Origin of the sequence: Vibrio bathopelagicus (genome assembly GCF_014879975.1) — a bacterium.
Taxonomy (GTDB): domain Bacteria; phylum Pseudomonadota; class Gammaproteobacteria; order Enterobacterales; family Vibrionaceae; genus Vibrio; species Vibrio bathopelagicus.
The window spans coordinates 1,614,800-1,672,470 of the sequence record NZ_CP062501.1 but is presented as its reverse complement, the minus strand read 5'-3'; the positions used below and the strand labels follow the sequence as shown (position 1 = coordinate 1,672,470).

Below are 57,671 nucleotides of genomic sequence, written 5' to 3'. Positions count from 1 at the left end.
TTAAAGAGTTGAGCTGTTCTAGCTCGCGGCTGATCACCAGATCCAAACCAAGTTCAGGTAATTGACCAGAAGTTGTAGTGATGAGTTGTATTTTAATATCTGGGTATTTTTCTAAGAAGTCGCCCATGTACTGCACTAAAAACTTAGAGCCAACAGCAATGGTCGCACCTATTTTTAACAGGCCTGCTGGTGTTTGGTTTACTGATCGTGTTTCATCAATAATCGACTGCCAATTATCGAGTTGATCTTTGGCTCGCAGGTAAAAGAGCGCACCGGCTTCGGTTTGGCTTATCGATCGAGTGGTGCGCTTTAATAGTTGAGTACCGATGCGCTCTTCTAGCCAGTTTACTCTCTTGCTGATCGCTGAGCTGGTGGTGTTAAGTTTGCGAGCAGCACCATTGAAGCTACCTTCTTCTACCACTCTTACGTAGCTTTTTACGTTAAGAATCCAATCCATATTATTTCCTGTTGGGACTTAATCAAATTCCAATTTGGTTAATTATCAATTACTGGTTTTGAATATAGACTTATATCATGAACAAATAACAAACGAACAGGGAATTTTTTGAGCCAATCGACCTTTAAAAAAACGCCGTTACTCTTAGCAATGATGATCATTGCTACGGGGCAAGTGGGTGTGAGTATTTACCTCCCATCATTGCCATTAATCGCTTCTGACTTAAGTGTTACCCAAGTGGATGTGCAATTGCTCGTTACACTGTTTCTTGTGGGTTTTGGCTTGTCGCAGCTATTTTATGGCCCGATGTCTGATGCGGTGGGAAGACGACCTATCTTCTTGTTGGGTCAGGGTGTTTATCTGATTGGTACTATCGTTTGTTTTGCATTTTCCGACAATATGACCGCTTTAGAAGTTGGTCGTTTGTTGCAAGGTTTAGGGGCGGGGAGTGCTTCGGTGCTCGGGCGAAGTGTTCTTAGGGACAGTTATGATGGTCCTCAGCTCACTAAGGCACTCTCTTACATTTCAATAACAGCTTCTATCATGCCGATCATTGCGCCAGTGTTTGGTGGTTGGATCTCGTTTCATCTCGGCTGGCAGGCGGTGTTCCTGTTCGTTCTATTGTATTTATTGGCGATATTTATTCTCGGCTACTTTGTGTTGCCCGAGACGTTACCTTATGGAAAGAGTCGTTTTGAAGTCAGCCAGGTGGTGAAAAACTACGGGCGCTTGTTGACTAACCGCCAAGTGATCAGTAGCGCGAGCTACAACTGGATGAGTTATATGGCGAGCTTAGTGTCGTTATCTTTGTTCCCATTCTTAATGCAAGAACAACTAGGCCTGACAGCCGCTGAATATGGCTCTTTGATGATTGTGCCTTCGGCTGGATTACTGATCGGTAGCGTAGCGTTGAACTTACTCAACCGCCGATTCAGTACGCCGCAGTTAATGAGCCTTGCGATTTTGATTGTATTGGCTTCTGGTACTTGGTTGCTTACTCATGAGTTATCCATCTTTAACTTAGTTTGGGCATTTACTTGGTTGGCAATCGCACAGGGCATCTCTTTCCCGCTCTCAATCAGCATGCTGTTGGAGCCACATAAGAAACAAGCGGGTGCAGTGTCTGCGCTGTCGGGCTCAATTCAAATGTGTATGGCGGGCTTGCTAGGCGGATACTTAGTTGAAAGCTGGGTGACGACTCACCTACAGCTTGGCGTGTTCTACCTGATTATTGGTGCGGGTATGGGCTGTGTATTGTGGTCTTCAACTCGAGCTAACAAAAAAATCGACTCTGCAGCTATAGAATATAGCTAGTTAGGTTTTATACTTGTGTGCTCTAGTTAAAGCGTTGTATTTATGTTGATGGTTTCCTACAATACTTCCGTCCATTTAATAGGTGTAAAACATGCAGCAAAATGAATTTGAAGTACTGGTAAAAGCGATCTGTGTATTGGATGGCTTGCCTCAAGCACTCGAGCTATTGAAATCCAATGAGGATACTGAAGTCGCTGAGGCTGCAGAATCACTGACTGGTCAATTTGCGTTAGCTGAAGTTGACGGCGAAAAGCGTATTTACCACGTGACGCTTCAAGAGAATGAACAAGGCGAAGAGCAAGAGTACATCGAACATGTCATGAATGAAGGCGATGACTTAATCAAATTTGCAGCTTGGTTCTTCGAAACAATGTTTGAATTAAAGCAAAAAGACACATACCAGATTGCTGGTAAAACTTACAGACAGCCAAAACGTAGCTAGTGTTATAAGAGCTTCGTTTGAAAGGTATCTTTAGAACCAACGGTTTTTTAGAACTAAGACGTTCTTTTAAAAGCAGCTTATTGAGCTGCTTTTTTATTGCGTTCCATTTATAAAATCATATGTAAGATCGGAATCTAATTGCACAAAAGTGTGACTTAAGTCTTGTTTTTGGGTGCTTTAAGTGTAGAATCCGCGCATTAGAAAATTGATTATGTGCGGAGATAAGCATGAATTACGAACTAGGCCACGCATACCTTGGTCATATGGTTGCAAAAAACATGATGCACGAAGCATTGTATGGCAAGCCAAAGCGCAAGAAACCATCGTTCTTTAAGCGAATGATGAAGAAAATGGCTAAGTAAGCATTTTTAAACGGAATTTAAAAGGCCTTAAACTCATTGAAGTTTAAGGCCTTTTTCGTTTTAGCGATTGATGTATTTCATCGCTCTGTTTTGTTGTGGATGGACACAAAAAACACTGATTAGTTAACCATTGGACTAATGATTTAGTCTGAGCAAGATCAGCTTGCCGATTGGTTGGATAAATCGACAACATTATTAGGAATGGTGTCTAAACCATTCTCTTTCATCCATGCCTCTAAGTTGTCGGCTCCACCAATGTATTTACCATCAAGCCAGATCTGAGGTACGGTTACTGGTGTTTTCTCACCAATGTGTGCTTTCACCTCTGGGATCATTCGATATAGGGCAGCGCTGTCTTTCACGACATCGTGGTATTGGTACTCAACCCCCGCTTCATCAAGCATTTTCTTTGCTTTGACACAGAATGGGCATGTCGCTTTCCCGTAAACAATGTTGCCTTTCAGGCTGTCTCGTTTCGTCCACTCTTTGATTACTGATTGAACTAGCACCCCGCGATTGAGTGCTTCGCCTTGGCTGACTACTTTGCCTTCAACGACAAGAATCGGCGCATGCCAAGAACCCAGTTTAAGCGGTTCCCACCAATGAGATAACCAATCTTTCACTTCCAGTTCGACATCGACATCGGCTAATTCATTCTCAAAAGTGTCCTTAAGAATGTCTTTAGTAAGGGTACATTCTCCACATGGGATATTGACTTTAAATGGACCCCAGCTGCCTGCCCAACGGTATAGTGTAATCTTGACTGGTTTCTTCATGGTTACGACCTCGTTTAAAATTCTCTTATCAATATAGAACGGACAGTAGTGTGATTTATTTCATTAGCTTTAAACTTTCTTCGATTTCGCCGGTCTTTTTGTTTCCCAATGGGTAATAAAAGCAACTGACGCAATAATAATAGTGGCTCCTAGCCATAAACGACCAGGTGGAACCCAACTAAATACGATCCAGCCTGCTAATACATTGAGTGGAAGTTTAGCGTGGTCAAATGGTTGAACAAAAGAGGCATCGGCTACGGAGTATGCTTTCACGATTGCCCATTGTGCAAGCGCCGTCATTATGCCAATGACAACCAATATTCCCCATATAGTGCCACCGCTCGGAGTTTGCCAATCAGGTACTGCGAGAAGAAGGTTAAAGGGTGTAATCAAGAGAAGCAGGTAAACCACCATGGTCGATGGACTGTCTTGCGAGGACAGTTTTTTCACCATAAGAGAGTAGCACGCCCAAAAGAATGCGGCGCCAACAGGCAGTAGCGTTGCCCAGCTAAAATTTTCGGCCCACGGTTCCAAAATAACCATGGCTCCCACGAAACCCGCCAAGGTTGCCCCCCAACGAGCGGCGCCCACTTTCTCTTTTAGAAAAAGCCCAGAACCTATAGTCGCGAATAAAGGCGAAGTCATGAGAAGGGCAATACCTTGCCAAATAGGCACTGGGTAAGCTAACGCCCAAATCCACAGCTGAATACCAATGACTGATAAGAAGACCCGGAACACGTGCAATTTGAGGTTGTCGGTTTTTAGTGCTCTGCGAATGCCTAGCGTTTTGAGATAAGGAAGAATAGCGCACAACGCGATAGCGTATTGAATGACGGCGACGGTGGTAGAAGTAAGTCCGAAATGAATGCTAGCGATTTGAGTAAGGCTGTTAATGACAGCAAAGGCTAAACCAGCGGTTAGCATCCAGCTAGCGCCTTGAATCGGATGGTGTTGTGACATGATGCTTCTAATTATTTGATGTGGTCCACCTATGATACGGATTTAGCACAATGAAACCAGAAAAAGCATTGATGAAGTTAGTCAGAATATTTGAATATGAAAAAAGGTTGAGCCATTGCCCAACCTTTTTAGTCTTTATCTAAAGTAAATTTAGATTAGAAGTCGTAGCGTACACCAGCTTGTAGTTGGTCATCTTTATTGTCTAGTTGCTCGAACTTGTAACCAGCATATGTACGAATGTGGCCGTTAAACTTGTATACCGCTTCAATAGCAAAGTTGTTTGCTTCTTCATCAGCCGCTTTATCGAACTCACCGTAGTTATATACGCCAATGAGTGATAGCTGTTTAGTTGCCTTGAAGATAGCTGAAAGCTCGTAGCCTGTGTAGTCTTCATCTGCAACTGAAGCCATTGTGTATAGGCCACCAACAGTGAACGCATCCATAGAGAACTGAGCTACAAGGTTGATTTGATCGTCATCGAAGTTACCATTCTTTTGAGAAACATAACCCGCACCAAGGTCAAATGCACCTAGGTTGTACATAGCAGCGAGGCCAAAACTATCAGCGTCTTTTTCATTTGCTGCGATGTAGTTAGCTTGCACTGTCAACGCGTCAAACTCACCAGAGTAAAGGAAGTTATTCTCACGTTTATCTTTGTTACCATCAACTGCATCAGCGGCATCAGCACCAAATGTAGCCATTGTATCCGTAATGTCAGTCAACATTACCTGTGATGAATCTTGCTTACCGTAAGAGAACTCACCGAAGTTTGTACCAAGGCCAGCATAGAAATAACGGTTAGTAAGTGAGTCTGTTTTCTCTCCATTTACACCTTCAGCCGTATCTCCAGTAAATTCAGCTTCATATTTACCAAAGCCGTATAACTCATCTGAAACTTGAGTTTTACCTGAGATATTTAGACGAGCTCGTGACTTGTCTTTGAAAGAACTGTCTGATGCACTTTCGTTGTTGTCAGAGATGTTGAAGCGAGCTTCAGCACGACCGCCAATTTTAAGCTCAGTACCGTCAGAGCTGTAAACTGTTGCTGCTAGAGATGAACCTGAAACTAGTGCCGCTACCACTGCAGAAGCTAGAACTGCCTTTTTCATAATCACTTACCTTGTATTTTAAAATCCGTGAGCAATGCGCTCTCCGTTTCGATATGAAGCTAATTTAGAACAGGTAAATTAAGCTTTCATTTCCATAAAATTACATTTTCGTGAATGGGGAACTTTTTAAGTGTTGATTTTATTGCACTTTTATTTCATGTGACTGAGTGATTTGTGAATAGTTATACAAGCTAAGTGTTTTAAAGTGGTGGCTTCTCAAATTTCATGTTGGGACATGTGATGAGGATATATGAGTGAATTTTATGGGCAGAGCAGAGGTAGCTACTCGATTAACTGTTTGTACTGATTAAGATATCCTCTATGATGCAAAAACTTCAAAGCGAATAGATTCTGCTCAACAGGATGGAGAGGTTTCATGAAAACAGAGTACTTAGGTGATGTTTTACAAGGTAGACAGGTTATTGGTTCCTTGAATGTGGACGACCTACCTACTGGGGAGCATCAGTTTTGGTTCCAAGTGACCAGCGATGGGCTAGGGCAACCGAAAAATATGCCAGTGTCTGTTTTTAAAGGTAGTCAAGATGGCCCAAAGTTAATGATCACTGCCGGTATTCATGGTGATGAGTTGAATGGTGTGTTGGCTGCTCAACAAATTATCAGAGATCTCGTTGGTAAGAACTTAACAGGCACTGTGACTATCGTGCCTACGGTCAACCTGTCAGGTTTGTTAAATCATAGCCGCGATTTTATCTCTTCTGATCCGGGTTCATGTCCGGCCAATCTTAATCGACTTTTCCCTGGTGATGCCCATGGTTTGGCTGCCGAGCGTTTTGTTGCTTCTTTATGGGAGCGTTTGCTTAAACACAATGCAACGTTTGCGGTCGATCTTCATACCCAAACGCGCGGCGCTGTTTATCCTCTCTATGTTTTTGCTGATTACCGGATTGATCAATGTTTGGAGATGGCGAGATTAATGCAGCCCGATTGTGTGCTCAATGATCCCGGTGACCCAGGCATTCTTGAAACGGTTTGGAATCGAAGTGGAATTCCGAGCATTACGGTCGAAGTGGGGATGGGTAAATTTACTCAGCCTGACATGATTCAAAGGGCTGTCGACGGCGTGTTTAATATGTTGTCTTACTATGAAATGTCCGAGGTTGTCGGTGAGCAAACAACAGAGCCGAAGCAACTTCCCGTTCTTGATTGGATCGAAGGCAACAATGTTGTGTCTATTCGCGCAGATATTGGTGGTTTTGTTCTACCTCAGGTGGAGCTTCTGCAAAGTGTAGAACAAGACGATTTGTTGGCCATCCAATATGATGCTTTCGGTAATGAATGTCGTCGTTATCATGCGCCGTCTGTTGGGTGTGTGCTCAGTTATAACGTGGATGCATTAAGGGAACCGGGTGCTCTTGTTTGTCGCTTGTTGAGTTAAGGTTACGTTAGACAGAAGAAGTTCATTTAGTGGGTTGTACTGTCTTTTTAAATACGAAAAAAAGACCGAGCTTGGCTCGGTCAAAGGACAGTTGTCTAGAGTTAATACGTATTCGGACTCATCGACAGAACTGCTTTAAGAGTAACTAGGATAAATTAAGAGTCCATTGCGAGATGGTGACACTTCAACTGCTTTTTCGTTTCAAAACTATTACTCCAACGAGAGCTATTATTTTTAAGCAATAAAAAGCCTACTGCGAGTTTGCGCGAGTAGGCTTTTATCAATTTCATGTACCGTCCTAAATATGGTTGACACATTTCCAACATGAAATTGGAGAGTGTCATGAAAACAACAAGTAGACGTACTCAACGAGATTATTCTCTTGCCTTTAAATTGGCAGTCGTAAGCCAAGTTGAAAAAGGCGAAATGACTTATAAGCAAGCTCAAGAACGTTATGGGATCCAAGGTCGCTCTACCGTTTTAGTTTGGCTTCGCAAACATGGTCAACTAGATTGGTCTAAAGGAATAGAACAATCGAGAGCGTTAGGAGCGACTATGTCAAACTCTTCCTCAACTCAAACCCCAGAGCAACGAATCAAAGAACTCGAGCAGCAATTAGAAGAAACTCAGCTCAAAGCTCAGTTCTTTGAAGCGGTTGTAAAAGTCATGGATCGAGATTTCGGAGTCCGAATTTCAAAGAAGCGCAAGGCCGAGTTATTAAGGAAAAAACGGTCAGAAAGTTGACCGTCACTAAAGCTTGTCACTTCATAGGTATTACACGACAAGCTTTCTACAAGCGCTGTGTTGCAGAAATTCATCAGACAAAGAAAGATGAATCCGTACTCGGTTTTGTGAAGGAGCAAAGGATGATGCACCCTCGTATAGGGACTCGTAAGATCAAGTATTTACTTGCTCAAAACGATATTGAAATCGGGCGAGACCGCTTATTCTCTCTGCTGAGAATGAATCGATTATTAGTACAGAATCGAAGGGCTTACCATCGAACCACAAACAGTAATCATCGCTTTTACTGCCATCCAAATCGAATCAAAGAAGGCTTAATACCGGAAGGTCCAGAGCAATTATGGGTTGCCGATATTACTTATCTAGCAACGCGGCGTGGTAGTACTTATCTCAGTTTAGTGACGGACGCTTACTCAAGAAAAATCGTGGGCTATCACATAAGTGATGATATGAAAGCTCGCACGGTCAAGCAGGCCTTTTTAAACGCGTTGAAAGAGCGGAAGAATACAGGTGAGCTTGTCCATCACTCAGATCGAGGTGTTCAGTACTGCTCTGTTGAATACCAAGAGTTGCATCGACAGTATGATGTATCTTGCTCAATGACTGATGGCTATGACTGTTATCAGAATGCGTTGGCAGAGAGGATCAACGGAATACTGAAGATGGAGTATCTGTTGAATAAGCCTAATGATTTAGATGAAGCAAAGAAAATGGTCGCTGAATCAGTAAAAATCTATAATGAATATAGGCCTCACACAGCTCTAAAATACAAAACGCCCGATGAAGTACATCGAGCGTTTTAGTCAATCAAGTGTCAACCCATATCAGGACGGGTCATCACTTAAGAGGCTCTATTTCTCTCTAAGCTCGATTAAAAGGCGTCATCTACGATGTCTTTTAGTCGCTCGTAAGGAACATAGCCAGGTAAGATTTGGCCGTTCATCATTAATGTCGGTGTTCCCGTCAAACCTAGTGCACTAAAGGTTTGGTGGTTTTTAGTTAGGATATCGACTTGTTCTTGAGTCGTTTTAAGTTCAGCCTCTGTTCCTGTCTTTTTGGCAACCGCTTCTAACGAACTCTTTGTGTGAATACCACTTTTTGCCATCAGTAGCTTGTCAACTTCCAAGAAGCTTTCTGGCTTGTCTTTCCATACTTTCATTGCGAACAATGCGGCATTTGTGTCGAGGCCATTGACCGTCTGTTGCTTAAACGACTGGTATATATTAATGACTTTAATATCGCTGTTCTCAGAAGCGAGCTGAGTGAGCCCTTTCTCTAAGCGCTTGCAGAAAGGACAATTGTAATCGGTAAAGTTAATGATGATCGATTTACCTTCAGGGTTTCCTAGAATCGGGTGAGCGTCATTGTTATACAACCAGTCGTGACTGTCAGCTTGAGCTTTCTTTGCTTGCGCTTGGCCTGAGACATACTGCTCTAAACTGGTATGCAGCCCTGAAATCGTAGAAGGGTTCTCCTTCAGGAATTGATTAATTTCTTCAAGTTGCTGGGTTTGTTCTGTGCTTAACTCAGCGAATGCACTCGTACTCATTAGTGAGCCTAAAATCAGTGTGCTAATTAAATGTTTTTTCATGTTGTTTATTCTCTAATTCTTGATAATCGTGAGCGCGTTTTGGGTCGCGCTCACGGTCATATTATTTGTTAAATTGGCTTAATCGGTTTATTACCTTGCTCTGCTTTTGTTTGATAAGCGAAGCGGGTTAAGCAAAGTAGGCCCTTAACCACAGGCCCATAGGGGAAGTAACACCGGTTGCGATACTGCTGATCTTTCCATCTTTGATGATGACAATACTTGGTGTGACGTTGATTCCCCAGTCTCTACTGATTTGCCCTGAAAGATCATTGATCACCGGAAAGTCGTACTCTTTTGCGTCCATGAAGCGCTGAACTCGTTCGTTGGGACCTGATGAAAGTGCCACAGAGACCACTTGATGGGAGTCATTGAAGCTATTAATAGTTGGGCTAACTAATTTACATGCGCTACACCATGTCGCCCAAAAATAGACGATGACAGGCTTACCATTTTTGCTTAGCTCGATAACATCAATATCTTCCCCTTGGATCGATTGGCCAACGATTGGAATTGCGTCTCCTTGGGGCATACTTCTACTGTGATAAAAGTCCATAGCAAATGAAACTACGCCAACGATCAGAATCATTGAAACGAGTTCCTTTCCCCATTTCTTAAGGCGACTTGGCTTCTTCACCTTGTTCTTTTCCGAGCTATCTACAGTGGTGCTCGTCTTCTCTTCAGTGTTGGGAGTTTTCATCCATTACCTCGCAGCGTCGATGGCTTGAACGACGGTTTCACTGTTGAGGATGACGGGCAATGGAATACCGCTCTTATAGCTTGGGCCGTATACGATATTAAATGGCACTCCAAATCGCCCATTACTTTGTAAGTATTGAGTGACACTTTCACTTGGTGTTGTCCAATCGCCTTTCATTAAAATAATGTCTTCTTGTTGTAGGTGGCTGTAGACAGGATCTTGAAGAATGACCCCAATCTTGTTGGCCTTACAGGTGATACACCATTCCGCAGTCACATCGACAAATACTGTCTTGCCTTGATCGACTAGTTGAGGGATCTGTTTGGCATCGAGCGGTTGCCAAGGCAGGTCATCCACAATAGGGGTTGACCAGTTATCCGCTGTAATGCTGCCAACGATTAGTGCACCACCAAATACTATCGTGGTCGTGGCTAATATAGGCGTAAGTACTTTGGCACCTAGCTTCTGACCAATCCAAATGAGTACCGTAGCCAGAATGAATACAGCAAGGATAATGGTTGGGAATTTGCCAATAAATGGGCTTAACAAGCTCGTTAACCACAAGCTAGTAATGAACATCATTAAGCCAAATACCAACTTAACCTTAAACATCCACGCTCCAGGCTTTGGTAGTAGTTTGGTTAGGCTTGGGAATACTGCGAAGATCAACCAAGGTGCGCTCATTCCAATACCGAGAGCAATGAAGATAGCCCACAACTCTTGGTAGCTAGCACCAAGCGCATAAGCCACCGCAGTTCCTAGGAACGGAGCACTACAAGGTGTCGCTAGCAGCGTTGCAAACATGCCTTGAACAAAGTGTCCTGAATGTGAGTCATCGCCCTTGGTTGCCATCCAAGTGTTTAAACCAGATGGAAGTCTGAATTCAAATAAACCAAGTAGGTTAATTGAGAACAGTAAGGTGATGAGCAGCATGAACCCTATAAACCAAACGTTTTGGAATTGGATTCCCCAGCCAATCGCGTTGCCTCCCAGTTTTAGGGCTGTCATGCCCAAAGCGAGCAGTCCAAATGAAGTGATAACACCAGCAGCAGAAGCTAGAAATGAGATTCGGATATGTCGATTTGATGCTCCTTGGTTTTGAATGATGCTGTTTAGCTTCATCCCTAACACGGGTAATACACACGGCATGATATTGAGGATCAATCCACCCACTAAGGCAAAGCCAAGCATAACCAAAAAGCTGTTGTTACTGGTTTGGTATGCAATAGGTTCTGAGCCAACTTGAGCGGTCATCTCTTCGGCAAAATTAGTGTCTGAAACCGTGACACTAACTGTGCGGTCGGTTAAGTCGACTTCGCCAATCCAGTTACTTACGTCGAATACCGCAGTCAAAGTATTGTCTGTGATGTGGACGGAGGGTTGAGAGAAGAAGTCGTCAATTACTTCTTGGCCATCAATCAACACCATCGGCTTATCCCAGCCTTCTTTACTTGTAAGCTGAGTTACCAGTTGTTGCTTACTTTTGTCCCAGAATAGGCCATTAACGGAAGTACGGTTGGCTTCACGTGGAGATTGGCTCATGCCTTGGTTGAACAAGAACATGGCTTCTTCATCGAGCGCTAATGTTTGTGGGTCGATCGGCAATTCAATGTCGTAATCGGTCAAAACACAGATATTGGTACACGACGGAAAGGTAAACGAGGCTTTGAATATTGCAGGCTTCGTGTTGTCTTTCAGTGTTAGCGTTACTGGAAAACTGACGTGTTTTTTGTAACCTAATGTCATCACGTCAAGCTGTTCGTAGTACTTAGGAATTGGCCAGTGCCACTCTACCGACTCTATGTTTGTTGAGCCAGACCAGTCCCAGCTAGGTGGGATACCGCCTTCACCGGGGCTACGCCAATAGGTTTTCCAATCTCCGTCGAGCACGACATCTAGAACGGTTTGAATCTTAGAACCGTTATCTGACTGTTCACCCGTCGACATCATTCGCATTTTTACTGGTGGATGTTCAGGCACACTGAGCCAGCCCGTAGTCTGTGCTAAAGCGGTAAATGACGTCATAACCAAAATGGCAGTGACTATAGTTTTCGCGCATGTACGCATGCAGAATGCCAATGAATCGACAAACTTACTTAGTAGTGTGTTGTACACAAATGTATCTCCAAAAAATAAATAAAAGGGTGTAGTAGCCCGGTTATTTACTCTCTAAATATACAGTGCGTTAGGTGTAAGCGGAGTTTTGTAGGTCGAGTAGAGCGATGGTTATCTCTAGACAATCTCGATATATTGGGGGAAAGGCTGTATGCGACAGCAATAAACAGAATGAAAGGGATTAACCAACTTGTTTTAGGTGCGGCAAAGTTGAGCATTTTTGAACTCAGGCTACACGCGCTAGAGTTCGGAGCGGTAAGCATTTTCGATGCTTCTGAACCAAAAACGCTGGCATAGAGTTCAGACATTTTGTCGGGTGATGCGACGATAGCTTGCGGGTCACTGGTTTCTGTACCCACGAATATTGATTGACCAATAAGAGAAGTTGAAATCGATACTTTCTTTACAGATAGCGTGCTCGCCAGGCAAGTTACGATAACGAGTCCGGTAAGAAAGAGCGCCCAAAGCGAATGCTTTTGTCGGCGGTTCTGTTTGGATAAGAAAAGCAGTGGTGTATTCAGCAAATCAGTCAGTAATCGAATCAGTTAGTATTTAAAACAAATGGGCCATTAAAGTTAGTCATCAAAGCGAACTAGCCAATAGGACCAGTTGGTTGAATTACGGCTAGCTTAGATAACTTTGCTTCGCGCTACAAGTCATAAAATGGTTAAAGTAAAAAGGCTGAGCAAATGCTAAACCTAGCCACTAAGGCATCAAGGCTTTACTTAAGTTCATAATAATTTGTTCTTTTTGTTTGTGGCTGCTTTTCTGACCAAAGAGACAACTAAATGTGCATGGCATGTGAGTTACAGGTGAGTTTATTGGGAGAGCTGTGTTGCTGATTAACAAAGGTGTTCTGAAAAGCAGGTATAAAAAAGCCCAATCGTTCGTTTGGAACGGCATTGGGCTTTTTCAATTTGAGTTAGTGCTTGGAATACCAGGGCTTTGTTAGGATGCCTTAGTGAGTGCGGCGTGGGCCGTTACGCACAATATCTTTACCATTATCAAAAACTTCTTTGGTGATCCAACGAGCAAGCAGAACTTTGTGGCTGCTGTTGAATACAGCAACGAAGTGACGACCATCTGAGTTGTTGGTTGCCATGCCTACGCCTTCAACCCCTTCAAGGCCTAAACCGCCAGCTTCTACTGAAATTAGGAATTTTTCTAGTTCTTCTAGAGACTCAATAATATCAAGTTCATTGTTCATTTTTATGCTCTCTTACTGTGAGCCAACATCGGATTAAAGGCTTTTTAGTGCATGTGCCTACGTCGATGATATTGGCCGTTGTTCTTTGTTGGTTGCGTACTCTACAGGTCATAAGAGGTGATTGGAACTCTCAAATATTAAATACGAGCTGACATTTTGCAAACTTTTAACACAACATACGTTTAAATGCTTGTTATCCATATTCTTTTTACTACTATTTATAGGGTCAATTTAGACAGTAATAGGAATTAATATGATGAAGGTTTGGCGTTGTCTATTGCTAATGTTGGCGTTTGTCGCATTCGGAAGTTTTGCGCAAAGCGTCGATAAAATAGCAGGAGTACAAGATCAGTTAATGCTCGATCTGGCAACATTAGAAACGGCGCATGATGCTGAGAAACCCTTTCTAGAAGATATATTAAGGCGTAAGAATCAGGCCTTACGCGAAGAGATCTTTTCACAGCTATCGTCAGATAAGAAAGAGGGGCTTGATGTTACTCTTGCTCAGCAAGTTGAACTCTTACAAAAATTGCTGGCATTGAATGAAATTAAAATCGTTTCAATGAGTAAAGAGAATCGTTCAGCTGAAGGTGATGTTAAAAAGCGTCTTGAGTTACGAATTCAAAAACGAATCGGGATGATGGATGTATATTATCAGCAACTTGCTAAGACATTAGATTGGTCTAAAGAGCGTGGTGTTGATGTTGCAGTGCCTGAAGGTGAGCTCAAAACGGCACTTCTCTCGCGCTCTAAATATCTTACTAATGCCATTCTTTACACTGATACACAGCGACAAGACTTAGAAGCGCGTTTGTCTTTTGTCAGTGAAGAAGAGAAAGCGACCATTAAGAAAGAGCTTGAGCGCTTCAGTGAACGTACTAGTGTCATGGTGGCGAGTTTAGAAGAGACCATCACGCTAATGGAACCGTTTGGCGTAGACGTGACTTCTTACAAGCGCGTGTTATTAGCGACGACGGGTGACATTAACGCTGATGTGTTGGATGTTGATGTTGCGCTAGAGTTGCTGGATGGTTGGCTTCGTTCGTTTAGTTCATGGGCTTTTGAAAATACACCTTCTTTTATCGTTAAGCTTGCTCTATTTCTCGGTATTTTGTATGTAACTCGCCTTATTGCTAACGTTGCTCGTAAGACCGTTCGTAAGAGTGTTTCACACTCCAAAATGGACTTCAGCGTATTGATGCAAGACTTTTTCGTGTCAATTGCATCTAAAGCAGTGGTATTTATTGGTCTGCTTATTGCCCTGTCTCAAATAGGGATAGAGCTTGCGCCACTATTAACGGGTTTCGGTGTAGCGGGTGTCATCATTGGTTTCGCATTACAAGATACGTTATCTAACTTTGCGTCAGGTTTGATGATCTTGATCTATCGTCCTTATGATGTTGGTGACATGGTTAAAGTAGCTGGCGTTCAAGGCACAGTAAAAGACATGAGCTTAGTGTCGACAACTGTTCAAACCATTGATAATCAACGCTTGGTGATACCGAACAACAAGATCTGGGGTGACGTTATTAACAACATCACAGCAGAGCGTGTGAGACGTGTGGATATGGTGTTTGGCATTGGCTATTCAGATGATATTGACAAAGCAAAAGCGGTATTAAACGACATCATCATTGCGCACCCTTTAGTACTTAAAAAGCCAGAACATATGATCAAGCTTCATACCTTGAATACGTCTTCTGTTGATTTCGTGGTAAGGCCTTGGGTTAAAACCGACGATTACTGGGATGTGTATTGGGATGTGACGGAAACTGTGAAGAAACGCTTCGATGAAGAAGGCATCACGATTCCATTCCCTCAACGCGATGTGCATGTTTACAATCACGAAGAGAGTTAATACGGAAAGGACGAGTACGAAAATAGCTAATGCGAAAAGAGCTAAATTAGGCTTATCTTCGACCTCTTAATGTGAAATTAAATGGACGCTTATTCAGCGTCCATTTTTATTGGCTGACAGTCTATATTGAGCTTCATTCTTTTATGTCACTTCACCCACCTTAGAATTACGTTATGATGGGGTAGGCTCAGTCTGGACAGTTGAAATCGAATGGATGATTCACAGCAAAAAACCAATACTAGAAATACAACGGTAAGAAAAGCGACGCGAATCGAAAGCGTCATGAACTCTGCGATGTGGCATTTAACTCAGAGGGATATGACGGAAAGCGAATTGATTGCAAAGCTGAAAGTGAAAACCGACAATCAAGAATGGATCGATGAAACTTTGGGTACTCTGAAAGGCTTTGGGTATCTCAAGTCTGACCAAGTGTTTGCAGAACAATTCGTGGAACAAGCATTCTCTGGTGAATTTGGTTCTCGATACATTATCGAAAAACTGAAGAAGAAGGGCCTGACGGACTCAGTGATTTCTGATGCCATCCATAAGGTGTCTTTCGACAAGTCTATTGATGAACAAACTATCTTGATAGACCGAATTAACCACTATTACACAAGCTTTACCATGAGCCGTGAAAAGCTGGTTGCGACACTGCAAAAGCGTGGTTTTAGCTATCAGCAGGTGAAAGTCGCCATTGACCAGCATCCACAAGCGCATGAACTGAAAAGTAATATCCAAATCAAAGCTGAGAAAGCGGATTTGGAGAAGGAAGTGCTCAAGTATGCTCGTAAAGGCAAAGGCTTGACCGCTATCCAGCAAGAGCTAAGACAACGACAAATTGACACCAGCGAGCTGTCATCGTTAATCGACCGATTAATTAACGAAGAGCAATTGGATTTTTACTCTTCTTGTTTAGAACAGCTACAGAAAAAATCCTATGATCTTAACGATCATAAGGAACGTTCAAAGGCCTACGCGATGTTGAGTCGTAAAGGTTTCTCGTCTGATGAGATTAAGTTTGCGTTGAGTGAAGGCAACGAATAGCTTTAGTACAAAAAAATTAAGTTACGCAAGAACTAAGATGCAAAATAGCTAAGTGCACAATAGCTAAGGTACAAGATAACCTAAGCTACAAAAAGGCTATCGTGTGGTGTGTTGATTTTCCGAGATACCGAGGCCGTTACGCAAGGCAAATTGTACTAATTCGTTGTGGTTATTGAGTTCCATTAAACCAAGCATTCTGTATTTATGCGATTCAATGGTGCGGGGGCTCAAGTGCAATTTATCAGCGCACTCTTTGGCGCTAAATCCTTGAGCAATAAGAGACAGTACCTTGGTCTGTTTTTGAGTCAACAGCAATAATTTGTCGCTATCATCTTCCCACAAGTTTTCACTCTGGTTTAGCGTTCTTGCTAAGGTAGAGTGCTGCCAGTAGCAAAGCCAGACCTCGCACACCAGCTTCAATCGTTTAATATCTTCTAACCCTAATGTTTTGTTATTGTCGTGAAAATTAGTAAAAGATAATGCGCCCCAGCGTTGGTTAAATAGCTGAAGAGGAATGATGCAGTGCCACTTTCCACCTTGATCGTACAACTCACTTAACACATCATTTTGACTGATAGCGAGCTGCGCTTCTGAAAACTCCAAGTAAGTTTCGTTGGTTTTGAGAAGCTTTAAATATTCCAAGTGATTGCAACCAACGAAGTCTCTCTTGTTGATCGATGGAATGTGCGACTTGGATACTGAGCATGTTTTCCCATCTTCCAACAGCACCATAGAATTTGGGTAAAGTGTGAGCCTATCGATATCGAACCAATCTAAAACATCAAAGCTTGCCTCTGACCAAGTTTCTTGAAAGTTTCTTGGATCGCTATTAATAAGAGAGGTCGATTGTTTCATTAGTAACTGTTCAAAATTCTGATATAGAGCACTCACATCTTTCCCTTATCAATTAGAGGTCGATTCATTCATGCACAGAAGATATTCGTTCAAGTAGCTCTGTGCAAGATAAGATTCTTATATACATCAGAGGTTCTAATTTTCATTTTTTTATAACTCTTGGTTCTATATTACTGAGTGATAAGCAGTATATTTACTGCATTAATTGAACGGTGTTTTTTAATAGAATCGGGCATTTCTATAACCGAGTAAACACTGTGAAAAGTTTAAGGACGTTACTGTCTATTTCAGTATCGATGTTGACCGTTTTTCATCCGATTACACACGCTAGTATCTCTCCAATGTTTGTTTATGCACAATCTCCGATTCATTCAAATGTGCTTTCAACCCAACTCCGTTCTGCTGAACCCAAAAGAGCCGGTAGTGTTGAGTTCAAATCGTCTTATACACAGGCGAGCATATGGGCGCACACTAGTGCTTATGCGCTCGACTACTACCAAAACCAATCAAATATTGCTGTTCAGTGGCAAGCGTCTCCTGTCTGGAAAACTGAGCTTGATTATCGTGTCGTCACAGCGAAAGATAACGGCTTGGACAGCTTTGTGATGGGGTTTCATGATCTGTTTGGTATTGGGCAGAATGGTCGTGATGAAGTAGCTGATGATCAGTTCACCATGGACTTTTATGATGCTGGCGTTCATTTGTCTGATTTTGAGGGGGATGATTTAACCAATGCGCTGACTTTTTACAATGAGTTGTTGCTGTATTCTCGGGGGCTAATGTCGCTCTCTGCTGGTGGTTCGCTGTTTTACAATAATGTTAGAGATGGACAATTTGAAAGGACCAGTTTTGAGCAAGGCGTTCAACTCAACTACAGCTACATTACAGTAAGACACAGTATTTTCTCCACGATTGGACTCGTGCATCGAAACAGCGATGGTGATCTAGTTAGCCATGAGAACCTAAGCCTTGAAAACCTAAGTACAAGTTGGGCGATAGGATATGAGTATCGGTTGAATCAGCGCCACAGTTTTCTTATTGAATCTCTCAATTACCAAGGGTGGGCGAGCAACGATCCAGACTTTTCTGAACCCTCTAACGAAGTGGTTGTAGGCTATCGTTACCGTCTGTATCAACTCGCGATTGAAGCTCTGATGATAGAAAACATCCGTAACATGGACAACAGTACCGACATCGGTTTTACGCTCGGTTTGCGTTTCTCAATATAAAAGCGATATCAACATATCATTATTTAATTAAATTCATCCCGGCTATAAAATTTCAGTAATTTTACGGTATATCAATAACTGGAATTTTTGAACAATAGCGCCACTCCAAAAGGCCGGACTAACAAGGCCGAATCAATATATAGGTAGTGGTAATCATGAAAAAAACATTAGTAGCACTTGCGATTGCAAGCATTTCAACTTCAGCATTCGCTGTAAACACAAGCAGCCAAAATAGCCAGAATGAAGAGATGTTTGCTTTTGATTCTATGCACAAAGATCAATTCTCAGTAGCAGGTTCTTTCGGTGTTGGTGGTTACTACGACACGGGCTCTAAAGCATTTTACGATGATTGGGCGACTGGCCTAACGCTTGCGGTAAGTTACCGTAACAACCGTTTTGTTGGTTACTTCGAAACTGACATGATGGTGAACTACACGACAGACAACAACGTTTCAGCAAATGACGCAGCAACAGCTGGTTGGACAAACGGTATCGATACTGGCCCTGCGACAGACGTAGATAAAGCGTGGCTTGGTTTTGATACTGGTTACGGTATCGCTTCATTCGGTTGGGAAAACGATACTGCACTAGATAAAGTTGATGGCGCAGGTGATAACACTTATGAGTTCGGTGCTTCTGCTGGTGACGCTTCTGATGCGTTCAATGTGGTTAAATTCCAGGGTGCAACCAATGGTATCGCTTACGGTATTTCTTACTTTGAAACAGGTGACGATCATAATGACGCCGATAAAGGCATCAACGGCTACATCGGTTTAGAGCAAGAAGTATTCAATGTATACGCTGGTTATGAAGCTCGTGATGACGATGCTAATTACGAAGTTTACACAGTGGCAGGTAACGTGAAAGTTGGCGCTCTTAAGCTAGGTTTAAACTCTTGGATTGAAGAGAGTGATTCAGCTAAAAATACAGGTTACTACCTGTCTGGTGGTTACACGCTATCTGAAGACCTAACAATTGCAGCTGGTTACGCATCTAGCAATAATGAACTTGATGGCCAAGCGGATGTAGATGCTTCTTACATCAACATCGCAGCTATGTACCGTATTGCTGACAATGCTGATATGGGCATCGATATCAAACAAGACATTGAAGGCGCACGCATTGGTACAACAGGCGCACAGTACGACGAAGAAACACACGTATTCGCAGCTGCTTACTACTACTTCTAATAGCTTAAGCTTCTAGGACATTTGATGGTAATGGTGTAATAGCTTGCCCGGTCGTTACACCATGTTCTCTTCTTTTTGCAGTGTAAGCATCCACATATCGGCATGTGGTATGTCACTCAAGTGCTACGAGTGGAATTATTATCTGGAGAAATGTAATGATTAAAAGCATTACAGCCAAGGGTGTTATTTATGGAAATGATACCCTGTTTACGTGTAAACCGAATCGTAATGGATTATTTGAATTGGCGCGTAAACATGGAAGAGTCGCAGGTACTCGCCCACAAGATCTCAAGAATAAGGTTTATGCTGAATCTCTTGATGAAGCTTGGAATTTACTCAAAACAGAGAATTTTTATATTGTTTTGACGGGGCAAGTATTTGGCATACATCGAAAATCATTGCGAAGTGTTGATTCTGTTGATGTTGAGTTTAATTGTGAAACTCGCTCGGCATGTGTCACGGCATAGATCCAAAGCTGAATACAAAAAGGACGATAACTTATCGTCCTTTTTTTCGTTTTAGTTTTGAACTTAATCTTTGTTACAGAGGCTCAAACACAATCTATCGACTGTTATTATAGACTATTGTTATCGACCGTATTGCCCAACAATAAAGTGCTCAAACTCATCACACATCTGATGGTTTGATTTATCATTATTCGCCAACTCGGTTGCCCCATCAACGATCGATATCTTCGCATTCAAATCAGCGATTTGTGTACGTTCTCGAGAAGCCAGTTGTTTGATTTTTCTTTCTTCAATCGCCCATGCTTGTTCTGGTGATAAATTACATTCATCCGCAAGGTATTTGGCATTGAAGCCTTCCCCCGTCAGGCTTTCTATTGTTCCGTTATGGTTCACGCTATTGCCTTTATGCCAATAGTGTTTCGCCAATAAAGGCCCGATCTCTGGGTTATCCGTTAAGTACCCAAACTTGTCGGTGAAATAAGCACGTGTTTGATACACCGCCATGTGAGCCAATAGGTAACCTTGATATGAACAAGATGCTTCATCCGACAGTAGATGTGGGATCGCCATCAGTGGGCGAGGGCTGCAAGCCAATCCAAGAATTGCCTTTTCACTCCTACGTGCAAGTGCCGTGATCTTTTCAGGTGTTAGGTCTTCATCGGCCAGTTCGTAAAGTGCACGCTCAAAATAAGGGACCACAAGAATGCTGCGTTCTTGATAGGCTCTAAACGGTTGTTTGTTATCAATAATCGCTTTAATCAATTCGTCTGGCACAGGTTGGCCTTCTGAATTAAGCGCGTACTGTTTTAACCAATCGGCGTCGTTCAACAAGCTGTCACAGAACATCGACTGAGTTTCAGCGTAGGCCATCGAGGTTGGTGCAAACTCTTGAGAGAAACAAGGCGCGTTCATTTTCACATTGGCAAAATGCGCCGCGTGCCCACCTTCGTGAAACAGAGTGTTAATCCCATCATAACCACTGCCTACTTGATCGGGTTTAGCGTTGCTTGTGAAGTTGACTTGAGCTGCAACCCAAGTGCCTTGGTCGTAGAAAGAAGGGATCGGCCCATGACAGAAGCCATTAGGGTATTTTCCTTTACGATCAAGTAAATCCAATTTCAACGTGGCTTGAGAGTATTCGATGTTTAGGCGACCAAAAGATTCTATCCAGCGTCTCAGTGATTTTGAGAAGGGGACATAAGGGTCTAAGTCATTCATAACGTCACCAGCAAAAGAGTAGGTGAAGTTATGAGCTTGCAGTGCACTTTCACCTTTCTGCTCAGCTAAGTTCGTTAGACTTTGTTGATGGCTATCGCGCGTGCGCGCATCGAAGTCGTCCAGGATCGTAAACAGTTGCTCTGTTGTCATCTGTTCGGTTTTAACTACTGAGTAATCAAAAAAGGTTTTGAAACCAAGTGACTGAGCAAATTGGTTACGCTTTTTGATGAGTTCAATGAAGCCATTTGCCAGTAACCACTGTTCTAAATCGAGCAATGTTTGGTGTGCAGAAAGCCTTACCTTTTCATTACTATTGGTTCTAACTGTTGAGCCTAGAACAGGCAAAGAGCCTTCTGTTTCTTCACCCATCTCATTGACGTAAGTCATTACGTGATTTTGTTTTTTCTCAAACAGCTCTGCTTCGAATTTGATTAGGCCGGCTTTCAGTTTCTGAGATTGTTGTGATTCAATCGCGTGAGATTTAAAGGTCGCTAACCAGCCATTTAGTCCAGTCAATGTGCTCTCTTTTTCTTCAGCGTCTCGAATTTCGTCAATGGCAGAAATGTGCTTTTCGATAGTGGCTATCTGTTCAGCCGCGCTAAGAAATTCGGTCCACTGAGTTTGCGCTTGTGTTGACCCATTATGGTCGTCACTTATCCCCATGTAAGTATCCCAAAAGAAGTCTTCTTTTGCTTTATGAGTCGCAAGATACTTTTGATTTAATTCGTTGAGATAGTTCGTAGCAGTCATGAGATTCCTTGAAAATAACGCTTGAATTTCAAGATTATGACACATTCACAGGATGTATTTTGTGACATTACATATAACGGAATGTAAGTCACAGGATATCGGTTTACATTACGGCGTATGAGTGTTAATTAATTAACTGTTAATGATTTGTTTTTTGCTAGTATTATTTAGAAAATATTCGCTGATTTTTTCGCATTTTATTGAGTAAATTGATGTTCTCAATGTCAGCGTTTTTGTAAGGAAGAGGTTTAGGATGGATCCTATTTTATATATCGAAGTTGGTGGCGTTGTATGGCAGGTGCTTGCAGATGGTACTTGGCTTCAAGTGCCCGCATCACAACCCAAAGTTGAAGGTGTGCAAGTTGTAAGCATTGAACCTCAAAATTTGGATCAGACTCAACCTCTCACTGAGCTGCAAATAGCCGCTGTTGAACAACAGTTGGAAGAGGTGGTCACTCAACTCGTCAATAACATCGAAAGCGCACCTCAACAACAGAATTCTCCCAACGATCAGCCTAGTTCCAGCGCTTCTTTTATTGCTTATGTCCGCTCCACATTAGACGAAACCCTCGCTGATGCGGGCTTTGATACTCGTCCCACAGAATATGAAGAAGAAGACACCATTTCAAACGATGGCAACCTAGATGCGCTTTTACCTAGCGCAGAGTTGACCGTCGACATACTCGATGGCGGCGATGGTTACGAAAATCAATTTGAAGTGCCTTCTGTCACCATCACTGGTACAGCCATTGACGTTCGAGATGGGCGTACCGTTGTTATTACCATCACCGATGTTAACGGCAACACAGTAACTACCACCGCGATCACAACTAACGAAACCTATGTTGTAAACGGTGTCGACCTTACTTCGCTAGCTGAAGGCGATCTCCAAGTTGATGCGATCATTGCCGATGACTTTGGTAATAGTATCACTGCTAACGATTCCACAATCAAAGATACGCTAGCGACAATTGATGTCGACTTTGATGGCTTTGGTGATGAGTTTTATAACCAGTTTGAAGTTGCGAGTGGTGCTCTAGTAGGCACCGTTGAAAATGTAGAAGATGGCCAGATCATAACGATCGTTATTACTGATAGCCAAGGTGTAGCTCAGGAATACACAACCACCGTTTCAGGCGGGGCATGGACACTCGTCTCTCAAGATTATTCTAACTTTGCTGAAGGTGAACTTACCGTCGTCGCTAACACCATCGATATTGCCGGAAATCCTACGTCAGCTACTGATACCATTGTTAAGGATACGTTGGCGAGTATTACAGCGAGTGTTGATGATGGAGGGGATGGCGTTCTCAACAGTTTCGAAATTCAATCCGCCAAATTCTTCGGCACTGTTCAAAATGTTGAAGATGGCCAAACGGTCAACATCCGTATTTCAGACAGTACTACCAATGTTATTGTGCTGACGGCAACGGTTGTGAATGGCGCTTGGTCTGTGGAAGGCGTGGATTTAACGAGTTTTGCTGATGGTAGTATGACCATCGAGGCTGACACTATTGATGTCGCTGGGAACCCGGCTACTGCGGTAAATAGTGCAGGGGTAATTGTTATTGATACTGTTTCGCCTGTTATTGATATTGATACGCTAGATGGTTTTAGCATTTTAGCCTTTCGTAGTGGCCAACTTACAACCATGCAGGGTACAACCAATGTTGCAGAAGGTTTACCGGTTTACATTGAAGTAAGTGACGGGACTCAGACACTAATCTTTGAGGGCGTAGTTGATTCCGCGGGTAATTGGCAGGTGGAGAACATTGACATCTCTGCATTGGATTCGTCGGCAGAATGGACGATCGACGCAAAAGTTTTCAATACAGTCGGCAACGAAGCCATTGATGACATGCCGACGATTATTCTTCCTGAATCCGTTGTGTTTTCGGAAAACATTATCGGTATTTTTGGGGACGAAACGCAAACTTCTGACATTCGTATTGATTTTGCAGACTTCTCGTTTAGCGCAGATCAAACTATAGCTGAATCGCTAACTTCTCAAAGCTTGTCGATAACGATTACCATATCAGGTGACAAACAAAGCCTAACCGGAACGCGAAGTGATGGCGAAATTGTATTCGATGCTGCTATATCTGGCAGCAACGTAAATATTAACTTCTATAAGGCGATTGACCAAGAGGCTGGATTAGATTCAATTCAGACTGCTCTAGTGATTGAAGGTTTACAAACGGATGCGGACGGTACTACTGAGCTCGTTATAGGTCATCTACCTATTGTCATCAAAGATTCGGAGCCGTTAATTTTCGATGAGTCTTATGATGTGATAGAAGGTGAGGTCACGTCAGGAAATGTACTAAATAACGATATCGATCTTGATACTCAGCTAACCATAAAAAGTGTCGAGGTCGATGGTACGACACAAACAATATCCGGTAGCACCCCTGTTTCATTTACTTTGGATGAAGGGGTTTTAACTGTTTTTTCAAATGGTCACTGGACGTTTGTCGCCAACAGAAATTTGGATCACACCGTAGCTCAAAACATCACTTTTAACTATGTCGCAGGCGATAGCAGTAATGACTTCGGAAATGGCACTGCAGTCATCGATATTTTTGATGGTGACGCAGGGTTAGTGGTTGATGGGACAACGACCAGCTCTGAAGGTGATGTGTCTGATGGAGTCCAAACTGTAGTCGGTCAGTTTACCGTTTCCGCTGGCTCTGATAATCCAGATCCCGCTTCTATTGTATTTAATACTAATACTTTGGTGCAGTTAGACGCCTTAGGCTTGACGACTGGAGATGAAGAGTACCTTATAAGCTACACGTTAGCGAATGATGGTAAAACGATTACCGCGCAAGCAAATGGTGAAACGATATTCACGCTAACGTTGAGTGCAGCTGCTAGCGGCATTGATGTTCTAGCGGATGTCACCCTAGTGTTAGAACAGCCTATAAACCACCTGTTCAGCAACGACTCCATCACCCTACCACTTATTATTGATGGGGAAGATTTAGATGGTACTTCTTTAGAGCAAGGGCAGTTTGATTGGATTATCCAGGATGGAGTCGATCCGGTATTAACTTCGATTAGCAATGCTAGTTTAGAGGAATCAGATCTGGTTCACGGCAGTGTTTCTGATACAGGCACTTTCAACCTCAACGTCGGGAGTGACTTTGTCGAGTCCGTATTTTTCGATGTTGGAGATCAGCCGCAGTTATTTAGTGGGGGCGTGCAGATCATCTATGTGGTCTCTGCGGACGGAAATGAACTGACTGGTTATGTTGGCTCTGAAAGTGCTGAAAATAAAGCGTTCACCTTGAGTTTTACCTCTCCTTTAGGCGAGGCTGATACTGATGTTACTTACACTTTTGAACTCTTTAAGGGGCTGGACCAAGATAACGTTACAGACGAACTTCCATTTGTTGTTACCGCCAGAGATGATGACAACGATGAAACCAAATTAACCTTGAATGTATCAGTGACTGATGGCGGCGAGCCAACGATTGGTTCTGGAACGGTTGAACTGAGTGAAATTCCTGTTGCTGATAGCACGCCGTCGGGAGTTGGCTCAACAGCAAACGTGACCTTGGCAGTTACCGCTGGTAATGACCCTCTGGTTTTCTTAGGTTTGGATGTGACCACGGGCCAAGCTGTTCTTGATAGCGATGGTGCAGCGGTAACCAGCAATGGTGAAGCGCTGACTTGGCGCGATAACGGCAATGGTACTTTTGATGCTGTTCTTGGTAATGGTGATGCTGTCTTCAAAATCAAATTACCAGATGACTTTAGTCTTGAGGCCAATGGTTCAACAAACGTTGACGTAGTTATTGAGCTGTATAAGTCCATTGATCATGGCTCAGGTTCTAAAGACACCGAACTGACAATTCCAGCTTCTATCGTCACCATTGACTCCGATGGCTCGAGAGACACGCAAGAGTCTGACATTAAAATCTATGATGGCAAAAATCCTGAAATATCGATAATTGGAAGCATCTCAGTTGATGAGGATGGCTTGCTAGGAGATGGCCAGCAAGTTGGATCAGAGGATAGTAGTCCTTCTTTAGGTATTATTGAGGGCTCTGATGATGTTGTTTCTGTCACGGTAAACACCACTGCTTTTGATGCACTTAGTTACACCAGTGCCGGAAAAGCGATCTCCTTGCAGGCTGTTGACTCCGATGGTTGGTATTACGGGCAAGACTCTGATGGCAACAACGTGTTTAGGACCCGTTTTAATACTGACGGAACAACTGAGTTTGATCTCTATGCGCCACTTGATCACGCATATGGAAATAATGGAGAAAACAACTTAGCTCTGAATTTCGAGTTGGTGGTTAACGATGCGGATGGAGACAGCTCTGATCCTGCCATCTATTCGGTCAACGTGACTGACGCAGTTCCAACTGCGCGAAGTGGTTCTATTGAGTTAGTTGAGGGAGATGATCTGAATGGTCAATTCCTCGCTGAAGAGTTTACAGGCGCAGACGGCGCGGAAATCATTAGTTTCACATATCGAAATGTCACGCATACCTTTGACAACGCAGGCACGCCAATCACGATCGACCTGATTAATGATTATGATGGTGGGTCAATTTACGGCCAGTTTACGCTTTCACCTGATGGTAGCTATCAACTAACCACGAATCCAAATGTGACGACTAATCCTGCTGATCCTAAGATCGTCGATGACATTGATTATTTAGTGCGAGATGCCGACGGCGATGAAGTAGTAAGTAACGCAGAGCTCATACTGGATGATAACGAAGGCTTTATTCGTTATGAAGATTCTGAAACTACAGAAGATAACAACGCGATTATCGTTGTGAGCGTTTCTACTGGAGATATCGACCAAAGCGAAACCGTTACGGCTATCGAATTCTCAGAAGCTTCTTTGCAAGGCGGTAGCCTGTATTTAGATGGCGTATTGCTTCAAGTGGTTGATGGCAAGGTAACGCTTTCAGGCAATCAGTTAACGGCGATTGACAGTCAGTTTACTGGCCCGAATGGACAGTTAACCTATCGTCCAGCTCTTCATGAATCTAATACCACGTCGACGGTTATTTTGGCGATTAACGCCATCATTAGTACTGATACGGTACCAAAAGAACTCACGGCCGATATTGCGGTTTCTGTTTTGCCTGTTGCAGATGCTCCCGATTGGTCTGATTCGGTATTTACTTATCAATCTGTTGAAGATGACGCTGACCCTATCAAGCTTGATATCACTGCTCAACTCGTTGACCAAGATTCGTCCGAAGCACTGACCTATACGATTAGTGGCATTCCAGATGGTCTGAATATCACCTTGAACGGAAACGCGGTTAAAGAAGGCAAAGAGTACACCCAAACCCAAATCGACAAAATGGAAATCAGAGCTGATGAAAACCTTGCGGGTCGATTCGAGTTTGAGATTACTGCGATTGCAACCGAAGCGGGAAACACCTTCGCTGACCCCGATGATAAAACGGCCGATATTGTTAATACCGTAGTTGTCGAGATTTCACCGGATGCTGATACTCCACATGTATCGGTTAAGGACTACAAAGGCCTAGAAGATGAAACCATCTTCCTCAAGAACGTGATTGATGGATCGCTAACTGATATCGATGGTTCTGAATCCTTAAGCTACCAAATCGAAGTGCAAGATGGTTGGTCTATCCAAGGCGGATTGTTTGACCTAATTGGCCCTAACACTTATTTAGTATCTGCGGAGGCCATCGAGAATGGTGTGGCTTATCTGCTACCAAAAGAAGACATCAGCTCGTTTACCGAAGACCTGTTTATTAAGGTTACGGCGGTGGCGACTGAATCGCCCGTTGATTCATTAGATCCAATTAACGTAACCGCGCTTAGCGATACCAAAACCATCAATATTTTCCTCAAAGGTGTGGTAGATGAGCCTATTGTTGTGGATGGCGGCAATGCGCACTGGGAGTATGACAGTGATACCAAAGTCATCAGCAACCAATCTGTTCTCAATGAAGATGGTTTGATTCGTCTCGATTTCGTTGTCCAAACCTCAGATGACGATGTTTCAGAAGAGATCAATATACTCCTGACCAATATTCCTGACGGCACCTTGCTGGTGGATTCATTCGGTGAGCCTGTGTCGCTAACCATCGCCTACATTGACGATGTAACAGGGCCAGTATTCCAGGTTTCTAATACCCAACTTAATGATTTGTATCTCAAGCCCATTACTGATTTTAGTGGCGAGCTAGAGCTAACTGTTATTGCTATCTCGACAGAGCCTGATGGTGATTCGGGCGAATTCCCGATGACGTTGAAAGTAGAGTTATCACCGATTGTCGATCAAGAAGATGGCCAAACGGTGAGTACTCAAGGTATTGAAGACAGCCAAATTGGATTGAATCTTGAGCCATCTGTGAATCAAGATGTTGATGGAAGTGAGTCTTTAACGGGTTATGTGATTGACGGTCTTCCTGCTGATCTGACTCTTTATTTCGATGGCAGTGTTATTGCTGTGCCGGTTTCAGGGTTAGATTTAGAAAGTTTATTAGACTCTACGACGCCAACACTGTCCGATCTTTTAAGTAGCGGAAGACTGTCAGTCACCGCCACTGAAGATTTGAGCGGTACATTTTCGATCCCAATTACCTATGAAATTACCGATACATCACCGACAGGCGCGACTGATGTAAAAGATATCTCCGGATCGATTAGTGTCACCGTTGATGCGAGGGTCGAGTCAGATACTCGTTTGGAAAGTTCTGGTCAGCTATACACCAGTAATGACGGTTCTCCGGTAAACGTGTCAGATGCGGTGACTTTTGTTGACGCTGATATGGATGGTTCAGAATACTTAGATTACATCTTGATCGATGTACCTGATGGTTATTCGCTAATTATCGATCACCCGAACGGAGCTGCTCAAGATATTTCAGGAAACTGGATTATCTCTGCGAACGGTCTTACGAGTGACTCTATCCAAGAGTTGGCGCAAGAAATCTTGAATGGTATGACGATATCTAGCCCAAGTGACACACCTGTTTTAGATATAGTGGTACGTGCTCGTGTGATTGATGGTGAAGATTCGAAGTATATTGATACCTCATTCCAAATTCAGATCACTGGTCATGATGGTGGTGGAGGTTCTTGTGATCCCGTTGGTCCGCCTAGCCCAATCCAACCAGATGGAGATATTAAGACACCTGAAGGGGAAGATATTGATCTAACAGGACTATTGAATACCGATGTCGCAAGTGACCCTGATAATACGATTTCTTTCTATATTCCTGCTGACTCTCTTCCTGAAGGTGTAGAGATTTCAGGGGATGGAGTTATTACGGAATACGATGCTTCAGGCGAAGTAGTTGGTTACTCGATTACTGCCGATGGTCTCTCGAAACTCACGCTAACTGGGTTAGACGAAGACTTTGCGGGGTGTCTTGATTTCACGATAGAGACCATTGAAACCTCACCGTGTAATGGGGACACCGTTACTACAGAGCAAACCATTAGTATTCAAGTGTTGCCTGTTGTGGACGAGATTACCGTCGCTACGGATTCGACAACAATTCAAGAAGATATTACGACAGATCTTAACCTTGAGTTAGTTCTTGGTGATAGCGTTGAGGATGGTCAGTTAATCACTGGCGAGGGCAATAGCGCTACCGGTAAAGAAACCATTAACTCTCTCACGATAACGGTATCAAACGGCGGGACGCTATCTGAAAGCCCTTCGGATACAGGTTTGTTGGTCGACAACGGTAACGGTTCGTGGACGGTAACCGACCCTAGCCGATTGAATGATGTGCTGGTGACACCACCAGAACATTACAGCGGCGAAATTACATTAACGGTAACGGCCAATATTACCGATGAAGCGGATTGCGTTACTGAAACAGATACTCAAGATAAAACGACAGTAGTGACGATCACTGTCGAGCCTGTTGCCGACGCTGCAAACTTAGTGACAGAGAATATTGTTGGAGATGAAGACAACTACATTTCACTGTCATCGCTTAGCGCTGAACTGATTGACCAAGATGGTTCTGAAAACATGTCTTTGGCATTGAAAGGGGTGCCAGAAGGAGCTGTTGTTGCGATAAAGGTTGGCGATAGCTACCAATTGGTACCAAATAATGGTGTCGATGGTGGTACCTTTAACGGAAATCCTACCTATGAATGGCAATTGGATCCTAGTCAGCTTGCCAACCTAGTCATCCTACCGCCGAGAGATTTCAGTGGTGACATGGATCTTGTGCTTGAGGCGATCACTCAGGAAATTGGCACGACAGATATTCGTTATACTGAATCTGAGTTTACCGTCGGTGTTAATCCTATCGGTGATAAAGTTGAGTTCTTTGATTTACCTGAACAGCTGACTGGCAGTGAGGACGAAGGCATTGTTATTCCACTTGATGCCAACAGTTTTGAGACTAACAGCGATGAATTCTTGTTAATTACTGTCACGGTAAATGGGACTTCGGATCCGTCAGGTTTAATTGGCCTAGATAGAATTCGTATTGGCTCTGAAACCGCGCAGTTTATCTCTAATGGTGTTGGCGGTGTTCACGCAACGATTCTTGTCACTGCTAGTTCAGTTGATGAGCTTGAATTCTTTGCTGGCGACGCGTGGGGTAATCTCGATATTACGATCACTGGTCAAACCGTCGATCAAAATACGGTGCTTGGTAACTTGGTAACAGATACTGGTGACCCAAGCTCACAAGATATGACCTTGGTTATTACACCAGAGCCTGATGCTCCGTTATTGAGCGTTGAATACGCTTCTATTGTGGCAGAAGCAAGCGGCACGATACCCCTCGGTTTAGATCTTGCTCTGGTAAACCCTGCCGATTCAGAAGTGGGCTTCATTACTATTTATGATATTCCCGCAGGTTTGACGTTCTCACACGGTTCTATGGTTGATGGTCAATACGTTGTGGATCTTGCGGATGTACCTAATTTAGCCATTACTGGCGGCTACGATGGCGTTGATCCATTTGAACCGTCTGCTGAGATAGGCAACAACCAAGCCGTAGGGCTACCTCAAACGGTATCTGTTGAGTTTGTGGCTAGTGGTGACTCTACTATTACCGCAACAGACGACAACGATCTGTTGATTGGTGGTGAAGGCTCTGACAGTTTTGTATTTGAATCTTCTGGTCTAGGTAGTGCTGATGCTCCAAGTTACGATGTAATTCAAGATTTTGACGCATCTCCAGACACTGACGCGATTGACCTGACTAGCATTTTAGGTAGTTTAAATATTAGTACTGGGGTACAAGCTCGAAATTACTTAGATCTTGAAGAGTCGGGCGAAGGTGTGACCATTTCTATTAAGCCTAATGGCGATGAAGACGTTCAACAAAACATCTTGCTGGCTGATGTCACGTACGATGATCTGTATCAAGGCGACAGTAGCAGTGCATTAGAAGCACAAATTTTACAAAAAATGATAGAAGACAATAATTTAACGCTGTAAGTTAGATGTACAGTCTATAAAAGGAAGTTTAGATTGGTAGAACAAAAAGACAGCTGGCTAGGTTGTGTTGAGTGGCTATGTGAGCATTTTAATGTTCGCAGCCATCCTTCCAAAATAGTGTCTGGCCTACCTTTAGATGAAGGCAGGCTCAATGAATCCCTTTTTCCAAGAGCTATTGAGAAATCGGGGTTAACTCTGAGCCACGTGAAAAAAGAATTACTGACTCAATGTCAGTTCCCCGTTGTTGCTGTTAATTCTGCGACAGGGACTCCTCTTGTCGTCACTCAAGGTTCCGGTGACCACTTTCAAGTAATGGATTGCGAAACCAATTCCAGCCAAGAAAAATCGTTAAAAGACTTGGTAACTAAAGTGGAATCGTATGTGTGGCAGGTAGGTGCTCAAGCTCTTGATGATGCGCGTGTTCAATCCCATGAACGTAGCGAGAATAAATCCAACACCCGTTGGTTATGGCGTGTCGTCAAAGAAGTGAAACCTTGGTATCGAGACCTGTTTATCGCTTCATTCTTGATCAACTTGCTCGCTCTAGTCGTGCCTCTTTTTACCATGAATGTTTATGACCGTGTGGTGCCAAACCAAGCGTTTAACACGCTTTGGGTTCTGGCGGCAGGCGTTGGTATTGTTGTTATTTTTGATTGGGTATTGAGAAGCTCACGAAGTTCTGTGACTGACATGGCTGGGCGCTATATTGATAACAAGTTGTCTTCTCAACTGTTCTCTAAAGTCCTTGGTATGAAGTTGGAAAACCGACCTCAATCGGTGGGTGCATTTGCCAGACAGCTTCAAGATTTCGATAGCGTGAAAGATTTCTTCACCTCCATCTCTTTAGTCACTTTAGTCGATCTACCATTTACCTTGCTGTTCCTGTTCCTTATAGGTTGGCTCGGTGGTGCAATGATGTTTATCCCAGTCGCAATTATGCTGGTATTGATTGTGCTGAGCATTGCGATGAAAGGTAAAATCGAGAAAACATTCGATGAAACGGCACGTTTGTCGACACAAAGACAAGCACAACTGTTTGATTGCTTAACAACCCTTCCGGATATCAAGCAAAACAATGCTGAGGGTATTACTCAGAAACGTTGGGAACAGACTATATCGTCGCTATCTCAATGGCAGACTCAATCTCGTCATTATTCTAATATCGTGACGCATTCCATTCAGTCGAGTCAGCAGATCGTCACCATCACTCTCATTATCTTTGGCGTGTATCAGATCTCTGAAGGCTTGCTGAGTATGGGGGGCCTGATAGCTGTAGTGATGTTGAGTGGGCGTGCCGCGAGCTCGGTGAATCAACTTTCTCTTCTAATGTTGAGATTCCAGCAAACGCGTTCAGCCGTTGAAGGTCTGAATCAAATTATGGAATTACCTCAAGAAGAGTCTAAACACCAAGTGATAGACAAGGGCGACTTTGATGGTGGGGTAAGATTAGACGAAGTTACGTTCACCTACCCAGAGACTCAAAGCCCAGTATTAAAGGACATTTCATTCGAGATAAAACCCGGTGAGCGGGTTGGCCTTATTGGAGCCGCAGGCGCAGGCAAAACCACACTACTATCGATTGTCGCTCGCCAATATTTGCCAACAACAGGGCAAGCCTTCTACCAAGATATTGATGCACAGTTATGGCCAACTAGCGTGTTGCGCAGTGGCATGGGTTGGGTAGGACAAACTACCAATCTTATCTTCGGAAGTGTTTACGACAACGTCACGCTTGGGGCGACTAACGTTGATGAAGAAAAGCTAAGACAAGCGCTCCAACAGTCGGGTTTGAACGGTTACATGGGACGCTTGAGTAATGGCCTTGAAACACCTGTCGGTGAAGGTGGTCGGTTGCTTTCTGGAGGTCAACGACAAGCCGTGGCTATCGCAAGGGCGCTTTATCGCTGTCCAAAATTACTGATCATGGATGAACCAACCAGCGCACTAGATAATCAAGCTGAGATTCAGTTCTTCAATGCACTACAAAGTATGCCGCGAGAAACTTCAATGCTGATCAGTTCGCATAAATCGTCGTTCTTGATGATGTGCGATCGCGTGATTGTTCTAGACAAAGGCCAGATAGTGGCTGAGGGTGAGCCTAAAGATATCCTCTCTCTACAGAAGAAAAGTGTACCCAAAGGAGCAAGCCGTTTTAAGACGGTTTCAGTGGTGAAGGGAGGTCGTCATGAGTAATGATATTCAATGGACCAACAACCACTTGGCATTCCGTTCTCGCAAGCTGATTTGGCTGAGTGCGTTATTGATTGTGTCTATCATCGGTTGGGCGACCTGGGCAACATTAGAAGAAGTCGTGATCGGTGAGGGCAAAGTCGTTCCTAGCCTTTCGGTACAAACCATTCAGAGCTTAGAAGGCGGGCTTGTTCAAGAGATCATGGTGCGACAAGGTCAATCTGTTGTGAAAGGACAGCCTCTGGCTAAGCTCGAAGACACACGCTTTAAAGCGGCTTTTTTAGAGTCGGCTCAACAGGCGGATACCTTACTTGCTCAACAATTGAGATTAAAGGCTGAACTGTCGACAGTGGTTTTGAATAATGATGCGAAACAGTGGTATGAACGAGTGGTTTTAGTGCCGCAAGATATTGTCATCGATGTATCGAGTCATCCGGCATTAATGAACGCCAAAGCCAACTATCGAGAACGTTTAGGTCAGTTGAAATCTGAACTGGAAGAAGCGGCACTTCGCATTGAGCAACAAGACCAAGCGCGTGTCGATACGCTCAATAATATTCAGACTTTAGAAAGCAGCCTCGATATCGTTATTCGAGAGCGCAATATGTTGAAAGATGTGGTTGCCAGCGGTGCGGTTGCAGAAGTTGAGCTACTTAAACTGAACCGTGATGTGGTCAAGCTGAAAGGCGATATTGCCAGCTCAAAAGTGGCGGCTCAGAAACAGATTGCCGCTTACTCAGAGTCGATAGCGGATCACCGAAGCATCGCGTTAGATTTTCGTGCCAAAGTACAAGGTCAGTTAAACGAAGTGGCCAGTAAAATAGCGCAATTGAATGAAAGCCAACAGGCGATCGCTGACCAACTGAAACGAACTCAAATCTTAGCGCCTGTTGACGGCACGGTAAAAGAGATATTCGTTCGTACTATTGGCGGTGTTGTTCGTCCCGGCGAGCCGATTATTGAGATCATTCCATCAAACAGTGATCTGATTGTTGAAGCGAGGATCTCTCCGCAAGATATAGCGTTTGTTCACAAAGGGTTAGGCGCCACCGTTAAATTCACTGCGTATGACTTTGTTATCTATGGTGGCCTGAAAGGTAAAGTCACTTATGTCAGTGCCGATGCCTTACAAACGGAAGACGGTAATGCCTATTATCGCGCCCATATTCAGTTAAACGAAGACCAGCAACAAAACTCTGCCTTTAGCATTATCCCAGGGATGCAAGTCGCGGTTGATATATTGACCGGAGAAAAAACAGTATTGAGTTATTGGTTAAAACCTATTTTACGAGCTAAGGAAAACTCACTTCGCGAACGATGAAGTGGGTTAAAGCATAAATATAAAAGGAAGTGTAATGCATTCAAAATTCTTACTCTCTTCTTGCTTACTAGTGAGTGGGCTGTCTCAAGCAGCTTCATTAGAAGAGTCCGTGGCCTTTGCCATCGACTATAGCCCAGAGATATTGGCGCAGTACTCCCGATACCAATCGGTGGTCAGAGACGGAGACGCTGCGGGTGGTTTGTATATGCCACAAGTCAATTTGTACGCGGCGGCAGGTTATGAAGAGACGCGCTATAACAGCGGCAGTAAACTCGACACTGATGACCGTGGGCTAACACGAACCGAGATTGGCGTTAAAGTCTCTCAGTTACTATTTGATGGTTTTAAAACGACGTCGAATGTCGACCGACTGACGTTCGAAGCTGAAGCAGAACGATTAACCCTGATTTCACGTGCTGAAAATGTCTCGTTAGATGTGGTGAGAAACTATCTCGATATTCTTAAGGCAGAAACGTTACTTGAACTGTCTAAGCGTAACGTAAAAGAACACCAAGAGATTTATCAAGATATTCAAGATAAGAAGAGCAAAGGCTTAAGTAGTAACTCGGATCTGGCTCAGATCTCTGCGCGTGTTGCGACGGCGCAATCTTCATTAATCGCTGCTCAGAATAACCTGTTTGATTTACAAACTCAGTACCTACGCTTAGTAGGCAAGCCTGCTGTGAACTTGGTTTATCCACGTTTTGATTATGCTCTGTTACCAAGCTCAGCACAGGTCGCGCTTGAACAGGCTGTCGAAAATCACCCTGAAATCCAAGCTTCTTTGCTTGATATCGATGCTGCTCGTAAAGAGATGCGCCGCGAGAAAGGGGATTACTATCCAGAGCTAAAACTCGAGCTTCATGCCAACAAGAATGACAACGTGTCTAACCCTCCGGGTGGTGTTGATGAAGATGCTCGTATCATGTTGACCATGGATTACGACTTGTTTAATGGCTTCTCTACCGACTCTAGAGTGGAATCATCTGCGTGGAGAGTGGAAGAAGCAAGAGCAATCAGATTAAGAACGGAGCGTGAGGTTAAAGAGGGCACTCAGCTCGCTTGGAATGCTTACAAGATGCTTGAACAACAAAAGTTTCTTCTTCAACAGAACGTGGATGCAGCAAAAATTGCAGAGCTGGGTTATATCCAACAATTTAATGTTGGCAGACGAAGCTTGCTGGATGTGCTTGATGCAAAAGTGGAAGTGTTCTTAGCTCGAAGAAACTTTATCAGCACTGAATACGATCAAACGTTAGCGGCATACCGCGTATTGAACGCGATGGGCATGTTGACTTACGCATTAAGGGTTGAACACCCAGAAGAATGGCAAGGGGAGAACAAGTAATGAGACATTTTAAACTAGCGCTACTTAGTTCTATCTTGCTGATGGGGTGTGCAGAAACGCCTGATACGACGATGACTCGTCATCAAATTGATGATCTCGCGGATGATGACCGTGACGGTGTGATTAACCAACGAGACCTTTGTGCTGATACCCCAGAAGGCGTGACGGTAGACATTAAAGGGTGTGCAAACTGGAAAATTGTCGAAGACGTTGAAGTCTTAAGCGTGGCATTTGATTTCGATAAATATGTGCTTAAACCAGAACACACACCTGTTCTCAATGAGTTAGTGCGTTTACTGGGTGAGCAACCAGACGCCTCCGTTACCTTAGTGGGGGACACAAGTTCAGAAGGTACTAACGTTTATAACAAAGCACTGGCCAAGAAAAGGACTGGAGTGATTCGAGACGCTCTGATTGACAGAGGTATCGATGGGGAGCGAATCTTCGAACAAGAATTTACTCAGATAACCAGCTTAACTCAGCACCTTCACAAGCGTAAGCGTAGAACCATTGCAGTGTTAAAAACAGAGAGCATGGAAGTGAATCCATCTTGGAATATCTTTACCTCAGAGATGCAGCTCGACAGTAACAGTGATGTTGAATCTAAGACATCGATTGACCCAGTAGGAGGCCAGTAATGAAACGTCTATCTAATAAATCGGGCTTACTGCTTGCCGCTGTACCTGCGTTTTTTTCTGTATCAACGTTAGCAAATGACGCCAGCGATATTGGTTTGGTCGCGATTGAGCCTAATATGCAAGGGCTTGTTGAAGATCTGCTTAAGAGCCAAGAGATCGATCTAGAAATTTTACTGAGTGACAGTGTCCCAGAGCAGATGATCATGCAACGCTCACGTGTTGGTATTACTTCCAAAAAGTGGACTGACAAAGAGATGGCTAGGTTCGACATGCGTTACGGCTACAGGCCGACTGAGCTGATGTTTACCGCAGACGTAATAGCTATTCTGGCGAATGAAAATAACCCAGCCACATCTATCACTGTTGCTGAACTTATCGATGTGTTTGGTTGCTCTAGCGACCCTAAGCACCCGAAATGGACGCCAAGTAGCGACACTCGTGATGGAGAAAGCCTAGATACCCACATGTTGCCTTTCGCTATCGACCACAACCTGCAAGGTCATACTACCTTTTCAAGTTGGATCGAGTGTGGAGTTGACGGGGAATATGCGAATACTCAGTTTCTAGCAGATTTGCCTGACCTAATTAATAAGATTGAGGACGAAGATGCCGCCATTGGTTACACCGTTTACTCGGATAAAATCTCTGATGTGAAATGGCTGAGCGTGGTCGATAATCTAGGGGTGAACTATGACCTAAACAAGGAAACGATTCTCTCAGGTCGTTACCCATTGGCAACGGTTTACTATATGTACCTGAATATTCCAGCGCATCGCAAAGGCTTTACCGAACAAGAGAAGTTCTTTGTTGGGCTTACTCTGTCGGAAGAGCATCAAGGCGTGTTGAACCAATACGGTTTCATCAGTTTGCCGCCAGAAGCTATTCAACGAAATAAAGTAAGACTATCACTTGAAGAGCCTGCAATAGAAGGTGGCTATAAATAATCAGCACGCCATGCTGTAGGTTGATTGGCGGAATGATATTGTTAGTTCCGTAATGGTTCTCAACGTGACGGATTACGTTATTCGGCGATATAATTTATCTAGCGGGCATGTATGCCCGTTTTTTTTCGCCTAAAATTTGTGGCTTGAGCGGTTGTTTGTTGATTGGTCACGTATAATGGGTGCTTCATACCGCGCGAAATAAGCACAATTAATGAGAACTCTTCCTGTCTTAATCCTACCTTTGTTATTGGCTCTGAATACCCTTTCATTTTCTGTGCAAGCGAGTGAAAGTTGGTGGTTGCGAACAGTATTCAATACAAGTTCTGTTCAGCCAAGTTCTCAAAACTATATCAACGATATCGATCTCATGGATTGTGGCGAAGTTGAAGGTACTCTGTTGTGCAGTGATCAAACCAAGTATTACGATTTGGATGTTTATGTTGAACTGGAGTTAGATGAATCAAGCGTCGAAGTAGTTCGTTTAAACCTGCCATATTCGAACTTAAGTCACACAAAGCTTCAGGCATACCTTCGCCAAGATGGCTTTGCTCTCAGCTCAATTCGCATTGGAAAGGATGAATTCGATGTCGTCGCTCAACTTGAACAAGCGAAACGTGAGGGAGTAGGTTACGACAAGGTCGATAAACAACTCGTTGAATTTATTAATGCGCCACATCGTTCCTCTGAGCAAAAGAGTCGATGGAATGTTCCTAATGTAGCTATCCCTTGGATTGAGTTAATCAGTGACGGGAATAAACTGACTTTTGAACTTAATCGTTTTTAATTACTCAAATTTATAGATAGTTTCGTGATTCATTAGAGTAAATAAGCCTTTTGGGAGAACGCCTGACGGGCAGACAGCAAGCTATTATTGATTTAAGTGTTCGTTTTTCTGTGGCTCTCACATTTTTAGTAAGCGTTTACCTTTGCCATTTGTTATACGTTGAGCCTTCGGTAAAACGAGCTTAGGATACGTTCAGTATTGATAAAGGAGACAACCCATGGTTGCAAGAGTAACGACAGCGCCACAAGGCCCAGAACTTTCTGAGTTGGTGCAAGGATACTGGCGTACAGCAGAATGGGGTATGACCCCGCAACAACGCCTGACTTTCCTTAAGCAGCATATTGATCTTGGCATCACAACTGTTGATCACGCGGATATTTACGGTAACTACCAATGTGAAAAGTTGTTTGGTGAAGCATTAGCGCTTGAGCCAAGCCTTCGTGATGATATCCAAATCGTCACCAAGTGCGATATCAACTTGTGTGGTGACCATACTCCTGATCGCAAGATCAATCACTATGACACCAGCGCACACCATATTTACCAATCGGTAAATAATTCTCTGGAGCGTTTGGGTGTAACCGAGCTCGATGTATTACTGATTCACCGCCCAGATGTACTGATGGATGCGGATGAAGTGGCAGAAGCGTTCGCAGAGCTGCATAAGGTCGGTAAAGTTAAGCACTTTGGTGTTTCTAACTTTTCACCACGTCAGTTCGACTTATTGCAATCTCGACTAGGTAAGCCTCTAGTGACTAACCAAGTTGAAATTAACCCGCTGAACTTCGAAGTTGCCCATGATGGCACGTTAGATCAACTGCAGATGAACCGCATTCGCCCAATGGCGTGGTCTTGTCTTGGTGGCGGTAGCATTTTCAGTGGCGATTCAGCACAAGCGATTCGCGTTCGTGATGAGCTAGAAGCGATTCGCCAAGAAGTGGGTGCAAACAGCATTGATCAAGTGATTTACGCTTGGGTCCGCCGTTTACCATCTAATCCAATTGCAATTATTGGTTCAGGCAAGATTGAACGTGTGAAGACGGCCGTTGATGCACTGAAAATCGAACTGACTCGCGAGCAATGGTACCGCGTATGGGTTGCATCTAAAGGTCACGGCGTGCCATAGAAAGTTATTCTACTAGAAGTAAAAGCCAGCGAAGAAAGCTGGCTTTTTTGTGTTCGCCTAACATGTTTCTTCAAAACTGTGATTAAAGTGGAATAATTTTCAAAAACACTCATAATGCACTCTGTTTTTCACCAGTTGGATATTTCCATTGAGCACTTCAAAATTCTCTTCAATCGCCCTTAAACCAGAGCTTCTAAATACGTTAGATTCTCTTGGTTATACTGAAATGACGCCTATTCAAGCGTTAAGTCTTCCTACTATTCTGAATGGCAAGGATGTTATCGGTCAGGGTAAAACGGGTTCAGGTAAAACAGCTGCTTTTGGTTTAGGCGTGCTGCAGAACCTACGCGTTAAGCGTTTCCGTGTTCAGTCTTTAGTGTTATGTCCGACTCGTGAGCTTGCAGACCAAGTAGCAAAAGAGATCCGTACTCTTGCTCGTGGTATTCACAATATTAAAGTGCTGACACTTTGTGGCGGTATGCCGATGGGACCACAGATTGGTTCACTAGAGCATGGCGCACATATTCTTGTGGGCACTCCTGGTCGTATCCTTGACCACTTAGAGAAAGATCGTATTGATTTGTCTGAGTTGAACACACTTGTGTTAGATGAAGCTGATCGCATGCTAGAAATGGGCTTCCAAGACGCTTTGGATGCAGTGATTGAAGCGGCACCAAAAGACCGTCAAACGTTATTGTTTAGTGCGACTTTCCCTAAACAGATTAAATCTGTTGCAGATCGCATCATGCGTAACCCTGAAATGGTGAAGGTTGAATCAACGCACGATCACTCAAGCATCCAACAACATTTCTACAAAGTTGAAGGTACTGAAGCCCGTGATGACGCATTAGAACTACTGCTTCTTCATCATCAGCCAGAATCAGCGGTTGTGTTCTGTAACACTAAGAAAGAAGTACAGAACGTAAACGACGAGCTTAGCCACCGTGGCTTCAGCGTTATCGAGCTTCACGGCGACATGGAACAGCGTGAACGTGACCAAGCTTTGGTTCAGTTCTCAAACAAAACCATCTCTATCTTGGTTGCAACAGATGTTGCTGCTCGTGGTCTTGATGTTGATAACCTAGATGCTGTGTTCAACTTTGAGTTGTCTCGCGATCCTGAAGTTCACGTACACCGCATCGGTCGTACTGGACGTGCAGGAAGTAAAGGCGTAGCTATCAGCTTCTTTAGCGAAAAAGAGATGCACCGTGTTGCTCAAATTGATGAGTACATGGATATGCCAATCGAACCGTCTCAGATGCCAGCAAAACCAATTGCTAAACCATATTACTCAAACATGGTTACTATCCAGATTGATGGTGGTAAGAAGGCTAAACTTCGCGCTGGTGATATTCTTGGTGCGTTGACAGGCCAAGGCGGTATTGATGGTAAATCAGTAGGTAAGATCAACTTGTTCGCGATGCGTGCTTACGTTGCTGTAGAAAGATCAATGGCTAAGAAAGCATTAGGTAAAATCGAATCAGGTAAAATGAAGGGTCGTCAGTTCCGCGCCCGAATTCTGAAGTAATTCGAGATTGTCTCCCTTTACTGCTAAGTCATGCTAGTGATAATGCAGTAAAGGGTGTTCCACAGTCAGTGGCGTATCAAACGTTTATTCATCAGGTCTGATCGAATAGAAGTCGTTGATATGTCTTCCTTCGCTAAGATACCAAGTCATCGCTTCCTGTCGATTATTAGCGGATATCGTAATTTTTGTCAGTCTTCCATCGTCAAAATAACAAAGCTCGTACTCTAACTCGCTTGTATAATGAGGAGTAGCGGCCATAGCTTACCTCCCAAATATTAATCATTTGAAAATAAGTAAACCATTCGTTTATAGGGTTCGTTTACGTCAAATGAGCAATAAAAATCCAGTTACATCACTGCCATTAATTATTTTTAGTTTAATCATTTGTCGAAATGGCTAAATTAGCAAGTCTGAGTCTCAATTTATCTCAAAGTTTTTACGGCCATTGCTTATTAAGGCTACTTTTATAAGAGCTAAAATTAGCGTTATAAGAGCTAGAGCTAACCTTAAAAGGGTGAATTAATGGATTTACTGAATATCGTGAGAGGGTTTAATGAGAAAGTGTCGATGGTTAGTCTTATTGGTCTGTTTTATATTCTCGGGTTGCGGGACTAAATTTGCCTACAACAATATAAGCTGGTTTGCGGTTAGCTATATTGAAGACTTTGTTTCTCTATCCAACAGTCAAGAATCAGAGCTCGAAGAACGCCTCGACTTGTTACAGCAATGGCATAAAGAAACTCAACTGCCGCTGTATATTTCGCAATTAGAAGCGATTCAAAACCTAGACCGTTCTGATATGAACTCTGCTTTTATCATTGATCAAAGTGAACAAACTAAAAATCATATTCGCTCAATCGTTAATAAGTTCTCTCCTGATATTTACGCATTAAGTATGCAGCTTACCCCAGAGCAAGATAACGAATTCTTAAAGAACTTTAGAGAAAAGCAGCAAGAGTATTACGAAGAAAGATTGTCATTGAATGATGAAGATTCGAGAGAGCGTTATCGAAGTCGAATTGAAGAACGGTTAGAACGATGGCTAGGGTCGGTATCGAAAGAGCAAAAAACGATTATTTTTACTTGGTCTCAAGAGTGGGTAAATACTAACGATAGCTGGCGGCAATATCAAAATAATACTTATCAAGACCTAACGACACTTATGCAAAAGAAGGCCGATTTACATATTGCACAGCCAATTATTATGAAGCTACTTTTGAACAATGCAGCTTATTATCCGCAAGAATTGGAGTTTAAGCTTGATAAGAATATGCATACATCAGCGAAGTTCTTGGCCGATATTTCGGCAGTGAGTAGTGATAAGCAATGGGCTTATTTTATGAATGAGTTAGAGAGCCTTAAATCAACGCTGGTGGTGCTGCAAGAATAGGGCGGTTCTGAGTAACACCCGTATATAGTAAGGCTGGTTTCGCGAAACGAATCAGCCTTTATTTCGATCTATGGTTTGTATTTGAGGGTTTAATTACGATGGCTCATCAGCAGCTTTGGAATCGAGCCTTTAGCGGTCTTAGATATTTTTTGCATCAGTTGAAAGCTCGGCTGTTGAATGCCGTGATCACTTTGCAGTTCATCAATCATCAATAACCATAACCGCGCTGTCATTTCTGAATCGGCTAACGCTCTGTGGAAAGTACCGTCGTTGTCGATATTCTTAAAGCGCACAAGGTCGCCTAGCTTATGAGTCGGTGCGTCTTGGATGAGACGGCGAGCAATCAACATTGAGCAAGCGAACTTGCCCGTATAGTCTCGGCCAATAAAGTCTAATTCCGCATCGAGAAAGCGCTTATCAAACGACGCATTGTGAGCAACAAGTTGGCTGCCTTGGATAAAGTCTGCAAACTCATCCATCACTTCGCTGCAACTGGCCGCTGTGCTTAACATACGGTTATTGATTCCGGTATAGTTTTCAATGAACCCGCTAACACGAAACCCTGGGTTCATGAGTTGCTGGAAGGTGTCGACGACTTCGCCGTTAACTAATTTAACCGCACCGATTTCAATCGCTCGGTCACCCATGTTTGGTGATAAGCCTGTGGTTTCGAAATCGAGAACGATAACGGAGTCTGCGGAGTTTGGAGCCATCGTGTTTCCTAATTACTATTGGGTTGTATCGCTTTATATGGAGCGTTTAGTCTTGCTACAGGGCGATCTATTGCGTGTTGTTGCTGATAGTGAGCTCAGTGTAACCCGTCGAATCGTCATGCTCTCTGTTGAAGGTCAAGGTATCGTAGCGGTGAACAATCAATTCAGCGGTGGTTGCGATAATCGTGCCTTCAAGCAAATGCCCACCAATCACATTTCCATTTTCATCAGCAACCGATATATGAATATGCTGGTGGTTTGGGGTTAGCGTTGCCATAAGCGACACAATTTCGAACGGAGCTGTGATTAGCTTGGTGTTGTTCGCATTAGCCAAACGAATATTGAGTTGAGAAACACACCCGACACAAGACGCGACAGAGCCCGCTGAGATATTGTGCGCGGTCACAAACTTTTGGAGTTCAAGCTTTAGATCTTGGCCTCGGGTTAATCTCGTTGCGATAGGAGTGATCATCTTATTGCCTCAGTTTTATTTGTATTTCAAAGAACAAAACGAAGCCACATTGGGCTTCGTCTTATTTTTATTTTGGCTAACGCGACTTTCGTATTTTCTGTAGCTGAAATTACTTAGTCTTGTTGCTGTTCTCTTTTCTTCTTAGGAACGAAGTTCAATACTGAAATTGGTACTTCTTTGCGTGGTTCGAAACCTTCAACAACGCGACGTTCAATCAAGTGGCCAAGACGTTTTTCAATGATGCACAGATTTTTGAAGTTATCTTTCGATAGGAAAGAGATCGCTTCACCAGACGCATCAGCACGGCCTGTACGACCAATACGGTGAACATAGTCGTCAGCTGGGAATGGGATGTCGTAGTTGACTACGCGACTTAGATTATCGATATCGATACCACGAGCAGCAACACCTGTTGCAACTAGATATTTTAGACGACCTTTCTTGAAGTCAGCCAGAATCTTTTCACGAATCGCTTGGCTACGTCCACTGTGGAAAGCTTCAGCTTGGATGCCACGCTTTTCAAGTTGAGCAACCAACTTAGCTGCACCGTGCTTGGTCTCGATAAAGATAAGCGCTTGGTCCCACTCACCGTCAGTGATCATGTGGCTTAATAGTGCAGACTTACGGTCTTTATCGACGGTCACCAACCATTGTTCGATGTTTGCTTTAGAAGCGTCAGTTTTGGCGATAGAAATCTCTTCCGCTTCACTGATTGCGCTTTTCGCTAGCGCACGCACTGGCGTTGATAGTGTTGCTGAGAACAACAGGTTTTGAATGTTTTGTGGCAAACGCGCGATGATCTTGTTGATGTCTTCAATGAAGCCCATGTCTAGCATGCGGTCGGCTTCATCAAGAACCAGTACTTCGACTTCATCAAAGTGAACGGCACGCTGTCCGTACATATCGATCAAACGACCAGGTGTTGCCACAAGAATATCAACGCCTTCAATAAGACGATCTTTCTGGTGCTGGTAAGACACGCCACCGTACATCGCCAATGAGGTTAGGTTTAGGAACTTCGCGTACTTAGTAATGTTCTGTTCAACTTGAATCGCAAGCTCACGAGTTGGTGTCAGAATAACAGCACGAATACGTTTTTTACGTTGTGTTTCACCTTTACTTAGCATTTCTAAGATAGGGAGAACAAAGCTCGCAGTTTTACCTGTACCTGTTTGTGCAGCAGCAATAAGGTTCTTACCAGAAAGTACAATCGGAATTGCTTTTTCTTGAATAGAGGTTGGCTTTTCATAGCCTTGTTTTGCAACGGCTTTAACAATAGGTGAGCTTAATCCAAGCTTGGAAAATGGCATAAGTTTCTCGGTATGATTTGGCTAAATAGCGATGGAAAGGTTCAACAATCTTATACAAGGATAAGATTAATGGCGGCATTCTACCATGTTGCTTGTGTACCGCTAGTAACATAGACACTTTAGTTGGATAATACTGGCTCAATAAGACGACGATAAGACAGGGATGTATGGAAATTACGCCGAATGAACGCGATGCAGTATATAAAACGATTTTTTCTCGCCGAGATGTTCGTGGTCAGTTTCTTCCTGATGAGATCCCAGAAGACGTTTTGATGCGTGTGCTAACCGCAGCGCACCATGCTCCCAGTGTGGGGTTCATGCAGCCTTGGGATTTTGTCGTCGTTCGTGATATCGAAACCAAACAGCAGATCAAAGCGGGTTTCAATCAAGCTCATGCAGAATCCGCGGAAATGTTCACCGATGAAAAGCAGGCGATGTATAAGCGTCTAAAGCTAGAAGGTATCGTCGAATCACCTATCGGTATCTGTGTGACTTGCGACCGTAATCGAACCGGAAAGGTTGTGTTAGGTAGAACCATTAAACAAGAGATGGATCTATACAGCACCGTTTGCGCGGTTCAAAACCTGTGGCTCGCGGCAAGAGCCGAAAACCTAGGTTTAGGATGGGTGAGTATCCTGCATGACTCAACACTGCGAGACGCATTAGATATCCCAGAAAACATCGATATCGTGGCGTACTTATGTATCGGCTACGTTGACCACTTCAAAGATAAACCCGAACTAGAAACCATGGGCTGGCTACCAAGAAGAGACGTCAACTCAGCGATTCATGAAGGGAAGTGGAACTCTAGTAAATCTGACTGACATAAAGGCTCTCATGTCGATGTAATTTATTGATATTAAATGCCAAAGTTCGTTATAGATATTTCAGCACAAAGTTGAATTTATAAATTCATACTGATATTAATGATACTTGAATCACCGCTCTAGCCTGGAATCCAATGAACGACGCTAACTTACGTAGACTTCAACAACTTACTGCAAAGTACGAATTAGGCGAAGAGTACCACCTCACGATCGATGATCTAGAGCATTCGCTGTCGACTTCGCGTAGAAACACCTCGATAGTTCTGAAATGCTTATCTGAGTACCACTGGATTTGTTGGATTCCGTCCAAAGGGAGAGGGAAACTTAGTCAATTTAAGATCTTGGTTAGCTTCTCAGAAGCATTAGAGCAAGTGTTAGCGCTGCAGTTAGAGCAAGGCCGCTTTAACGTTATTCCTCGCCTTCTAGAAAGCTATGGTGCCGCAGCAATAAAGGCACTGACATTAGCGACTGAAAAACATAGTCTGTTCAATGAACAGCATGAGCATTTGCTGATTACTCAATACCCATGGGTTGATAATCTTGAGCCTGCTAAAACATACAGAATCGCTGAACATCAAATATTAAGAAGTATCTACAATACTTTATTAGTCCAAGACCACGAGGGGAATCCCCAAGCCAGCCTCGCGCACCATTGGAAGATAGAAGGTCGCTTTCTGCATTTTTGGTTAAGGCCGAATGTTTTATTCCATGACGGCGATACGTTAAGTGCGAAAGATGTTGCTCAATGTTTGTTACGGTTGAAAAGCATCGATGGCCCTGTACAGTCTTTGTTTGAACAGGTCAGTGATGTTCAAGTGGTTGGTGATAAACAACTGACTATCGAGCTGACACATGCAAATCCTATGTTTATATATGCGTTGTGTAGTGCACACGCGTCTATTTACCGTTGTAAGCGAACGTATTTCTCTAGTGGGCGCAGTGCCTATATGGGAACGGGTCCTTTCTCATTAGACGATTGGAGCGAAGAAAGCCTCGTTCTAAAACGTCATCGTGGCTATTTTGCTCAAAATGCTTTGTTAGAAAAGATAACGCTTACCGACATTGAGGGACTAAACGATCACACCCTGAGTTTTAATCGATCTGGCGTCGCAGAAGAAACTACTATCAATGCTCTTTCGTACCTTGCGGTTAATCGCAGGGAAGGCTCAGGAATTACCCCTGATGACTTAGACAGCTTGGTATTGTTTATCAAATCCAGCAGTAAAGAGTTTGGCGCCGATATGATGACGGACGATTTGTCTTTCTCGCCTAGCGAAATAACGAGCAGTATCCTCACTCCCGCTTTGACGGGAACTGTTGTATTAACACGACCTAAAATGACTATTCCTTTGCTTCAAGATATGGCGGACTGGCTGCAGCAAACTATTGTAAAGACTGGCGTCACTATCAAAGTCGTTGAACTTCCTAATATTAGTGATCCTAGCTCAATGAGTGAGTCGGCAGACCTGTTATTTATCGAAGAAATTATTGAACAACCAAAAGATTATGGTCTTTATGATTGGTTACTTGCTGCATCTGGACTCAGATTTATTTTCAATAGCTCTGAGATGAAGGAGCATTGTGAGATAGTTCGATCAGCCGTCAGTGGCGACAATCCACTTGACGATTTGAAACTAATTGAACATTCGCTTTATCAACAGAAGCTACTTTGTCCGTTATTCCACGGTAAAGAGAAGGTGTCTAACAGTGTTGAGGTTCATGGCGTAGAGATAAACAAAACAGGTTATAGTGATTTTTATAAGCTTTGGATATCTTCGAGCGAGAAGTAATTAATCTATTTTTGAGTGTATCCCCTTCTTTTATAGCGTCTTGGTCAAAATGAAAACATGCATGAATTGCCTATAACCCTTTCATGTTTCTTTTGAATACCAATCGTTACTATGACTCACTATGACGATAAAAGTCATTCTCGGTCATCCCCCCCAATGACAGTTCTACTCATTAATCTATTTCATTAGGATCTCATCGAATGAAACTTAAGCTTATTTCTATCGCGCTTATCGCTGGTGGCCTTACGGCGTGTGGCGGAGGGGGCGGTGGTAGCAGTACCAGTGCTCCCGCTCCTCAAACAAAAACCTTACAAGGTGTGGCTATCGATGGTTATATTTCAGGGGCGACCGCGTTTTTGGACATCAATTATAATGGTGTGTTAGATGAAGGTGAGCCAAGCAGCATCACAGACGATGAAGGCAGCTATGAATTGTCTCTAACGGGCTCTAATTCAGACTGCATGGATTACGCCCCAATCGTAGTGAACGTGCCGATCGGCGCAATTGATGCGGATAGCCCAAACACGCCGATTACTGAACCTTATCAGTTAGTATTCCCACCAGTCATGACGGTGAGTTCCAATCAAGAAATTAAGTCTACGACACCACTCACGACTGTTTTATGGAATCAGATCCAAGCCGATCTGTATAAGGGTGGTTTAAACAGTTGTTCAGCTTTGAAGCAAGCCGTAAACACCCAAAATAGCATTATCCAAAATGTGAAAGAACATGACTTTCGAATTGCGAATCGATACAACATCGCAGTGGAGGACTTGTATGGCGATTTCGTTAAAGATCAAAATACGGAGCTCTATGAGTTAGCGCAGAAAATGATGCCAGCCATTAAAAAATCGTATCAAGAGACGAAAGATATTCAAAAAGAGAACCCAAAAGCTCAGCAAGCTTATGTTGATTATTACTGGGAGCATTGGGATTACTCCAAGAAGAACGAAATTAATAAGTGGTATAAAGTTAAAACAGTGATGACCGCAGACAAGTTGATTGTCATTGAACATGAAGTGTCCGCTGATCTGCAGACTGAGCTGGCTTTAAATAAACATATTGAGCGTAATGGCCAAAAGAAAAATGGCTTAGAGTATGACAAAGAAGCTTGGTTCTCATTGGATAGTGATGGAACGGAATATTCATGTTCGGTGCAAGAGACGATCAAGCAGCAGGTTTTGCCTAACTCACTCGCGACCTTTGGTGTGTTGAACCGTGGTTGGTCTAAACAACCTGATTGGGAAAGTTGTTCACGTCAAAATATCAATGCTGGATTCATGCAAACCTTGTCGGCAGATGTTGTCGGTGACTACAAAGATCAGTTTACCCAAGTACAAGCGAAATTTAATTTTGAAAATAACGCACCACATCCAGAGTGGGTTAATCTAGGTGATTCATTGGATAGTGTGTCGCGCAGCGACTTCGATGCGCTCAATTACCTATCGGTAGATTTTAATGACAACAGTTCATATGGCTCTGACAGCTGGAACAGACATAAGTATGCGTATATTGAAAATACGCCGTTTGATTATACTCAAACGATAACGTCTAGATATTCTCAAGGTAACTGGACTAAAGGTTATTATTACCAGAATGGGACAAGTCGATTTGAGTGTTCAGATGATGGTGTGAACTGGTCAAAAGACACTTGTAAGTAACGCTGACGAAATCGTTACTTAATAACTCTAGATACCTTAATACAATAAAAAATCCAGTGTCTACAAGACACTGGATTTTTAGTTTTGGCTACCTGCTATCTGTTTTAGATATACAAGCCAATTTAGATATACAAGCCAATTTAGATATGCAAATTGAGAGCCTAAGCGATCTCAATCTTCTCAGCTTGGTTCTGTTCTACCATAGACAGTGCTAGCGCTTCCGCGGCTTTAATACCGTCGATACCAGCAGATAGGATACCACCTGCGTAGCCTGCGCCTTCACCTGCAGGGAAGAAGCCCTTTAAGTTGATGCTTTGGAAGTCTTTGCCACGTTTGATACATACAGGAGAAGACGTACGAGTCTCAACACCAGTTAGTAGGCCGTCTGGCGTAGAGAAACCTTTGATCTTCTTCTCGAACGCTGGGATTGCTTCACGAATTGCTTCGATAGCAAAATCAGGTAGTGCTTTTGAAATGTCCGTTAGGTGGATACCCGGCGTGAATGATGGTTTCACTTCACCGATTTCACTTGGATCGCGACCTTTCAGGAAGTCACCGATTTTCTGTGCAGGGGCGTCGTAGTTCTCGCCACCTAGAACATAAGCCGCACTTTCTAACTCTCGTTGTAAACGGATACCCGCTAGTGCATCTCCTGGGTAATCACGCTCTGGGTCGATACCCACTACGATTGCGCTGTTTGCGTTGCGCTCTGCACGAGAGTATTGGCTCATGCCGTTGGTTACTACGCGGCCTTCTTCAGAAGTCGCAGCAACAACAGTACCACCTGGGCACATACAGAAGCTGTATACAGTGCGGCCATTTTTACAGTGGTGAACGAGTTTGTAGTCCGCAGCACCTAGGATAGGGTTGCCTGCGTTCTTACCGAAGCGAGCTTCATCGATCATCGCTTGCTTGTGTTCAATACGGAAACCAACAGAGAAAGGTTTAGCTTCCATGTAAACGCCACGTTCATGCAGCATTTCAAACGTATCACGAGCACTGTGGCCAACAGCCAGTACAACGTGGCGAGATTTGATCTCTTCACCGTTAGAAAGCGTTAAGCCAGTGATTTGACCGTCTTCCATGTGAACGTCGTCTACGCGAGTGCTGAAGCGGATTTCGCCTCCTAGCTCAATGATAGAAGCACGCATCTTCTCGATCATGGTAACCAGTTTAAAGGTACCGATGTGTGGCTTACTTACGTATAGGATTTCTTCTGGTGCGCCAGCAGCAACAAACTCTTCGATTACCTTACGGCCGTAGTGTTTTGGATCTTTAACTTGGCTGTATAGCTTACCGTCAGAGAATGTACCTGCGCCACCTTCACCAAACTGCACGTTTGATTCTGTGTTCAGAGTACGCTTACGCCAGAAACCAAAGGTATCTTTAGTCCGTTCACGAACTTCTTTGCCACGCTCAACGATGATTGGGTTGAAGCCCATTTGAGCAAGCACTAGGCCTGCGAACAAACCACAAGGGCCAAAACCGATAACGACAGGGCGCTCAGTTTGGTTCTCAACCGCTTTAGCTACGAATTTGTAAGCCATATCAGGCGTTACTTTTACGTGCGGGTCGCTAATGAATTGCTCTAATAGTTCATCTTCGTTTTCAACGAGAACATCAAGCGTGTAGATAAGGAGGATCTTCGATTTCTTACGAGCATCGTAGCCACGTTTAAAGATATTAAAAGAGATAATTTGATCAGCATTGATACCAAGTTTTGCTTCAATAGCGCCTTGAACAGCTGATTCTTCGTGGTCTAGAGGGAGTTTAATTTCGGTTAAACGTATCATTTCGATGTCTCGTCTTTATAGGTGTCTTAGCCAGACCGCTTATTGAACCTGTAAAGCTGAGTGTAAAAGCCGAGGTTTCAAAAAAGCAGTAAGCTCACAATGGCGCGCATTTTACGAGAAATTGATTTATCTGTCATACTAATTTGGAAAGATGGAGCAAATAGGCACGATATTAGAGCCGTATGATGTTGAATTTTGCCTTGGGATGAGTATTATCCTCCATTCTTCAATTTTGACTAACTTATAGAGCAGAGCATCATGGCATTTGTCGTAGGCGATAACTGTATTCAATGTAAATACACAGACTGTGTGGCGGTATGCCCCGCAGATGCGTTCCATGAAGGCCCGAATTTCATGGTAATCAACCCAATCGAATGCATTGATTGTGGTTTATGTGTACCTGAATGCGACGCTCAAGCGATCTTCCAAGAAGATGAACTGCCCGAAGACCAAAAGATCTTTATTGAAGTGAATGCCGAGCTTGCCGAGATCTGGCCAGTGCAAACTGAAGTAAAAGCACCGATGGATGAAGCTGAAAAGTGGAATGGTGTGTCTGACAAGTTGGCAATGCTAGAAAAGTAATTGTTGAAAAGAACTCAAATAAAAAGGCGTACTGATTTAATCAATACGCCTTTTTTAATATCTGAACACTGTCGACTGGATCGTTAGCTTATGAGACCTAGCTATGCTGACGACGCATGTTGTCGAGAATAATACCTGTCGCCATTGCTACGTTCAAAGACTCTGCACCGCCGAATGCCGGAATCGTAATCTTATCCGTTACGTATTTAGCGGCGTGTTCACGAATGCCGTGAGATTCGCTGCCCATTAGCAAAATGCCGTTGGCAGTAAAATCAGTCTTATGAACACTTTCGCCTTCTAAGAACGCGCCGTAAACAGGCAGTTTCGCTTGCTCTAAGTACTCAGGTAAATCTGTTTGGCTTACGTGTACTCGGCCAAAGCTGCCCATGGTCGCGCTGATCGTTTTAGGGTTGTATGGGTCAGCACAATCGCTGCTTGCCACTATATGCTTGATGCCATACCAGTCTGCGACACGAATAATGGTACCTAGGTTGCCCGGATCAGATACACCATCCAGCGCAATCATCAACCCAGTTGCTTTTGGTAATTCAAATGTTGGAATCTCAACTACAGCAATCGCTGCATTGTTACTCACCAAAGTACTCGCTTTGGTTAGGTCATCTAGCGAGGCTTCAACACAATCAAACTCAAACAGTGAAGCGTGATTTTCAGATAAGAAATCAGCGGTAGCAAAGACGTTCTTCACGACTAAGTCACTATTGAACAGCTCAAGAACGTTCTTTTCACCTTGAACTAGAAACAAGCCGTGGGCTTTACGTTGTTTCTTTTGGCCCAAAGCGCGAAGGAGTTTTAATTGGTTTTTTGAAATCATGTTTTTATCCTAGATATAAGCCCGCGCATTATAGAGCAAAGGTTGGAGAACCAAAAGCGAGATGACTCAATACGATCCACATAAAAAGTAAAAGCGACCCACTTAAAAAAGAAAAGCGCACTAAATAGCGCGCTCTCATGGGATTTACTTATCTAAGTTAAGCTAAACTGGCAGCCTAATACGGAACAGGGTAGCGCTTAAACACGGTGTTGATATCGGAAAGGATCTCTTCTGACAGCGGCTTATTGAAAGCCGCCACGTTCTCTTTTAGTTGCTCCATCGTAGTAGCCCCTATGATGGTTGAGGTAACCCCATCGACTTGATTACACCATGCCAACGCAAGCTGGCTAGGCGTAAATCCATGAGTTTTAGCGACTTCTGCATATCCTTTAACTGCTTCATTGCTCGCTTCAGTGTCGCGGAAAATGCCTTTACGCTGCATGTAGGTCCAACGACTGCCTTCCGGTCTTGCCCCATCAATGTATTTTCCACTGAGCATTCCTCCGGCTAATGGCGACCAAGGCAGGTAAGCGACATCTTCATGCACGCAGTTTTCAATTAAATATGGCCAGTCTTTCCCGTGTAGTAGGTTGAATTCATTCTGAATAGAGACCATACGCGGTAAATCGTGTTTTTCGCTCAGTTTGAGGTATGTATTGATGCCCCAAGTAGTGTCATCAGACAAACCAACGTGACGGATTTTTCCTGCTTTAATACAGCTAGCGAGTGCTTGAAGGATATCTAACATTTCAGCTTCATGCTGTTTTCGGTCGATATCACTGAAGCGAATTTGATTTGGGAATTGTTTGCCAAAGTGTGGCGTCGTTCGATTTGGCCAATGCAGTTGATATAGATCGATATAGTCAGTTTGTAGGCGTTTTAATGACGCATCAACTGCTGCGATTACGGCTTCACCCGTTATCGGACCTCCATCTCGAACCCAAGGAAGTCCAGGTCCCGCTATTTTGCTTGCTATGATCAGTTCTTGTCGGCGCTCAGGATGGCGCGATAACCAGTTACCAATGATGGCTTCTGTTTTGCCATAGGTATCAGGAGAGGGCGGAACCGCGTACATTTCTGCCGTATCAATAAAGTTAATACCTTGGCTTAGCGCGTATTCGATCTGCTGGTCGGCTTGCTGTTGCGTATTTTGCAGCCCCCAAGTCATGCTACCAAGACAGATTCGGGAAACGGGAATTTGACTACTTCCTAGTTTTGAGTATTCCATTGAATTCGGGGTTCCTGTTGTTAAGTTCTCTGGTTCTCGCATTAGAGTTTTTGAAAAGAGGGCGAGTGAGGAATGAAAACGAATATGAATTATTAGCACAAAATGACACGACTAGGTATGGATTGGGCAAGTTTAATGAGTCATTTCTCAATGCAACGAATGAGTTAGCTTGATGATTGAGAAGCAACAAACAAAAGACGTGATAAATAACAAGGTGTTAAGAGTTTAGGTGCTTTAATGGAACTGCATTGGAATAGGGCAAGGGTCAGAGACAAAAGAGCTCTACATCATAGTGAAGTAGAGCTCTTTTTTAGGGGGTCTATAAATACGTTCTGAGTATTGATTAAGTTACGAGGTCGCGTTTGAATCAAGCCCACCCTGGGATTGCGCGTGCCTTAGTGCTTCCTGTCTTTGAACTTCTTTCTCAGTTAATACTGGTTGAAGCGTTTCCTCAGAGGCTTGAGGAGAGAAAATGAAATACTTATTAATCGTCATAACTGTGTCTCCGTGTAACGTATGACAAATTTTGCATCAAGGATAAATTGTGATCATCATCCACTTTGTACTTTTTTTAGGCTGAGAGCGGAGGGCGTAGAATGCGTACAAAGCGATCTCTTATCATCCGTATGCAATATTGAACTGACGAAACCCTCTGATTTCAAGTATAGGAAGCTCGTCTAATTTCGCACAATAATGATTTAGAGCAATTACATACATGGCCAGGGGCGTAAGATGAAAAGCCTCGCTACTGACTCTACGTAAGTAATTCTCTACTAATAAATTACTTATCTACATTAATAATTAAGTCAGTAAATCAATTACTTAATCCATGGTGAGATGAATTATGGAAAAGCTTGTAGAACGTTTTCTGAATTACGTTACTTTTGATACCAAATCCGATCCTTCTAATCAGCAATGCCCAAGTTCACCGGGTCAAATCACGTTTGCTGAAGCTTTAAAATCAGAACTGATCGCATTAGAGTTAGTTGATGTTTCATTAGATGAAAATGGATATTTGATGGCGAAACTGCCGTCGAATGTTGATTATCCGGTACCGGCTATTGGTTTTGTCGCGCATATGGATACCGCCCCTGATGCTTCAGGTGCAAACGTGAAACCGCAGGTGATTAAAGATTACCAAGGTGGAACGATTGAATTAGGCACAAGTGGCGAATGTTTAAATCCAAGCCAATACCAAGATCTTGATGCCTTGCATGGTCATGACCTGATCACGACGGATGGCACGACTCTGCTTGGTGCCGACAACAAGGCGGGGATCGCTGAAATCATCAGTGCGATTGCCCACCTTAAAGCGAATCCAGACATCAAACACGGCGATATTTGTATTGGTTTCACGCCAGACGAAGAAATTGGCCGTGGTGCGAACCTGTTTGATGTTGAGAAGTTCGGCGCTGAGTGGGCATATACCATTGATGGTGGTCCAATTGGTGAGTTGGAATTTGAGAACTTCAATGCTACGAGTGCTGATGTTATCTGTCATGGCGTGAACGTTCACCCAGGTACCGCAAAAGGTAAAATGGTGAACTCGATGAACATTGCAGCGCAATTCCAATTGATGATGCCAGCACAAGAAACACCAGAATGCACAGAAGGCTATGAAGGTTTTTACCACCTGAAATCAGCTGAAATGGGTGTGGCTCGCTCTGAACTGGGTTACATCATCCGTGATTTTGAACGTGAGGGGGTAGAAGCGCGTAAGGCATTCATGAAGCAGAAAGTGGATGAGTTGAATGAGCGTCTAGAAAAAGGTCGTGTTGAGTTGGTGCTTACCGATAGTTACTTCAACATGAAAGAGATGGTTGAACCACATCAACATATTATTGAGTTGGCCAAACAAGCGATGATTGAGTGCGATGTTGAGCCAATGATCAAACCTATTCGAGGCGGTACTGATGGTGCTCGCTTATCGTTTATGGGGCTACCATGTCCAAATATATTTACTGGTGGCTATAACTTCCACGGTATTCATGAGTTCATTACCATTCAAGGTATGGAACAGGCGGTAAAAGTGATTGTAGAGTTGTCTCAACGTACGGCAACTCACTACCAAAAATAGCAGTATATAACGCGATATCTCTTTGTATTTTTGGGAGTATTCAATAATACTCTCTTTAAGCATAAGGGAGTACGCGATGAAAAAGTTAGTTTTACTTTGCACCCACTTAGCCGTGGGTGCTGTTGGTTTTGGGCTTGGTGTCTATGCACTACCTATCTTAATTGAGCCTGATTCTCCGTCTTCAAGTTCGGTTGAAGCGATCAGTCAACAGGCTATTTATACGGGTGAGTTCAGCAAAGACCGACAAGACAGTGACTTCTTGCATTGGGGAGAAGGTAAGGTATCGGTGACAGAAAGCGCAATCGCTTTTGAGGGTGAACTGGCACCGGGGCCTGATTATAAGGTTTATCTCTCGCCTAAGTTTATTGAAACCGAACAAGCCTTTAATGACAGTAAGACTGAGTTACTTCGAGTCGGAGATGTGAAAACATTTGATCGATTTATGGTTGAGCTTCCTGAAGGTACTGATCTTAATCGATTTAATACGGTTGTGATTTGGTGTGAAACTTTTGGCCAATTTATTACTTCCGCCAAGATAAAATGATAGCCTTACCTAAGCTGATTTAGGCAAGAAAGAAAGCGCTCTATTTTTGAGCGCTTTTTTATAATGCGTTTCTTGGCTGTGTCAGTCGTTGTAAAGCTCGTCGCTATAAAGCTAATTGTTGTAATGCTAAAGGAATAAGTAATGGAAAAGATGTGGCAAGTAATAGATTTCCTACTCGCGCATAAGTTTATTTTTAGTGCACTGATCATCTGCATTATTCTAATAATCCGACGAATCACTTTGTCTCGAATCCGTGGTGACGTCGCTTTTCTAAGTGAAGACCAACGTAATTGGATGTCACGTACCAAGAACGGCACGTTTGCCATTATTATGGTCACTTTATTTGTGCTGTGGAAATCTGAAATCAGCGAATTTGCACTGTCTGTTACAGCAATAGCGGTAGCTATAGTCGTGGCTTCGAAAGAGATCATCTTGTGTTTTACCGGATCCATTCAACGTGCGAGTTCGCGTTCATTCCGAATTGGCGATTGGATCGAGGTAGGGAAGATCAGTGGTGAGGTTATTGAGCACAATTTGATGGCAACTGTGATTCAAGAAATCGATTTGTATCATGGGCAATATCATTTCACAGGCAAGACAGCCACGCTGCCTAATAGCATGTTCTTTACGTATCCGGTAAAGAACCTCAACTTCATGAAGCGCTATGTCTATCACAACTTTTTTGTGACGGTAAAAGATTTTGTAAACCTATACCCAATGGTGCCGGATCTTATCGTGAAAATTGAAGAGCATTGTGAAGAGTTTATCGATGTTGCTCGTCGTTATAATGGTGTGATTGAGAAACATGCCGGTGTCGATCTTCCTGGTTCTGAGCCTCATATTCACATCACGAGCAGTTCTACCGGTGAGCAAGAAGTGCATTTTATGATTTTCTGCCCGACTGAAAAGGCGATTCATCTAGAGCAAGATATTCGTAAAGACTTCATGGAAGCTTACGCGTTGGCATTTCCCCCAAGCGACTAATACTGTGCTAGAAGCTAGAAGCTAGAAGCTAGAAGCTAGAAGCTAGAAGCTAGAAGCTAGAAGCTAGCCAGTCTGAATAAAAAGAAAGCCGAGATCGAATATACGACTCTCGGCTTTTTTGTATTTTTGGTTTAGTTCTTTGTGAATGATTAATCCAGCTCAGCGAGTGGTAACCAATCAACTTGTACGCCAGCTTGTTCGAACATATCTTGGCTAACTTTGATCTTATCTCCCCAACGAGAAAGGAAGTCTTCACTTTGCTCTGGGCAGTGAACCGCAGAAATACCCGTTTGGATAATTTTTGCTGCACAGTTTGGACAAGGGAAATGGGTTACCCAAATTTCACAGCTGTCTAAATCACGCTTAGCAAACAAGATCGCATTT

The 57,671-nt window shown here is 43.4% G+C and carries 46 protein-coding genes (2 of these 46 running past the window's edge); 27 read left to right on the top strand and 19 right to left on the bottom strand.

The window, feature by feature from the left end:
• Nucleotides 1-457, bottom strand: the 5' portion of a protein-coding gene (locus IHV80_RS23680) for a LysR family transcriptional regulator (protein WP_192891232.1). It extends 440 nt beyond the left edge of the window; only the first 457 of its 897 coding nucleotides appear in the window; its start codon is at nucleotides 455-457; the stop codon falls past the left edge of the window.
• A gap of 108 nt (nucleotides 458-565) precedes the next feature.
• Here IHV80_RS23680 and IHV80_RS23675 point away from each other — a divergent pair, with 108 nt between their 5' ends.
• The 3 genes from IHV80_RS23675 to IHV80_RS25380 all read left to right on the top strand — a co-directional run bounded on the left by IHV80_RS23675 (nucleotide 566) and on the right by IHV80_RS25380 (nucleotide 2,575).
• Nucleotides 566-1,771 carry a multidrug effflux MFS transporter gene (locus IHV80_RS23675; protein ID WP_192891231.1) on the top strand — a complete coding sequence of 402 codons (1,206 nt, stop codon included), beginning with the start codon at nucleotides 566-568 and terminating at the stop codon, nucleotides 1,769-1,771.
• 91 nt (nucleotides 1,772-1,862) lie between these two features.
• Nucleotides 1,863-2,213 (top strand): hypothetical protein, encoded by a 351-nt coding sequence (locus IHV80_RS23670; protein ID WP_017105643.1) that lies wholly within the window; start codon nucleotides 1,863-1,865, stop codon nucleotides 2,211-2,213.
• 227 nt (nucleotides 2,214-2,440) lie between these two features.
• Entirely contained in the window at nucleotides 2,441-2,575 is a 135-nt protein-coding gene (locus IHV80_RS25380; RefSeq protein ID WP_264158467.1) for a hypothetical protein, read from the top strand.
• A 158-nt stretch (nucleotides 2,576-2,733) separates the two neighbouring features.
• On the opposite strand, the gene IHV80_RS23665 is transcribed toward IHV80_RS25380, so the two are convergent.
• The 3 genes from IHV80_RS23665 to IHV80_RS23655 all read right to left on the bottom strand — a co-directional run bounded on the left by IHV80_RS23665 (nucleotide 2,734) and on the right by IHV80_RS23655 (nucleotide 5,420).
• Complete coding sequence (locus IHV80_RS23665; protein WP_192891230.1) at nucleotides 2,734-3,351, bottom strand: glutaredoxin domain-containing protein; 618 nt, start codon at nucleotides 3,349-3,351, stop codon at nucleotides 2,734-2,736.
• 69 nt (nucleotides 3,352-3,420) lie between these two features.
• Nucleotides 3,421-4,311, bottom strand: a complete 891-nt coding sequence (locus IHV80_RS23660) for a DMT family transporter (RefSeq protein WP_192891229.1) — start codon at nucleotides 4,309-4,311, stop codon at nucleotides 3,421-3,423.
• A gap of 155 nt (nucleotides 4,312-4,466) precedes the next feature.
• Nucleotides 4,467-5,420, bottom strand: a complete 954-nt coding sequence (locus IHV80_RS23655) for a porin (RefSeq protein WP_108082401.1) — start codon at nucleotides 5,418-5,420, stop codon at nucleotides 4,467-4,469.
• Nucleotides 5,421-5,796: 376 nt separating this feature from the next.
• On the opposite strand from IHV80_RS23655, the gene IHV80_RS23650 reads away from it, so the two are divergent.
• Both IHV80_RS23650 and IHV80_RS23645 read left to right on the top strand, forming a co-directional pair.
• Entirely contained in the window at nucleotides 5,797-6,816 is a 1,020-nt protein-coding gene (locus IHV80_RS23650; RefSeq protein WP_192891228.1) for a succinylglutamate desuccinylase/aspartoacylase family protein, read from the top strand.
• Nucleotides 6,817-7,158: 342 nt separating this feature from the next.
• Nucleotides 7,159-8,363, top strand: a protein-coding gene (locus tag IHV80_RS23645) for an IS3 family transposase (RefSeq protein ID WP_192888858.1) whose coding sequence is annotated in 2 segments (ribosomal slippage) — nucleotides 7,159-7,546 and nucleotides 7,546-8,363 — 1,206 coding nt in all. Because the reading frame shifts where the segments join, the coding sequence is not laid out codon by codon here.
• Nucleotides 8,364-8,431: 68 nt separating this feature from the next.
• Here the strand turns inward: IHV80_RS23645 and IHV80_RS23640 are convergent.
• The 4 genes from IHV80_RS23640 to IHV80_RS23625 form a co-directional block, all read right to left on the bottom strand.
• On the bottom strand, nucleotides 8,432-9,151 hold the full coding sequence (locus IHV80_RS23640) for a DsbA family protein (protein ID WP_192891227.1): 720 nt from the start codon (nucleotides 9,149-9,151) through the stop codon (nucleotides 8,432-8,434).
• A 127-nt stretch (nucleotides 9,152-9,278) separates the two neighbouring features.
• Nucleotides 9,279-9,848 (bottom strand): protein disulfide oxidoreductase, encoded by a 570-nt coding sequence (locus tag IHV80_RS23635; protein ID WP_192891226.1) that lies wholly within the window; start codon nucleotides 9,846-9,848, stop codon nucleotides 9,279-9,281.
• A gap of 3 nt (nucleotides 9,849-9,851) precedes the next feature.
• Nucleotides 9,852-11,915, bottom strand: coding sequence for a protein-disulfide reductase DsbD family protein (locus tag IHV80_RS23630; protein WP_192892211.1), 2,064 nt, complete (start codon nucleotides 11,913-11,915; stop codon nucleotides 9,852-9,854).
• A gap of 1,006 nt (nucleotides 11,916-12,921) precedes the next feature.
• Nucleotides 12,922-13,170, bottom strand: coding sequence for a hypothetical protein (locus IHV80_RS23625; protein ID WP_192891225.1), 249 nt, complete (start codon nucleotides 13,168-13,170; stop codon nucleotides 12,922-12,924).
• A gap of 253 nt (nucleotides 13,171-13,423) precedes the next feature.
• Here IHV80_RS23625 and IHV80_RS23620 point away from each other — a divergent pair, with 253 nt between their 5' ends.
• Entirely contained in the window at nucleotides 13,424-15,028 is a 1,605-nt protein-coding gene (locus IHV80_RS23620) for a mechanosensitive ion channel family protein (RefSeq protein ID WP_192891224.1), read from the top strand.
• Nucleotides 15,029-15,238: 210 nt separating this feature from the next.
• A complete protein-coding gene (locus tag IHV80_RS23615; protein WP_192891223.1) occupies nucleotides 15,239-16,072 on the top strand; it encodes a RecX family transcriptional regulator in 834 nt (277 codons plus the stop codon).
• A 96-nt stretch (nucleotides 16,073-16,168) separates the two neighbouring features.
• On the opposite strand, the gene IHV80_RS23610 is transcribed toward IHV80_RS23615, so the two are convergent.
• A complete protein-coding gene (locus IHV80_RS23610) occupies nucleotides 16,169-16,927 on the bottom strand; it encodes a response regulator transcription factor (RefSeq protein ID WP_404818363.1) in 759 nt (252 codons plus the stop codon).
• 296 nt (nucleotides 16,928-17,223) lie between these two features.
• Here IHV80_RS23610 and IHV80_RS23605 point away from each other — a divergent pair, with 296 nt between their 5' ends.
• The 3 genes from IHV80_RS23605 (at nucleotide 17,224) to IHV80_RS23595 (ending at nucleotide 19,813) form a co-directional block, all read left to right on the top strand.
• Nucleotides 17,224-18,156 carry a DUF3187 family protein gene (locus IHV80_RS23605; protein WP_264158492.1) on the top strand — a complete coding sequence of 311 codons (933 nt, stop codon included), beginning with the start codon at nucleotides 17,224-17,226 and terminating at the stop codon, nucleotides 18,154-18,156.
• A gap of 155 nt (nucleotides 18,157-18,311) precedes the next feature.
• Entirely contained in the window at nucleotides 18,312-19,346 is a 1,035-nt protein-coding gene (locus IHV80_RS23600; RefSeq protein WP_192891220.1) for a porin, read from the top strand.
• 155 nt (nucleotides 19,347-19,501) lie between these two features.
• A complete protein-coding gene (locus IHV80_RS23595) occupies nucleotides 19,502-19,813 on the top strand; it encodes a hypothetical protein (RefSeq protein WP_192891219.1) in 312 nt (103 codons plus the stop codon).
• A 120-nt stretch (nucleotides 19,814-19,933) separates the two neighbouring features.
• Here the strand turns inward: IHV80_RS23595 and IHV80_RS23590 are convergent, their stop codons facing one another.
• A complete protein-coding gene (locus IHV80_RS23590; RefSeq protein WP_192891218.1) occupies nucleotides 19,934-21,781 on the bottom strand; it encodes a M3 family metallopeptidase in 1,848 nt (615 codons plus the stop codon).
• Between the two features lie 253 nt (nucleotides 21,782-22,034).
• Between IHV80_RS23590 and IHV80_RS23585 the strand changes: the two genes are divergently transcribed.
• The 9 genes from IHV80_RS23585 (at nucleotide 22,035) to dbpA (ending at nucleotide 41,084) form a co-directional block, all read left to right on the top strand.
• On the top strand, nucleotides 22,035-31,205 hold the full coding sequence (locus tag IHV80_RS23585) for a T1SS-143 repeat domain-containing protein (RefSeq protein ID WP_192891217.1): 9,171 nt from the start codon (nucleotides 22,035-22,037) through the stop codon (nucleotides 31,203-31,205).
• Nucleotides 31,206-31,238: 33 nt separating this feature from the next.
• Nucleotides 31,239-33,398 (top strand): type I secretion system permease/ATPase, encoded by a 2,160-nt coding sequence (locus IHV80_RS23580; protein WP_192891216.1) that lies wholly within the window; start codon nucleotides 31,239-31,241, stop codon nucleotides 33,396-33,398.
• Complete coding sequence (locus IHV80_RS23575; protein WP_192891215.1) at nucleotides 33,391-34,716, top strand: HlyD family type I secretion periplasmic adaptor subunit; 1,326 nt, start codon at nucleotides 33,391-33,393, stop codon at nucleotides 34,714-34,716. The genes IHV80_RS23580 and IHV80_RS23575 overlap by 8 nt, the downstream gene beginning before the upstream one ends.
• A gap of 34 nt (nucleotides 34,717-34,750) precedes the next feature.
• The gene (locus tag IHV80_RS23570; protein ID WP_192891214.1) at nucleotides 34,751-36,064 is read left to right on the top strand and encodes a TolC family outer membrane protein; all 1,314 of its coding nucleotides are present in this window, start codon (nucleotides 34,751-34,753) and stop codon (nucleotides 36,062-36,064) included.
• Nucleotides 36,064-36,702, top strand: coding sequence for an OmpA family protein (locus IHV80_RS23565; RefSeq protein ID WP_192891213.1), 639 nt, complete (start codon nucleotides 36,064-36,066; stop codon nucleotides 36,700-36,702). The genes IHV80_RS23570 and IHV80_RS23565 overlap by 1 nt, the downstream gene beginning before the upstream one ends.
• Nucleotides 36,702-37,646 carry a PstS family phosphate ABC transporter substrate-binding protein gene (locus IHV80_RS23560; protein WP_192891212.1) on the top strand — a complete coding sequence of 315 codons (945 nt, stop codon included), beginning with the start codon at nucleotides 36,702-36,704 and terminating at the stop codon, nucleotides 37,644-37,646. The genes IHV80_RS23565 and IHV80_RS23560 overlap by 1 nt, the downstream gene beginning before the upstream one ends.
• A gap of 211 nt (nucleotides 37,647-37,857) precedes the next feature.
• Nucleotides 37,858-38,430 carry a hypothetical protein gene (locus IHV80_RS23555; RefSeq protein ID WP_192891211.1) on the top strand — a complete coding sequence of 191 codons (573 nt, stop codon included), beginning with the start codon at nucleotides 37,858-37,860 and terminating at the stop codon, nucleotides 38,428-38,430.
• Nucleotides 38,431-38,647: 217 nt separating this feature from the next.
• Complete coding sequence (locus IHV80_RS23550; RefSeq protein ID WP_192891210.1) at nucleotides 38,648-39,556, top strand: aldo/keto reductase; 909 nt, start codon at nucleotides 38,648-38,650, stop codon at nucleotides 39,554-39,556.
• A 148-nt stretch (nucleotides 39,557-39,704) separates the two neighbouring features.
• Nucleotides 39,705-41,084 carry an ATP-dependent RNA helicase DbpA gene (gene dbpA, locus IHV80_RS23545; RefSeq protein ID WP_192891209.1) on the top strand — a complete coding sequence of 460 codons (1,380 nt, stop codon included), beginning with the start codon at nucleotides 39,705-39,707 and terminating at the stop codon, nucleotides 41,082-41,084.
• A gap of 84 nt (nucleotides 41,085-41,168) precedes the next feature.
• Here dbpA and IHV80_RS23540 read toward each other — a convergent pair whose 3' ends face one another.
• Entirely contained in the window at nucleotides 41,169-41,342 is a 174-nt protein-coding gene (locus IHV80_RS23540; RefSeq protein WP_192891208.1) for an RNA helicase, read from the bottom strand.
• Nucleotides 41,343-41,637: 295 nt separating this feature from the next.
• On the opposite strand from IHV80_RS23540, the gene IHV80_RS23535 reads away from it, so the two are divergent.
• Nucleotides 41,638-42,474 carry a DUF6279 family lipoprotein gene (locus IHV80_RS23535; RefSeq protein WP_192891207.1) on the top strand — a complete coding sequence of 279 codons (837 nt, stop codon included), beginning with the start codon at nucleotides 41,638-41,640 and terminating at the stop codon, nucleotides 42,472-42,474.
• 89 nt (nucleotides 42,475-42,563) lie between these two features.
• Here IHV80_RS23535 and IHV80_RS23530 read toward each other — a convergent pair whose 3' ends face one another.
• The 3 genes from IHV80_RS23530 to IHV80_RS23520 all read right to left on the bottom strand — a co-directional run bounded on the left by IHV80_RS23530 (nucleotide 42,564) and on the right by IHV80_RS23520 (nucleotide 44,969).
• Complete coding sequence (locus IHV80_RS23530) at nucleotides 42,564-43,187, bottom strand: 3'-5' exonuclease (protein ID WP_192891206.1); 624 nt, start codon at nucleotides 43,185-43,187, stop codon at nucleotides 42,564-42,566.
• Between the two features lie 67 nt (nucleotides 43,188-43,254).
• Complete coding sequence (locus tag IHV80_RS23525) at nucleotides 43,255-43,659, bottom strand: PPC domain-containing DNA-binding protein (protein WP_192891205.1); 405 nt, start codon at nucleotides 43,657-43,659, stop codon at nucleotides 43,255-43,257.
• 113 nt (nucleotides 43,660-43,772) lie between these two features.
• On the bottom strand, nucleotides 43,773-44,969 hold the full coding sequence (locus IHV80_RS23520) for a DEAD/DEAH box helicase (protein ID WP_010431064.1): 1,197 nt from the start codon (nucleotides 44,967-44,969) through the stop codon (nucleotides 43,773-43,775).
• Between the two features lie 167 nt (nucleotides 44,970-45,136).
• Here IHV80_RS23520 and bluB point away from each other — a divergent pair, with 167 nt between their 5' ends.
• From bluB to IHV80_RS23505, 3 genes are all read left to right on the top strand, one after another.
• Entirely contained in the window at nucleotides 45,137-45,793 is a 657-nt protein-coding gene (gene bluB / locus IHV80_RS23515; protein ID WP_192891204.1) for a 5,6-dimethylbenzimidazole synthase, read from the top strand.
• 137 nt (nucleotides 45,794-45,930) lie between these two features.
• Entirely contained in the window at nucleotides 45,931-47,586 is a 1,656-nt protein-coding gene (locus IHV80_RS23510; RefSeq protein ID WP_192891203.1) for an ABC transporter substrate-binding protein, read from the top strand.
• A gap of 200 nt (nucleotides 47,587-47,786) precedes the next feature.
• Nucleotides 47,787-49,247, top strand: coding sequence for a hypothetical protein (locus IHV80_RS23505; RefSeq protein ID WP_192891202.1), 1,461 nt, complete (start codon nucleotides 47,787-47,789; stop codon nucleotides 49,245-49,247).
• A gap of 161 nt (nucleotides 49,248-49,408) precedes the next feature.
• Here IHV80_RS23505 and IHV80_RS23500 read toward each other — a convergent pair whose 3' ends face one another.
• Entirely contained in the window at nucleotides 49,409-51,040 is a 1,632-nt protein-coding gene (locus IHV80_RS23500) for an NAD(P)/FAD-dependent oxidoreductase (RefSeq protein ID WP_192891201.1), read from the bottom strand.
• 258 nt (nucleotides 51,041-51,298) lie between these two features.
• Here IHV80_RS23500 and fdxA point away from each other — a divergent pair, with 258 nt between their 5' ends.
• Complete coding sequence (gene fdxA / locus IHV80_RS23495) at nucleotides 51,299-51,622, top strand: ferredoxin FdxA (protein ID WP_004731764.1); 324 nt, start codon at nucleotides 51,299-51,301, stop codon at nucleotides 51,620-51,622.
• A gap of 97 nt (nucleotides 51,623-51,719) precedes the next feature.
• Here fdxA and IHV80_RS23490 read toward each other — a convergent pair whose 3' ends face one another.
• From IHV80_RS23490 to IHV80_RS23480, 3 genes are all read right to left on the bottom strand, one after another.
• On the bottom strand, nucleotides 51,720-52,454 hold the full coding sequence (locus tag IHV80_RS23490; RefSeq protein ID WP_192891200.1) for an RNA methyltransferase: 735 nt from the start codon (nucleotides 52,452-52,454) through the stop codon (nucleotides 51,720-51,722).
• Nucleotides 52,455-52,629: 175 nt separating this feature from the next.
• Complete coding sequence (locus tag IHV80_RS23485) at nucleotides 52,630-53,622, bottom strand: aldo/keto reductase (protein WP_264158491.1); 993 nt, start codon at nucleotides 53,620-53,622, stop codon at nucleotides 52,630-52,632.
• Nucleotides 53,623-54,030: 408 nt separating this feature from the next.
• Nucleotides 54,031-54,177 (bottom strand): hypothetical protein, encoded by a 147-nt coding sequence (locus IHV80_RS23480; protein WP_192891198.1) that lies wholly within the window; start codon nucleotides 54,175-54,177, stop codon nucleotides 54,031-54,033.
• Between the two features lie 349 nt (nucleotides 54,178-54,526).
• Here IHV80_RS23480 and pepT point away from each other — a divergent pair, with 349 nt between their 5' ends.
• From pepT to IHV80_RS23465, 3 genes are all read left to right on the top strand, one after another.
• Nucleotides 54,527-55,759: a peptidase T gene (gene pepT / locus IHV80_RS23475; RefSeq protein WP_192891197.1), complete on the top strand. Its 1,233-nt coding sequence runs from the start codon at nucleotides 54,527-54,529 to the stop codon at nucleotides 55,757-55,759.
• Nucleotides 55,760-55,835: 76 nt separating this feature from the next.
• The gene (locus IHV80_RS23470; protein WP_192891196.1) at nucleotides 55,836-56,303 is read left to right on the top strand and encodes a DM13 domain-containing protein; all 468 of its coding nucleotides are present in this window, start codon (nucleotides 55,836-55,838) and stop codon (nucleotides 56,301-56,303) included.
• 141 nt (nucleotides 56,304-56,444) lie between these two features.
• Nucleotides 56,445-57,287 carry a mechanosensitive ion channel family protein gene (locus IHV80_RS23465; RefSeq protein WP_192891195.1) on the top strand — a complete coding sequence of 281 codons (843 nt, stop codon included), beginning with the start codon at nucleotides 56,445-56,447 and terminating at the stop codon, nucleotides 57,285-57,287.
• Between the two features lie 149 nt (nucleotides 57,288-57,436).
• On the opposite strand, the gene IHV80_RS23460 is transcribed toward IHV80_RS23465, so the two are convergent.
• On the bottom strand, nucleotides 57,437-57,671 hold the 3' portion of the coding sequence (locus IHV80_RS23460; protein WP_102436457.1) for a dCMP deaminase family protein. The gene runs 209 nt beyond the window's last position; only the last 235 of its 444 coding nucleotides appear in the window; its start codon lies off the right edge, out of view — the gene reads right to left on this strand; the stop codon is at nucleotides 57,437-57,439.

Excerpts from the sequence above, each read along its gene's own strand:
- IHV80_RS23670 (WP_017105643.1), top strand. The coding sequence starts at position 1,863 with ATGCAGCAAAATGAATTTGAAGTACTGGTAAAAGCGATCTGTGTATTG.
- IHV80_RS25380 (WP_264158467.1), top strand. The coding sequence starts at position 2,441 with ATGAATTACGAACTAGGCCACGCATACCTTGGTCATATGGTTGCAAAA.
- IHV80_RS23665 (WP_192891230.1), bottom strand. The coding sequence starts at position 3,351 with ATGAAGAAACCAGTCAAGATTACACTATACCGTTGGGCAGGCAGCTGG.
- IHV80_RS23660 (WP_192891229.1), bottom strand. The coding sequence starts at position 4,311 with ATGTCACAACACCATCCGATTCAAGGCGCTAGCTGGATGCTAACCGCT.
- IHV80_RS23655 (WP_108082401.1), bottom strand. The coding sequence starts at position 5,420 with ATGAAAAAGGCAGTTCTAGCTTCTGCAGTGGTAGCGGCACTAGTTTCA.
- IHV80_RS23650 (WP_192891228.1), top strand. The coding sequence starts at position 5,797 with ATGAAAACAGAGTACTTAGGTGATGTTTTACAAGGTAGACAGGTTATT.
- IHV80_RS23640 (WP_192891227.1), bottom strand. The coding sequence starts at position 9,151 with ATGAAAAAACATTTAATTAGCACACTGATTTTAGGCTCACTAATGAGT.
- IHV80_RS23635 (WP_192891226.1), bottom strand. The coding sequence starts at position 9,848 with ATGAAAACTCCCAACACTGAAGAGAAGACGAGCACCACTGTAGATAGC.
- IHV80_RS23630 (WP_192892211.1), bottom strand. The coding sequence starts at position 11,915 with ATGCGTACATGCGCGAAAACTATAGTCACTGCCATTTTGGTTATGACG.
- IHV80_RS23625 (WP_192891225.1), bottom strand. The coding sequence starts at position 13,170 with ATGAACAATGAACTTGATATTATTGAGTCTCTAGAAGAACTAGAAAAA.
- IHV80_RS23620 (WP_192891224.1), top strand. The coding sequence starts at position 13,424 with ATGATGAAGGTTTGGCGTTGTCTATTGCTAATGTTGGCGTTTGTCGCA.
- IHV80_RS23615 (WP_192891223.1), top strand. The coding sequence starts at position 15,239 with ATGGATGATTCACAGCAAAAAACCAATACTAGAAATACAACGGTAAGA.
- IHV80_RS23610 (WP_404818363.1), bottom strand. The coding sequence starts at position 16,927 with ATGAAACAATCGACCTCTCTTATTAATAGCGATCCAAGAAACTTTCAA.
- IHV80_RS23605 (WP_264158492.1), top strand. The coding sequence starts at position 17,224 with ATGTTGACCGTTTTTCATCCGATTACACACGCTAGTATCTCTCCAATG.
- IHV80_RS23600 (WP_192891220.1), top strand. The coding sequence starts at position 18,312 with ATGAAAAAAACATTAGTAGCACTTGCGATTGCAAGCATTTCAACTTCA.
- IHV80_RS23595 (WP_192891219.1), top strand. The coding sequence starts at position 19,502 with ATGATTAAAAGCATTACAGCCAAGGGTGTTATTTATGGAAATGATACC.
- IHV80_RS23590 (WP_192891218.1), bottom strand. The coding sequence starts at position 21,781 with ATGACTGCTACGAACTATCTCAACGAATTAAATCAAAAGTATCTTGCG.
- IHV80_RS23585 (WP_192891217.1), top strand. The coding sequence starts at position 22,035 with ATGGATCCTATTTTATATATCGAAGTTGGTGGCGTTGTATGGCAGGTG.
- IHV80_RS23575 (WP_192891215.1), top strand. The coding sequence starts at position 33,391 with ATGAGTAATGATATTCAATGGACCAACAACCACTTGGCATTCCGTTCT.
- IHV80_RS23570 (WP_192891214.1), top strand. The coding sequence starts at position 34,751 with ATGCATTCAAAATTCTTACTCTCTTCTTGCTTACTAGTGAGTGGGCTG.
- IHV80_RS23565 (WP_192891213.1), top strand. The coding sequence starts at position 36,064 with ATGAGACATTTTAAACTAGCGCTACTTAGTTCTATCTTGCTGATGGGG.
- IHV80_RS23560 (WP_192891212.1), top strand. The coding sequence starts at position 36,702 with ATGAAACGTCTATCTAATAAATCGGGCTTACTGCTTGCCGCTGTACCT.
- IHV80_RS23555 (WP_192891211.1), top strand. The coding sequence starts at position 37,858 with ATGAGAACTCTTCCTGTCTTAATCCTACCTTTGTTATTGGCTCTGAAT.
- IHV80_RS23550 (WP_192891210.1), top strand. The coding sequence starts at position 38,648 with ATGGTTGCAAGAGTAACGACAGCGCCACAAGGCCCAGAACTTTCTGAG.
- IHV80_RS23540 (WP_192891208.1), bottom strand. The coding sequence starts at position 41,342 with ATGGCCGCTACTCCTCATTATACAAGCGAGTTAGAGTACGAGCTTTGT.
- IHV80_RS23535 (WP_192891207.1), top strand. The coding sequence starts at position 41,638 with ATGAGAAAGTGTCGATGGTTAGTCTTATTGGTCTGTTTTATATTCTCG.
- IHV80_RS23530 (WP_192891206.1), bottom strand. The coding sequence starts at position 43,187 with ATGGCTCCAAACTCCGCAGACTCCGTTATCGTTCTCGATTTCGAAACC.
- IHV80_RS23525 (WP_192891205.1), bottom strand. The coding sequence starts at position 43,659 with ATGATCACTCCTATCGCAACGAGATTAACCCGAGGCCAAGATCTAAAG.
- IHV80_RS23520 (WP_010431064.1), bottom strand. The coding sequence starts at position 44,969 with ATGCCATTTTCCAAGCTTGGATTAAGCTCACCTATTGTTAAAGCCGTT.
- bluB (WP_192891204.1), top strand. The coding sequence starts at position 45,137 with ATGGAAATTACGCCGAATGAACGCGATGCAGTATATAAAACGATTTTT.
- IHV80_RS23510 (WP_192891203.1), top strand. The coding sequence starts at position 45,931 with ATGAACGACGCTAACTTACGTAGACTTCAACAACTTACTGCAAAGTAC.
- IHV80_RS23505 (WP_192891202.1), top strand. The coding sequence starts at position 47,787 with ATGAAACTTAAGCTTATTTCTATCGCGCTTATCGCTGGTGGCCTTACG.
- IHV80_RS23500 (WP_192891201.1), bottom strand. The coding sequence starts at position 51,040 with ATGATACGTTTAACCGAAATTAAACTCCCTCTAGACCACGAAGAATCA.
- fdxA (WP_004731764.1), top strand. The coding sequence starts at position 51,299 with ATGGCATTTGTCGTAGGCGATAACTGTATTCAATGTAAATACACAGAC.
- IHV80_RS23490 (WP_192891200.1), bottom strand. The coding sequence starts at position 52,454 with ATGATTTCAAAAAACCAATTAAAACTCCTTCGCGCTTTGGGCCAAAAG.
- IHV80_RS23485 (WP_264158491.1), bottom strand. The coding sequence starts at position 53,622 with ATGACTTGGGGGCTGCAAAATACGCAACAGCAAGCCGACCAGCAGATC.
- IHV80_RS23480 (WP_192891198.1), bottom strand. The coding sequence starts at position 54,177 with ATGACGATTAATAAGTATTTCATTTTCTCTCCTCAAGCCTCTGAGGAA.
- pepT (WP_192891197.1), top strand. The coding sequence starts at position 54,527 with ATGGAAAAGCTTGTAGAACGTTTTCTGAATTACGTTACTTTTGATACC.
- IHV80_RS23470 (WP_192891196.1), top strand. The coding sequence starts at position 55,836 with ATGAAAAAGTTAGTTTTACTTTGCACCCACTTAGCCGTGGGTGCTGTT.
- IHV80_RS23465 (WP_192891195.1), top strand. The coding sequence starts at position 56,445 with ATGGAAAAGATGTGGCAAGTAATAGATTTCCTACTCGCGCATAAGTTT.